Source organism: Streptomyces sp. NPDC019443 (assembly GCF_044389785.1).
GTDB lineage: Bacteria > Actinomycetota > Actinomycetes > Streptomycetales > Streptomycetaceae > Streptomyces.
The window spans coordinates 286,884-342,148 of the sequence record NZ_JBIRYJ010000003.1 but is presented as its reverse complement, the minus strand read 5'-3'; the positions used below and the strand labels follow the sequence as shown (position 1 = coordinate 342,148).

The 55,265-nt window shown below is 69.5% G+C and carries 57 protein-coding genes and 1 pseudogene (2 of these 58 cut by a window edge); 29 read left to right on the top strand and 29 right to left on the bottom strand.

Annotation, left to right across the window (positions count from 1 at the left end):
* The 4 genes from ACH492_RS11965 to nagB all read right to left on the bottom strand — a co-directional run.
* Positions 1–80 carry the 5' end (the start) of a phage tail protein gene (locus tag ACH492_RS11965; protein WP_030352235.1) on the bottom strand. The gene continues 445 nt to the left of window position 1, outside the view, so 80 of the gene's 525 nt are visible here — the first part of the coding sequence; the start codon lies at positions 78–80; its stop codon lies beyond the left edge, outside the window.
* Positions 81–109: 29 nt separating this feature from the next.
* Positions 110–1,960, bottom strand: a complete 1,851-nt coding sequence (locus tag ACH492_RS11960; RefSeq protein WP_398985356.1) for a phage tail sheath family protein — start codon at positions 1,958–1,960, stop codon at positions 110–112.
* 625 nt (positions 1,961–2,585) lie between these two features.
* Positions 2,586–3,935 (bottom strand): globin domain-containing protein, encoded by a 1,350-nt coding sequence (locus ACH492_RS11955; RefSeq protein ID WP_398985354.1) that lies wholly within the window; start codon positions 3,933–3,935, stop codon positions 2,586–2,588.
* 158 nt (positions 3,936–4,093) lie between these two features.
* Entirely contained in the window at positions 4,094–4,876 is a 783-nt protein-coding gene (nagB, locus tag ACH492_RS11950) for a glucosamine-6-phosphate deaminase (protein ID WP_398986205.1), read from the bottom strand.
* A gap of 223 nt (positions 4,877–5,099) precedes the next feature.
* Between nagB and ACH492_RS11945 the strand changes: the two genes are divergently transcribed.
* Positions 5,100–6,101: an alpha/beta fold hydrolase gene (locus ACH492_RS11945; protein WP_398986203.1), complete on the top strand. Its 1,002-nt coding sequence runs from the start codon at positions 5,100–5,102 to the stop codon at positions 6,099–6,101.
* A 15-nt stretch (positions 6,102–6,116) separates the two neighbouring features.
* Here the strand turns inward: ACH492_RS11945 and ACH492_RS11940 are convergent, their stop codons facing one another.
* From ACH492_RS11940 to dhaK, 7 genes are all read right to left on the bottom strand, one after another.
* Positions 6,117–6,332, bottom strand: a complete 216-nt coding sequence (locus tag ACH492_RS11940; RefSeq protein ID WP_398985352.1) for a hypothetical protein — start codon at positions 6,330–6,332, stop codon at positions 6,117–6,119.
* Positions 6,333–6,434: 102 nt separating this feature from the next.
* Positions 6,435–7,067: a class F sortase gene (locus ACH492_RS11935; RefSeq protein WP_398985349.1), complete on the bottom strand. Its 633-nt coding sequence runs from the start codon at positions 7,065–7,067 to the stop codon at positions 6,435–6,437.
* Positions 7,068–7,158: 91 nt separating this feature from the next.
* A complete protein-coding gene (locus ACH492_RS11930; RefSeq protein WP_398985347.1) occupies positions 7,159–8,010 on the bottom strand; it encodes a hypothetical protein in 852 nt (283 codons plus the stop codon).
* A gap of 358 nt (positions 8,011–8,368) precedes the next feature.
* Positions 8,369–8,539 (bottom strand): 50S ribosomal protein L32, encoded by a 171-nt coding sequence (gene rpmF, locus ACH492_RS11925; RefSeq protein ID WP_398985344.1) that lies wholly within the window; start codon positions 8,537–8,539, stop codon positions 8,369–8,371.
* A 105-nt stretch (positions 8,540–8,644) separates the two neighbouring features.
* A complete protein-coding gene (locus ACH492_RS11920) occupies positions 8,645–9,055 on the bottom strand; it encodes a PTS fructose transporter subunit IIA (RefSeq protein ID WP_356221878.1) in 411 nt (136 codons plus the stop codon).
* Positions 9,052–9,657, bottom strand: a complete 606-nt coding sequence (dhaL, locus tag ACH492_RS11915) for a dihydroxyacetone kinase subunit DhaL (RefSeq protein WP_398985342.1) — start codon at positions 9,655–9,657, stop codon at positions 9,052–9,054. The genes ACH492_RS11920 and dhaL overlap by 4 nt, the downstream gene beginning before the upstream one ends.
* Positions 9,658–9,722: 65 nt before the next feature.
* Entirely contained in the window at positions 9,723–10,715 is a 993-nt protein-coding gene (gene dhaK, locus ACH492_RS11910; RefSeq protein ID WP_398985340.1) for a dihydroxyacetone kinase subunit DhaK, read from the bottom strand.
* A 289-nt stretch (positions 10,716–11,004) separates the two neighbouring features.
* Between dhaK and ACH492_RS11905 the strand changes: the two genes are divergently transcribed.
* Both ACH492_RS11905 and ACH492_RS11900 read left to right on the top strand, forming a co-directional pair.
* On the top strand, positions 11,005–11,631 hold the full coding sequence (locus tag ACH492_RS11905) for an RNA polymerase sigma factor (protein WP_398985338.1): 627 nt from the start codon (positions 11,005–11,007) through the stop codon (positions 11,629–11,631).
* Entirely contained in the window at positions 11,628–12,335 is a 708-nt protein-coding gene (locus ACH492_RS11900; protein WP_398985335.1) for a hypothetical protein, read from the top strand. Before ACH492_RS11905 ends, ACH492_RS11900 begins: the two co-directional genes overlap by 4 nt.
* 20 nt (positions 12,336–12,355) lie before the next feature.
* On the opposite strand, the gene ACH492_RS11895 is transcribed toward ACH492_RS11900, so the two are convergent.
* The 3 genes and pseudogenes from ACH492_RS11895 to ACH492_RS11885 form a co-directional block, all read right to left on the bottom strand.
* Positions 12,356–13,267: a hypothetical protein gene (locus tag ACH492_RS11895; RefSeq protein WP_398985333.1), complete on the bottom strand. Its 912-nt coding sequence runs from the start codon at positions 13,265–13,267 to the stop codon at positions 12,356–12,358.
* A gap of 144 nt (positions 13,268–13,411) precedes the next feature.
* Positions 13,412–16,099, bottom strand: a complete 2,688-nt coding sequence (locus ACH492_RS11890; RefSeq protein WP_398985331.1) for an FG-GAP-like repeat-containing protein — start codon at positions 16,097–16,099, stop codon at positions 13,412–13,414.
* A 237-nt stretch (positions 16,100–16,336) separates the two neighbouring features.
* Positions 16,337–16,743 (bottom strand): annotated as a pseudogene (locus ACH492_RS11885) (2OG-Fe(II) oxygenase); the annotation flags it as partial.
* A gap of 86 nt (positions 16,744–16,829) precedes the next feature.
* On the opposite strand from ACH492_RS11885, the gene ACH492_RS11880 reads away from it, so the two are divergent.
* Positions 16,830–17,210 carry an STAS domain-containing protein gene (locus tag ACH492_RS11880; protein ID WP_398985329.1) on the top strand — a complete coding sequence of 127 codons (381 nt, stop codon included), beginning with the start codon at positions 16,830–16,832 and terminating at the stop codon, positions 17,208–17,210.
* 29 nt (positions 17,211–17,239) lie between these two features.
* Positions 17,240–17,686 carry an ATP-binding protein gene (locus ACH492_RS11875; protein WP_398985327.1) on the top strand — a complete coding sequence of 149 codons (447 nt, stop codon included), beginning with the start codon at positions 17,240–17,242 and terminating at the stop codon, positions 17,684–17,686.
* 28 nt (positions 17,687–17,714) lie between these two features.
* On the opposite strand, the gene ACH492_RS11870 is transcribed toward ACH492_RS11875, so the two are convergent.
* A complete protein-coding gene (locus ACH492_RS11870; RefSeq protein WP_398985325.1) occupies positions 17,715–18,593 on the bottom strand; it encodes a SigB/SigF/SigG family RNA polymerase sigma factor in 879 nt (292 codons plus the stop codon).
* Positions 18,594–18,767: 174 nt separating this feature from the next.
* Here ACH492_RS11870 and ACH492_RS11865 point away from each other — a divergent pair, with 174 nt between their 5' ends.
* Complete coding sequence (locus tag ACH492_RS11865; protein ID WP_398985323.1) at positions 18,768–21,710, top strand: HAMP domain-containing protein; 2,943 nt, start codon at positions 18,768–18,770, stop codon at positions 21,708–21,710.
* A gap of 29 nt (positions 21,711–21,739) precedes the next feature.
* Here ACH492_RS11865 and ACH492_RS11860 read toward each other — a convergent pair whose 3' ends face one another.
* On the bottom strand, positions 21,740–24,010 hold the full coding sequence (locus ACH492_RS11860) for a SpoIIE family protein phosphatase (RefSeq protein ID WP_398985321.1): 2,271 nt from the start codon (positions 24,008–24,010) through the stop codon (positions 21,740–21,742).
* 79 nt (positions 24,011–24,089) lie between these two features.
* Complete coding sequence (locus tag ACH492_RS11855) at positions 24,090–25,115, bottom strand: PHP domain-containing protein (RefSeq protein ID WP_398985319.1); 1,026 nt, start codon at positions 25,113–25,115, stop codon at positions 24,090–24,092.
* Between the two features lie 125 nt (positions 25,116–25,240).
* Here ACH492_RS11855 and ACH492_RS11850 point away from each other — a divergent pair, with 125 nt between their 5' ends.
* From ACH492_RS11850 to ACH492_RS11805, 10 genes are all read left to right on the top strand, one after another.
* Complete coding sequence (locus ACH492_RS11850) at positions 25,241–25,573, top strand: gas vesicle protein (protein WP_398985316.1); 333 nt, start codon at positions 25,241–25,243, stop codon at positions 25,571–25,573.
* A 17-nt stretch (positions 25,574–25,590) separates the two neighbouring features.
* Positions 25,591–26,013, top strand: a complete 423-nt coding sequence (locus ACH492_RS11845) for a gas vesicle structural protein GvpA (RefSeq protein ID WP_398985314.1) — start codon at positions 25,591–25,593, stop codon at positions 26,011–26,013.
* On the top strand, positions 26,010–26,726 hold the full coding sequence (locus ACH492_RS11840) for a GvpL/GvpF family gas vesicle protein (protein WP_398985312.1): 717 nt from the start codon (positions 26,010–26,012) through the stop codon (positions 26,724–26,726). Before ACH492_RS11845 ends, ACH492_RS11840 begins: the two co-directional genes overlap by 4 nt.
* 3 nt (positions 26,727–26,729) lie before the next feature.
* Complete coding sequence (locus tag ACH492_RS11835; RefSeq protein ID WP_398985310.1) at positions 26,730–26,975, top strand: gas vesicle protein GvpG; 246 nt, start codon at positions 26,730–26,732, stop codon at positions 26,973–26,975.
* The gene (locus ACH492_RS11830) at positions 26,972–27,328 is read left to right on the top strand and encodes a gas vesicle protein (protein WP_398985308.1); all 357 of its coding nucleotides are present in this window, start codon (positions 26,972–26,974) and stop codon (positions 27,326–27,328) included. Before ACH492_RS11835 ends, ACH492_RS11830 begins: the two co-directional genes overlap by 4 nt.
* Complete coding sequence (locus ACH492_RS11825) at positions 27,325–28,086, top strand: GvpL/GvpF family gas vesicle protein (RefSeq protein ID WP_398985306.1); 762 nt, start codon at positions 27,325–27,327, stop codon at positions 28,084–28,086. The genes ACH492_RS11830 and ACH492_RS11825 overlap by 4 nt, the downstream gene beginning before the upstream one ends.
* Entirely contained in the window at positions 28,083–28,286 is a 204-nt protein-coding gene (locus tag ACH492_RS11820) for a gas vesicle protein (RefSeq protein ID WP_398985304.1), read from the top strand. Before ACH492_RS11825 ends, ACH492_RS11820 begins: the two co-directional genes overlap by 4 nt.
* Positions 28,283–28,567 (top strand): gas vesicle protein K, encoded by a 285-nt coding sequence (locus ACH492_RS11815; RefSeq protein ID WP_398985302.1) that lies wholly within the window; start codon positions 28,283–28,285, stop codon positions 28,565–28,567. The genes ACH492_RS11820 and ACH492_RS11815 overlap by 4 nt, the downstream gene beginning before the upstream one ends.
* A gap of 107 nt (positions 28,568–28,674) precedes the next feature.
* The gene (locus tag ACH492_RS11810; RefSeq protein WP_398985300.1) at positions 28,675–28,926 is read left to right on the top strand and encodes a DUF5133 domain-containing protein; all 252 of its coding nucleotides are present in this window, start codon (positions 28,675–28,677) and stop codon (positions 28,924–28,926) included.
* Between the two features lie 59 nt (positions 28,927–28,985).
* Positions 28,986–30,209 carry an aromatic acid exporter family protein gene (locus ACH492_RS11805; RefSeq protein WP_398985298.1) on the top strand — a complete coding sequence of 408 codons (1,224 nt, stop codon included), beginning with the start codon at positions 28,986–28,988 and terminating at the stop codon, positions 30,207–30,209.
* 2 nt (positions 30,210–30,211) lie between these two features.
* Here the strand turns inward: ACH492_RS11805 and ACH492_RS11800 are convergent, their stop codons facing one another.
* Entirely contained in the window at positions 30,212–30,916 is a 705-nt protein-coding gene (locus tag ACH492_RS11800) for an ANTAR domain-containing response regulator (protein WP_398985296.1), read from the bottom strand.
* A gap of 61 nt (positions 30,917–30,977) precedes the next feature.
* Positions 30,978–31,769, bottom strand: a complete 792-nt coding sequence (locus ACH492_RS11795; RefSeq protein ID WP_398985294.1) for an RNA polymerase sigma factor SigF — start codon at positions 31,767–31,769, stop codon at positions 30,978–30,980.
* 259 nt (positions 31,770–32,028) lie between these two features.
* On the opposite strand from ACH492_RS11795, the gene ACH492_RS11790 reads away from it, so the two are divergent.
* Positions 32,029–32,406 (top strand): DUF2795 domain-containing protein, encoded by a 378-nt coding sequence (locus tag ACH492_RS11790; protein ID WP_398985292.1) that lies wholly within the window; start codon positions 32,029–32,031, stop codon positions 32,404–32,406.
* A 39-nt stretch (positions 32,407–32,445) separates the two neighbouring features.
* On the opposite strand, the gene ACH492_RS11785 is transcribed toward ACH492_RS11790, so the two are convergent.
* From ACH492_RS11785 to ACH492_RS11775, 3 genes are all read right to left on the bottom strand, one after another.
* Positions 32,446–33,252, bottom strand: coding sequence for a VOC family protein (locus ACH492_RS11785; RefSeq protein WP_398985290.1), 807 nt, complete (start codon positions 33,250–33,252; stop codon positions 32,446–32,448).
* A 124-nt stretch (positions 33,253–33,376) separates the two neighbouring features.
* Entirely contained in the window at positions 33,377–34,525 is a 1,149-nt protein-coding gene (locus ACH492_RS11780; protein WP_398985288.1) for a PAS domain-containing protein, read from the bottom strand.
* A 66-nt stretch (positions 34,526–34,591) separates the two neighbouring features.
* On the bottom strand, positions 34,592–34,897 hold the full coding sequence (locus ACH492_RS11775) for a DUF6479 family protein (protein ID WP_398985286.1): 306 nt from the start codon (positions 34,895–34,897) through the stop codon (positions 34,592–34,594).
* A 209-nt stretch (positions 34,898–35,106) separates the two neighbouring features.
* Between ACH492_RS11775 and ACH492_RS11770 the strand changes: the two genes are divergently transcribed.
* The 7 genes from ACH492_RS11770 (at position 35,107) to ACH492_RS11740 (ending at position 42,832) form a co-directional block, all read left to right on the top strand.
* Positions 35,107–35,376 carry a hypothetical protein gene (locus ACH492_RS11770; RefSeq protein WP_398985284.1) on the top strand — a complete coding sequence of 90 codons (270 nt, stop codon included), beginning with the start codon at positions 35,107–35,109 and terminating at the stop codon, positions 35,374–35,376.
* Between the two features lie 87 nt (positions 35,377–35,463).
* Positions 35,464–38,736 (top strand): formate dehydrogenase, encoded by a 3,273-nt coding sequence (gene fdh / locus ACH492_RS11765; RefSeq protein WP_398985282.1) that lies wholly within the window; start codon positions 35,464–35,466, stop codon positions 38,734–38,736.
* A gap of 17 nt (positions 38,737–38,753) precedes the next feature.
* Positions 38,754–39,590: a 4Fe-4S dicluster domain-containing protein gene (locus tag ACH492_RS11760; RefSeq protein ID WP_398986202.1), complete on the top strand. Its 837-nt coding sequence runs from the start codon at positions 38,754–38,756 to the stop codon at positions 39,588–39,590.
* Complete coding sequence (gene nrfD, locus ACH492_RS11755; RefSeq protein WP_398985280.1) at positions 39,587–40,525, top strand: NrfD/PsrC family molybdoenzyme membrane anchor subunit; 939 nt, start codon at positions 39,587–39,589, stop codon at positions 40,523–40,525. The genes ACH492_RS11760 and nrfD overlap by 4 nt, the downstream gene beginning before the upstream one ends.
* Positions 40,522–40,917, top strand: coding sequence for a hypothetical protein (locus ACH492_RS11750; RefSeq protein ID WP_398985278.1), 396 nt, complete (start codon positions 40,522–40,524; stop codon positions 40,915–40,917). The genes nrfD and ACH492_RS11750 overlap by 4 nt, the downstream gene beginning before the upstream one ends.
* Before the next feature lie 99 nt (positions 40,918–41,016).
* Positions 41,017–42,426: an NADP-dependent succinic semialdehyde dehydrogenase gene (locus tag ACH492_RS11745; RefSeq protein ID WP_398985276.1), complete on the top strand. Its 1,410-nt coding sequence runs from the start codon at positions 41,017–41,019 to the stop codon at positions 42,424–42,426.
* Positions 42,427–42,448: 22 nt separating this feature from the next.
* The gene (locus ACH492_RS11740; protein ID WP_398985274.1) at positions 42,449–42,832 is read left to right on the top strand and encodes a VOC family protein; all 384 of its coding nucleotides are present in this window, start codon (positions 42,449–42,451) and stop codon (positions 42,830–42,832) included.
* Positions 42,833–42,871: 39 nt separating this feature from the next.
* Here the strand turns inward: ACH492_RS11740 and ACH492_RS11735 are convergent, their stop codons facing one another.
* Both ACH492_RS11735 and ACH492_RS11730 read right to left on the bottom strand, forming a co-directional pair.
* The gene (locus ACH492_RS11735) at positions 42,872–44,191 is read right to left on the bottom strand and encodes an LCP family protein (protein WP_398985272.1); all 1,320 of its coding nucleotides are present in this window, start codon (positions 44,189–44,191) and stop codon (positions 42,872–42,874) included.
* Between the two features lie 189 nt (positions 44,192–44,380).
* Positions 44,381–46,438 carry a phosphocholine-specific phospholipase C gene (locus tag ACH492_RS11730; RefSeq protein ID WP_398985270.1) on the bottom strand — a complete coding sequence of 686 codons (2,058 nt, stop codon included), beginning with the start codon at positions 46,436–46,438 and terminating at the stop codon, positions 44,381–44,383.
* Between the two features lie 258 nt (positions 46,439–46,696).
* On the opposite strand from ACH492_RS11730, the gene ACH492_RS11725 reads away from it, so the two are divergent.
* From ACH492_RS11725 to ACH492_RS11715, 3 genes are all read left to right on the top strand, one after another.
* Positions 46,697–46,924, top strand: coding sequence for a DUF6458 family protein (locus ACH492_RS11725; RefSeq protein ID WP_356221972.1), 228 nt, complete (start codon positions 46,697–46,699; stop codon positions 46,922–46,924).
* A gap of 96 nt (positions 46,925–47,020) precedes the next feature.
* Positions 47,021–48,346 carry an NAD(P)/FAD-dependent oxidoreductase gene (locus ACH492_RS11720; RefSeq protein WP_398985267.1) on the top strand — a complete coding sequence of 442 codons (1,326 nt, stop codon included), beginning with the start codon at positions 47,021–47,023 and terminating at the stop codon, positions 48,344–48,346.
* A 1-nt stretch (position 48,347) separates the two neighbouring features.
* On the top strand, positions 48,348–50,192 hold the full coding sequence (locus tag ACH492_RS11715; protein WP_398985265.1) for a transketolase: 1,845 nt from the start codon (positions 48,348–48,350) through the stop codon (positions 50,190–50,192).
* Positions 50,193–50,314: 122 nt separating this feature from the next.
* Here ACH492_RS11715 and ACH492_RS11710 read toward each other — a convergent pair whose 3' ends face one another.
* Positions 50,315–50,485: a hydrophobic protein gene (locus ACH492_RS11710; RefSeq protein ID WP_398985263.1), complete on the bottom strand. Its 171-nt coding sequence runs from the start codon at positions 50,483–50,485 to the stop codon at positions 50,315–50,317.
* A gap of 171 nt (positions 50,486–50,656) precedes the next feature.
* Between ACH492_RS11710 and ACH492_RS11705 the strand changes: the two genes are divergently transcribed.
* Positions 50,657–51,151, top strand: a complete 495-nt coding sequence (locus ACH492_RS11705) for a DUF6328 family protein (protein WP_398985261.1) — start codon at positions 50,657–50,659, stop codon at positions 51,149–51,151.
* 162 nt (positions 51,152–51,313) lie between these two features.
* A complete protein-coding gene (locus ACH492_RS11700) occupies positions 51,314–51,958 on the top strand; it encodes an LAETG motif-containing sortase-dependent surface protein (protein WP_398985259.1) in 645 nt (214 codons plus the stop codon).
* 93 nt (positions 51,959–52,051) lie between these two features.
* Here the strand turns inward: ACH492_RS11700 and ACH492_RS11695 are convergent, their stop codons facing one another.
* The 4 genes in view from ACH492_RS11695 to ACH492_RS11680 are tightly spaced (at most 37 nt apart) and all read right to left on the bottom strand, a layout consistent with a single transcriptional unit that may run on beyond the window.
* Positions 52,052–52,948, bottom strand: a complete 897-nt coding sequence (locus ACH492_RS11695; RefSeq protein WP_398985257.1) for a TauD/TfdA dioxygenase family protein — start codon at positions 52,946–52,948, stop codon at positions 52,052–52,054.
* A gap of 37 nt (positions 52,949–52,985) precedes the next feature.
* A complete protein-coding gene (locus ACH492_RS11690; RefSeq protein WP_398985255.1) occupies positions 52,986–54,320 on the bottom strand; it encodes an LLM class flavin-dependent oxidoreductase in 1,335 nt (444 codons plus the stop codon).
* Positions 54,321–54,330: 10 nt separating this feature from the next.
* A complete protein-coding gene (locus tag ACH492_RS11685; protein ID WP_398985253.1) occupies positions 54,331–55,221 on the bottom strand; it encodes an ABC transporter permease in 891 nt (296 codons plus the stop codon).
* On the bottom strand, positions 55,218–55,265 hold the 3' end of the coding sequence (locus ACH492_RS11680) for an ABC transporter ATP-binding protein (RefSeq protein WP_398985250.1). It continues 765 nt past the right edge of the window; the window shows 48 of its 813 coding nt (coding positions 766–813); its start codon lies off the right edge, out of view — the gene reads right to left on this strand; its stop codon occupies positions 55,218–55,220. The genes ACH492_RS11685 and ACH492_RS11680 overlap by 4 nt, the downstream gene beginning before the upstream one ends.

The window sequence follows — 55,265 nt, the reverse complement described above, 5'->3', positions numbered from 1 at the left end:
GTTCGACCGTCCCAGAGGACCAGGAACTTGAAATTCTTGTACGGGTCGAAGCGATGGGCGTTTATCTGGAACTCAGCCATCGGTTTCCTTCGTGTTCCTTTTCCTTGGGTTACGAGAGGTCGAACTGTCCGGCCATCTGCTGGATCTTGACGATCACGAACTCCGCCGGCTTGACCGGCGCGATGCCGATCACGACATTGACCACTCCGGCGTCGATGTCGGCGTCGGTGGTGGTGTCCTTGTCGCACTTGACGAAGTACGCCTCGCGCGGCGTGCCGCCCTTGAACGCGCCCTGCCGGAACAGGTCGTTGAGGTACGCCGATGCCTTCAGCCGGATCTGCTGCCACAACTGCTCGTTGTTCGGCTCGAAGACGACCCACTGCAGACCGCGGTGCAGGCTCTCCTCGACATGCAGCGCGAGCCGGCGCACCGGCACGTACTTCCACTCGCTGTCGAGCGCGTCCGCGCCCTCGAGCGTGCGCGCGCCCCACACCAGCGGACCCACCACCGGGAAGGTGCGCAGGCAGTTGATGCCCAGCGGGTTGAGCAGCCCGTTCTCCCGGTCGGTGAGCTTGACCGTCAGCGACCGCACACCGGCCAGCCGCGCCTCGGTCCCGGCCGGCGCCTTCCATACGCCGCGCTCGCCGTCGGTCCTGGCGATGACGCCCGCGATCGCGCCGGAGGGCGGGAAGGAACGAAGCCGCCCCGTCAGCGGGTCGGTGAGCTGCAGATGCGGGAAGTACAGCCCCGCATGATTGCTGCGTACGGGCTCGAACGCGCCGATCCCGGCCCGCGCCGCGTCCACGCTGCCCCAGGTCGACGGCGAGTCGACGAGCAGGAAGATCCGCCGCTCCCGGCACAGCTGCTCGGCGGCGGACAGCACGGTGACCATGTCCTCGGTGGACTCGTACGCCGAAAGCTCCGGCAGAGCCAGCAGGTTGACGTCGTCCACGTCGCGCAGCGCCTGCACACCGGTCTTGCGCGCCTCGCTGCCGATGAGGTCACGCGGCCCGGGCGGGTCGCCGTCCTTGCCGCCCTGGAGCGGGAAGACGGGCGGGTTGACCGAGGCCTCCAGGCCCAGGTCGTTGGCGCACTCGCCGATGAAGCGGACCACGTCGTCGGGGTCGACGGACCCGGCCACGACCTGGAGGCGGCGGCCGAAGGCGGTGACCTCGGCTCCGGCGAAGGCGTGCTTGCCGGGGGCGTCGGGCAGCGCGCGCAGCTTGCGCTCAAGAAGCAGGGCGAGTTCGGTGACGGTGCGCGGCGGCTCGCCGTCGTGGTCGGGCTCGTAGAGCGTGAACTCCCGCTCCACGTCGCCGATCTTGACCTTCAACTCGACATTGAGGTCCGGCAGTTCTGCCGAGAATGGCTTGGAGACGGTACCGGAGGGGTCGGGCCGGTCCTCGTCGAGCGCCTTGACCCGGACGAGGGAAGAGCCGGCATTGACGACCGTCTCCACGAAGCGGCCGTGGCCGGAGTGCATCGCGAGTCCGGTGAAGGACTCACGGGCGCCGCCACGGGCGTCGAGGATGTGCAGGTTGAACGTCTTGTCCGGGGTGGGGGTGTCGTGGTCGACGGCCACCCGCAGGCCCGAGCCCCAGACGCCGGGCTCCTTGGCGTGCACCTCCAGCACCGGGCACTCGCTGTGCCCCTCGGTGGAGTGGAGCGTGACGCACGCTTCCTCGCCGGTGCCGGCCTTGGCGACGCGGACGATCACCGCGACCGTACCGCCGTTGCCGAAGAACTGGTGCACCGCGTAGCTGACCGCGCTCTGCGAGGTGAGTCCGCCGAAGCGCCGCTCGAAGTCCGCGAAGCTGGTGACCCGCACTGGTTGGTTGAGCGGACCCCGGCGGGTGTGCCCCACGAACGCGGTCACCGACGTGGTGACCGAGGCGATGGTCCGGATGCTGCTGGGAAGTTCTTCGATGTATACGCCGGGATAGCCCATGTGCGTCGGCATTCCCCCTCCATTCCCTTCGCGCACCAAGAGATGAGGAGGGAGGTGAAGAAACCACGCGTATGCGTCCAGCAGGCATACGCGCTCATCACTGCATTCCCCCGTCACACACCCCGTGCGATATCGGTCTCGCAGGGCCATCGGCATGTGCCTGTGCTTGTGGCTCCTGATGCATGAGTGCCTCTAGGGAGTCTGGTTCGCCGCTGAAGGGTCGGTCAAGAGACCGATTCAGTCATCCGGTGATCATTGGCCGTCGCGGTGATCGGCGGCGATTTGGCGGGGTCGGAGGGGTATCGCCGGTCGAGTATGGAGAGGTATTCACGATCGCTTCACAGGAAAATGCGATCAGGGGTGGGAAACAAGCCGAATGCAACTGCCCCCGGCGCGCCGCCTTGTGTCGAGTTCGCGAGAAATGCCCAACTTCAACTCCCCTTCGACTGGGCGGAGTTGGCGGGAAAGCTCCCTGGTTGAGGCGGCAATCCGGCCGTCTGGCCGGTCCTGTGCCACGACCCGGCTGCGGCTGGGCCGACGCTTTCGAGAGCAATGAAAATCAGGACGAAGGTGGTCTTTCTCCGGTCTCTCTTCCAGCCCTGCGCCGACAGTTCCGAGCGAGGCGGCGGGAGTGAGGTCAGACCCGTCCTGCCGCACGGTGCGGCTCGAACCAGCTGCCGCTGTCCGGTGGCGCGGGCTCAGGCTGCGCTTCCGGCTGAGGATCGGGCCGAGGCTCGGAGTGGGACCCGGAGTGGGACTCGGGTGCCCGGAGGTCGAGCGGGCGCGTACGGGCGTCGGGATCAATCCAGTTCACCGGGCGCGGATCGAGGATCTGTTCCGCGTGGGAGACGTGTCCGCGTTGTTGTACCGACGAGGGCAAAGGATCCCGGATAAGCGATTCTGCAGGCAGCCCGCACTCGTACAGCAACTCGGCCGTCTCCTGTACGAACATCACGGGCCCACACAGATAGACGGTCTCACCGGTCCACTGCCGGCGCGCGCGCAGATTGCTGTGCAGCCGTTCCGCGGCCCGCATCCGGCCCTCGGCCCGCTCCTCGTACCACCAGTAGGCGCTCAGATAGGGGTGGGCCCGCAGGAGGCCGACGAGCGAGCCCCCGTCGTAGAAGTCGGCCTCGCCACGGGCCACGACATCGATACGGATTCGGGGTGTGGGCTTGCGGGCGAGTAACTCGTCCAGGACCGCTTTGACCGGGGCCCAGCCCGAGCCGGCGGCTATCAGAGTGACGGACGGAGTGCCGGGCGGCGGGGCGAGCGCGGATCCCGAGGCGGCGCCCAGGCGCAATATGTGGCCAGGCTCTGTGTGGTCGCACAACACATTGCTGAGCAGTCCATGAGCGACCCGGCCGATATGGAATTCGAGCACACCGTCACGGTCGGGGCGGCCTGCCAGGGAGTATGGCCGCCACACACCCGGCAGATTCGGATGCTCGATCGTGGCGTACTGGCCGGGGCGCCATGGATAGCGGGCGGACGGAACGGCGCGGATGACGGCCGTGTGCCCACCGTGCAGCCGGTGCGAGACGACAGTGGCCTCCCATGACGCGGGCTCGTCCGCGGCGACAGAGCTGTGCGCGCCGCCGGTCATGACCTCGGCTGTGGTCGCGTACACCCGCTGCCAGGCCGCTTCGGTCCGCGCGTCCCACGACTGGGTGCTGTGGTAGCGGACCGCGGCGACGAGACTCTCGCCCACCGCCGCGTAGTCGTCGTCGCATATCCCGAACTTGCGGTGATCCCGGCCGAGTTGAGCCAGATGGGTGGTGAGCCCGGGGTGGCCGAGATGGTCCACGACCTGCACCAGGACGGCAAACAGCCGCTCGTACTGGTCGTCCATCGCGGCCGGGAACAGCTTCCGCAGCTGCGGATGGTGGGTGAACAGGTGGGCGTAGAAGTAACGCACCACATGACTTGCGCGCCGTCTGACGCGCTCCAGGCTCGCTCTGACCAGATCTATGTCGTCGTCGTTCATGGATTCCCCCGGGGCTGCACGGTTGCGCGATAGTTGAACGCGCGTCACAGTGCTGAGCGAGCTGAACGGTATCAACTCGTAGGCGAATCCGAGTCGTTGTGGCATCAATTACTTATCGACTGGAACATTCTCCTTCCGGCCGGGACAAGGGACCGCTGCTACAGGCCCTGCCAGACGGGCTTGGCGGCGTAGGTGGCGCGGAAGTAGTCGGCGAGTTTGAGGCTGGAGGCCGCCGCCTCGTCGACCACGACCGTGGCGTGCGGGTGGAGCTGTAGGGCGGATGCGGGCACCAGCGCGGAGAGCGGGCCTTCGACGGCGAGCGCCACGGCGTCGGCCTTCGCCTCGCCGGTGGCCAGCAGGACCAGGTGACGGGCTTCCAGGATGGTGCCGATGCCCTGGGTGATCACGTGGTGGGGGACATCGTCGATGCCGTCGAAGAACCGGGCGTTGTCCTGCCGGGTCTGCTGGGTCAGCGTCTTGATCCGGGTGCGAGAGGCGAGCGACGAACAGGGCTCGTTGAAGCCGATGTGCCCGTCGGTGCCGATGCCGAGCAGCTGGAGGTCGACGCCGCCGGACTCGGCCAGCGCGCGGTCGTAGGCGAGACAGGCGGCCGCGACGTCGTCGGCGGTCCCGTCGGGGCCCATGAAGGACGCGTCAGTGAGCCCGAGGGGTTCGACGACCTCGCGCAGGACCACGGAGCGGTACGACTCGGGGTGGCCGGACGGCAGTCCGACGTACTCGTCGAGCTGGCAGATCCGGGCACGGGAAGCGTCCACTTCCGAGGCGTGCACTTTGGCCGAGAGGGCTTCGTAGATGGGCAGCGGGGTCGAACCAGTGGCGACGCCGAGGAGGGCGTCGGGCTTGCGTCGCAGCAGGTCGGCCATGGCTTCGGCGATGAGCTCGCCGCCCGTGGCGGAGTCCGGAACGATGACAACTTCCACGAAGATCCCTGTCTCTTGAGGCATGGGTGGTGTAGACCAATCTACCTGGTGAGGAGGGGTGCTGTCGCGTGCGGGATGTCCGGCCCCGATGGGCGTTCCACCCGCCCCACAGCAGGCCGTACCCGGGGTGAAACCTGGTGGAAATCCCCCGTGCGGTGGCGGCTCTACGCTCGGAGGAGCAGATTCGAATGAGCGGATGAGGAACCGCGTAGGAGGTGAGCGGATGGTCACCGGCCTCGGACCGCAGATATCGGACCGGAGCAGGCTGCGCTCTGTCAGCGAAGACGATGTGCAGCTGCGCCACTACGTGGTGCACGGCTACCGGCGCGCATACCGGATCGCCGGCGAAGGTCCGGCCGTCCTCCTCGTCCACGGCATAGGCGACTCCTCCGCCACCTGGGTGGACCTGATCCCCGGGCTGGCCCGTCGCTACACCGTCATCGCACCCGACCTCCTCGGCCACGGCGCCTCGGACAAGCCGCGTGCGGACTACTCGGTTGCGGCGTACGCGAACGGGATGCGGGACCTGCTCGGAGTGCTCGGCATCGACCGGGCCACCCTCGTCGGCCATTCGCTCGGCGGCGGAGTGGCCATGCAGTTCGCGTACCAGTTCCCCGAGCGCACCGAACGACTGGTCCTGGTCAGCGCGGGCGGCGTCGGCCGCGAGGTCAATCCCGTCCTCAGGGCGGTCTCCCTGCCGGGCGCCGACCTGCTGCTCTCTGCGCTCAGCCTCCCGGGGATGCGGCAGGGGACCGGCCTGTTCGCCGAGCTGATCAGGATGCTGCACACCGACCTCGGGCAGGACGCGCCCGAGCTGCTCAACCTCGTGGACGCGCTGCCGGACGCGACCTCGCGCAGCGCCTTCATCCGCACACTGCGGGCCGTCGTCGACTGGCGGGGCCAGGTGGTGACCATGCTCGACCGCTGCTATCTGGCGCAGGGGATGCCGACGATGCTGCTGTGGGGATCGCGCGACAGCGTGGTGCCGGTTGAGCACGCGCACGGCGCGCATGCGGCAATGCCCGGAAGCCGACTGGAGATCTTCGAGGGCGCGGGCCACTTTCCCTTCCACGCCGATCCGGCGCGTTTTCTGGCGCTGGTCGAGGACTTCATCGAAACGACCCGCCCCGCCGACTGGAGTACGGAGCGCTGGCGGGAGCTGCTGCGGGCCGGGCGCGTTGTCGAGGACGAGCTGCAACTGGCGAGCGAGCGCAGCGCGACCTGAGGACGCATTTGCTTGTCAGAACAGAGGGAGTTGACCGGGGAAGTCCGGCACGAAAGCTCCGTCGAGACCGGGCTGCAGGGCAGGATCGAGCTGCGCATGCCGCCGGGACCCGGGGCAGGAGACCAACTCGGCCGCGGTACGTGAGCCAGCCGGGTCATGGCGGGCGAACCGCCCGGCGACGACGGCGATTTCGCGACGGCAGACCGGACAACAGCGGCGGGGAGCGGACATGCTCCCAGTCTGCCAGCCGGCTGGACGGCGTCGTTGCCGCGCCGGCGCCGCCCCATGCGCCGGATCGGAGCCGGTGAGCAGACCGACAGCCTCTCCACCTCGTCACCGCACCTCGACAAGGCGGGCGAACGCCACGACGTTCCCGTCGTAGCCGGTCTTCTTCGTATAGCCGCCGCCGCAGGTGATCAGGCGCAACTCCGGTGCCGGGGTGTCCTGGTAGACGCGGGCGGCCGGGAAGTTCTTCTTGGCGAAGATCTCGATGCCGTACACGGCGAACACTGCCGTGCGGCCGTCCCCGCGCAGGATCTCGATGCGACTGCCCCGCTCCAGTGCGCCGAGTGAGTAGAAGACGGCCGGGCCCGCCTTGTTGTCGACATGGCCGACGATGACGGACGTGCCCCGCTCGCCGGGGCCGGCCGCGCCTTTGTACCAGCCGGCGAGATTGCTCTTCTCCAGCGGCGGCGCATCGATCCGGCCGTCGGCGCCGAGGCCGACCTCGGTGAGCGGGGCGTCGAGCCGGACGGACGGAATGGCGATCCGCCGTGGCGGGGAGTGGGGGAGCGCGTCGGGCGCGGGCGGCAGCCGGTCGGCCGCGCTGTGGCGGGCCGCGACGACGGAGCCTGGCTGGGGCGGGCCGCCGGCCGGCTCGGTGGATCCGTTGCGCAGGAGGAACAGCCCAAGCAGCAGGACAGAGGCGACCGTGAACCACGAGCTGCGGTGCTTGAACGTGTGCATGGGCGCTCTTCCTCGGTCCCGTTTGTGTCTCGGGTGGCGCTCCGCCGCCCAGGACCTCGGGGACCGGGGCGGCGGAGCCGCTGTGTCGGCGTCAGACGCCTTCTCCTGACCTGCGGCGCAGCAGAAGGACGCCGCCGCCGAGCACACCTCCCGCGACGAGGGCGGAGCCGACGGCGATCTGCGCGGGGCTCAGATCGGAGAAGCTGCCGCCGGCGCCGGCATCGACGCCCGCGCCGGGCTTCCTCATGTCGGAACCGGTGTGCGAGGTTCCCGTACCTGTGTGTGAGTCGGTGCGTGAGTCGCCGGTCCCGGCTTCGGCCTTGGTGTGTGAGTCGCCGGTCTCGGCTTCGGTCCTGGTGGGCGCCTGGCCGGTTTCGGCTTCGGTCTTGGTGGGCGGCTGGCCGGTTTCGCCCTTGGGCTCGGTCTCGGTGTGTGAGTCGCCGTTTTCGGCCTTGGTCTCGGTCTCAGTGGGTACGTCGCCGGGTTCGGTCTCCGTGAGCGCGTCCCCGGCCTCGGTCCCGGTGAGCGCGTCCCCGGTCTCGGCCTCGGTCCCGGTGGGCGAGTCCCCCGTCTCCGTCCCGGTCCCGGTGAGCGAGCCGGAGCCGCTGCTGATGGCGAGGGCCGTGGTGACCTTCTCGCCGTTGCAGTCGAAGGTGACCTCGTCCTCGGCGCCCGGCTCCGCCTTCGCGTCGATCTTCACCGTGCCGGGGTGGCCTTCGTCGAGCGTGACGGTTTCGAAGACTCCGGATGACACGGTCACGGTCGGGACTTCACACTCGGCGGCGTTCAGAGTCACGGTGCCGCCGGGCGCGACGGTCGAGGGGGTGACCGTGAAACCGGAAGGGGTGATGTCGCCCTCGTCGGCGGCCAGGGCGGCTGGGGCGCCGACGGTCAGCGCGGCGGTGCCCATCAGGGCGAGGGAGGCGACACGTATCGCACGCATGGTCAGTTCTCCGTGTTCCCGAGGGCCGTTGCGGACGACTTCCGTGCAGGAGAAGAAGTGCCCCTCGTCGGGAAAGACGCTAGGAGGCCGACCGGGGGGCCGCATGCGGCGAGTGCGGCGCGGCCTCGGCGTGTCACCACTCGTCTGTCGCAGTGACCCCGACGGTCGTGCCAGGTCACGCGGTACGGCCGGGAGCCCGGCCGATCCGCGGCGTAGACGAGTCCGATCGAGTGACGGCGTCGTCACCCGGTGGCTCTGCGGGAGCGAGCCACCGGGTCCGGCGGCAACCCCAGGCCCTAACGGAGCGTCACGGACGGCGTGAGGTGATCCTCGGTGCAGTGAACGTCCCACATGTCCGTCAGCCCTCCGGGCGCAGCAGACCGCGCTCGTACGCCTTCACGAGCCGCTGCGGCACCTGGTGCGGGACGCCGTCGACGGTGATGGTCACCAGCTGGGGCGTGGTGGCCTTCCACTGGGCGCGGCGGTGGCGGGTGTTGCTGCGGGACATCTTGCGCTTGGGTACGGCCATGGGACCGGGGACCTCCTGGGTGGGGATGTGCCCGGAACGCTACCTGAAAATGGTTCCCGTTAACAATTGGGCTCGGCCGGTGTCCGTCGGCCCCCGGCCGGAGGCTCACACCTTCCGGTAGTCGTACGCCTCCGAGGCTGCCGCCTGCACCGCGTCCAGGTCGCCCCCCGCCGAAGCGGTCACCACGGCTGCCACCGCCCCTTCCACGAAGGGCGCGTCCACCAGCCGTGTCCCGTCCGGGAGTTCGTCGCCCTCGGCCAGTAGTGCCTTCACCGTCAGCACGGCGCTGCCCAGATCGACGAGGACGGCCACCCCCGCGCCCCCGTCGACAGCGGCCGCGGCCGCCGTGATCAGCTCCGAGCTGGTCCCGAGGCCACCGTCCGCAGTGCCGCCCGCCGGGGCGACGGGCGCGGTCGCCCCGCCGCCCGCGAGCCCCTTGGCCAGCTCGGCGACCGTCGCGGCCACCTCTGCGCTGTGCGAGACCAGCACGATCCCGACGGGCTTGTCGGTGCTCATCCCGCCACCTCCGCCAGGGCCGCGATCAGCAGGGCGGACGAGGTCGCCCCCGGGTCCTGGTGCCCGATGCTGCGCTCGCCCAGATAGCTCGCCCTGCCCTTGCGTGCCTGCATCGGCACGGTCGCCAGCGCGCCCTGCTCGGCCGCCTCGCGCGCGGCCTCGAACGACGTAGTGGAGTCGCCGAGCGCCTCGACCGCCGGATTGAGTGCGTCCAGCATCGTCTTGTCCCCGGCCTTGGCCCCGCCCAGCTGCGCCACCGCGGCCACGCCCGCACGCAGCGCATCGGCCAGCTGCCCGGGCGTCACCTCGGCGTCGTCACCGAGCGCCTTTCCCGTACGCCGCAGAAGCGTCCCGTACAGGGGACCGGAAGCACCGCCCACCGTCGAGATCAACTGCCGTCCCGCCAGGGTCAGTACGGCCCCGGGTGTCTGCGGCGCCTCCTTCTCCAGGACCGCCGTCACCGCCGTGAAACCGCGCTGGAGATTGTTGCCGTGGTCGGCGTCGCCGATCGCCGAGTCCAGCTCGGTGAGGCGGTCCGCCTCACGGTCCACGGCAGTCGCGGCGGTCGTCAGCCAGCGGCGGAAGAAGTCGGCGTCGAGCACATGAACTCCCTGTCGTGAGTGGGAGGGTTGGCGAGTGGGCGGGGCCGTGCGCAGGTCCTTGACGGTCAGCGGCCCCAGCGGAGCGCGGGAGTCTGCACCGGCGCGTCCCACAGCCGCAGCAGCTCCTCGTCGACCTGACAGAGCGTCACCGAACAGCCTGCCATGTCGAGCGAGGTCACATAGTTCCCGACGAGCGTACGGGCGACGGGAACTTGGCGCTCTGCGAACACCCGCTGCACCTCGGCGTTGAAGCCGTACAGCTCCAGCAGCGGCGTCGCCCCCATGCCGTTGACGAGCGCGAGCACCGGGCCCGACGGCTCCAGATCCTCCAGTACGGCATTCACGGAGAAGTCCGCGATCTCCCGCGAGGTCATCATCGGGCGCCGCTCACGACCGGGCTCACCATGGATGCCGATGCCCAACTCCAGCTCACCCGACGGGAGATCGAAGGTCGGACTGCCCTTCGCGGGCGTCGTGCTGGCGCTCAGCGCGACACCGAAGCTCCGGGAGCTCTCGTTCACCTGACGGCCAATCGCCTCGACCCGCTCCAGCGGTGCACCCTCCTCGGCGGCCGCACCGGCAATCTTCTCGACGAACAGGGTCGCGCCGGTGCCGCGCCGCCCCGCCGTATAGAGGCTGTCGGTCACCGCGACGTCATCATTGACGAGCACCTTGGCGAGACGGACACCCTCGTCCTCGGCAAGCTCGGCGGCCATGTCGAAGTTGAGGACGTCGCCCGTGTAGTTCTTGACGATGAACAGCACCCCCTCGCCACTGTCGACAGCGGCGGCCGCCCGCGCCATCTGGTCCGGCACCGGGCTCGTGAAGACCTCTCCCGGACACGCCGCGGAGAGCATCCCGGGCCCGACGAAGCCGCCGTGCAGCGGCTCGTGCCCGGACCCGCCCCCGGAGACGAGCCCCACCTTGCCGGCGACGGGTGCGTCACCCCGTACGATCACCCGGTTCTCCACATCGACGGACAAGTCGGGGTGCGCGGCTGCCATACCGCGCAGGGCGTCGGCGACGACGGTCTCCGGCACATTGATGAGCATCCTCATGAGTACCTCCTGGTGAGCGCGGCCGCGCTTGTGAAGATCGCGGACCGTCGTATCGACGCCTTCATGTCCGCCTTCTCTCGGTAGAGGGCGGCGGTGGTCGACAGGCGGGCCTTTCCGCCCGCCTTCTATAAAGAGGGTAGATCGCTCAGACCTCGTTGGGGGTGCAGCGGCACCCCGTCCTTCCGCGGCGTCGCTTCGAACAGCTGTGACACTTCCGTGATTCCTGGCGCAGTGATCTATGGGGGACGTCGGCACAGGCGTGCCGTGTCAGCACGATGAAGAGGAACGAGTGGGCAAGCTTGGGGGCGGCCGCCGTGCACAGACGTACGACGGAGAGCTGGGTGAGGCGGTCGAGCGGGCGCAGGAGGGGGACGAGGGCGCCTTTGCCGCCGCCTACCGGCTGGTGCATCCCCCTCTCCTCGGCTTTTTGCGTGGTCTGGTCGGGGACGACGCCGAGGACGTGGCGTCCGAGGCATGGCTCGAGATCGCTCGCGATCTGGGGCGGTTCCGTGGAGATGGAGCGGGGTTCCGGGCGTGGACCGCGAGCATCGCGCGCAACCGTGCCATCGACCATCTGCGTCGGCTGAAGAGCCGTCCTCGAGCCACGCTCTTCGAGAGCGAACTGGCCGAGCTCCCGGCCAAGCAGGACACGGCCGGTGAGGCATTCGAATCCATCTCCACCCAGCAGGCCCTCGCATTGATCGCGAAGCTGCCCCGGCAGCAGGCGGAAGCGGTGCTCCTGCAGACGGTTATCGGCCTCGACGGGGCGTCGGCAGCACGGGTGCTGGGCAAGCGGCCGGGAGCGGTACGCTCCGCCACGCACCGCGGGCTGAAGCGGCTGGAGAAACACCTGGCTGCGCTTCAGCCCATGCGTGTGACAGATTCGGACTCTCGTGCGCTGGGAGAGGGGAGATGACCGAAAACCGACCCCGAGGTGCCATGAACCCCGAGCAGCAGACGCCGACGCTCGAGGACCTGCTGGCTGCCGCCGCGCGTCCCATGCCTTCCCCGGCGGAAGGCGAGGTGCGGGCCGTGGCCGCATTCCGGGCTGCGCATGACGAAGGCGCGCCGGCCGCACTGACGCGACCCGAGGACGACTGGCGCCCGAAGAGCCCGGGCGCAGGAACTCGGTGGATCAAGGTGGGCATCGGTGCTCTCGTCGCGGGATCCATGCTGGGCGGGGTGGCGATGGCAGCGGGCGCGATCCCGACGCCGTTCGGCGAGCCGCCGCTCAGGCCGGGGCCGACGTCGTCACGCCAGGCGGAGAAACCGGGGGAGCCGGAGCCCCCGCCGACGAGCGGACCCGGCGCCCGCACCCCCGGTGGGCGACCGCCGACGGCGAAGGACGATCTGGCGCACTGCCGCGCTTACGAGTCGAAGGAGGGGCGGGGCGCGGCGCTGGACGGCACCGCCTGGCAGCGGCTCGAGGATGCGGCGGGCGGCCCGGACGCGGTGGCGGCGTACTGTGCGCGGCTGTTGAGCGAGCAGGCTGTCAAGGCGTCGCCGCAGGCACGCCCGCCCAAGGGCGAGGGCGGCAGGAAGTACGCGCCGCCCACGGAGCAGCAGGGCGGATCGGACAATGGAGCCGCTCCGACGAAGAAGCTGCCGGGCAACCAGTAGCCGGGCAACCAGTAGGCGCCTCACTGCCCGTAGCTCATGAACCAGTGTGCGTCGAAGTGCCGGGCGGTCGAGCACGGGTGCCGCCGGTCGGTGAGCATGCGGAAGATGAACTCCGCGGTCGAGCCGTCGAACCGGATCCAGTCGCTGTAGTCGTCCTTCGTCACCAGGATGGGCCAGCGATCGGGGTCCGCCCCCTCCGTCAGCCAGTAGAACGAGTCCTCCCGCTCGCTTCCGGCCCACTGCAGGAGCCCGCCCGGGGCAGGGAACAACCGGTGCGGCGCCCACATGCTGTTGCCGTCCTCGCTGTCCCATGAAGCCATCGACAGGGCATGCTCGACGATGTCGGGGCACCCGGACGGACCATTGGGGAGGAACATGTCGAGACAGCCGTCGAAAGAGCCGCACCCGAAGATCTGAACCAGTTGCTTGTAGTCGCCGGGCAGACCGATACCCAGCCACGCCTCGGCCGTCTCCCAGCCGACCGTGTGCGTCAGTTCCCGGTCCTGGCCCGTGACGAAGACGACGCGGTCGACCCAGGTGGCGTCCTCCGGAAGCTCCTCGAGTGCCGGGGCGGCCCGATGCGCGACGAGAACCACGGGCCGTATGCCGTTGTCGGCGGCAACGATGCCGCAACCGATCCACCGGCTGCCGTACGCCCATGCGTACATCTCTCTCACGCGCTCCCCGAAGGGGGCAAGGAGCGGCAGTCCGGTTCTCTCGGCGAGCGTCGGCGCACTGTGCCCGCGCCTGACGAGCGGGCGCGGCCGACCGTACCGCTCGCTCACCGCGTCGAGAAGGCCGGGCAGACGTGGTCCGCCGGAAGCGTTCAGACACACATGGCCCGCCGCATGCCCGGGCTCACCGCATTCGAGCTTCCCCGGGTCCCTATGGGTCAAGTGGTCTACTGCCGCAAGCAGTTCACGTTCATTCATCGCGGGTCGCCTCATCCAGTCCTTGAGCGCGCAGTCCCTGAACGCGCAGTCCCTGAACGCGCAGTCCTTGAGCGCGAAGAGCTGGCCGGCCGCGCGGACCGGGCCCGGGGGGCCTGGGCCACGCAGCCGGCCGGCGTCGGTCGATTACGGCGTCAGCACCTGGCCGATGCGGACGCCCGCGGGCGCGCCCAGCGCCGCGGTGCCGTAGTACACACCCGACGAAGGGATCACGCCGGACGTGCTGCTGTTGTCGATCTGAAGGATCGTGCCGTTGTTCGCGTCCTCGCCGTCCGCGCCGATGGCCAGGTCCGCCCGCGTGTAGCCGGACAGGTCGGTCAGCGAGACGGATGAGCCGAGGCGGTCGCCGGCCTCGGCGTCACCGGGGATCCCGGTGGTGTCCTGCGTATAGGCGAACGAGCCGGTGCCGGTCGGGCCTGCGGCCGAGCCGCGCAGCAGGATCACCATGCCCGCGTCCGCGCGAGTGACCCCATTGCGCGTGATGTCCTCGCCCGGCACGCCGGTCAGAATGTCCGCGTACCCGTCGAGGTTGAGATCGCCTACGGAGACGGCGGCACCCATGTCGTCACCGGTCTCGCCCGCCTCCGGGACACTGGCGGAGTCCTGGTGAAGGGTGATCCGGCCCGTGGAGGTCAGGCCGGTGGCCGAGCCGAGGACTACCGTCACCGCGCCGCCCTTGGCTGTCGTGCCGGACTCGGTGGCCGAGGGCTGTCCGACGGCGAGGTCGGTGTATCCGTCGCCGTTGATGTCGCCGGCCGCGAGGGCACGGCCGCCCCGCGCGTCGAGGATCCCGACCCGCTGCAGGCCGGACGCGGAGCCCTTCAGCCACAGCAGTCGCGAAATCCCGGCCGGGTCACGGAAGTTGACCGCGACGTCGGCGTAGCCGTCCTTGTTGAAGTCACCGGTGGCGGCCGAGGCGTAGGCGACGGCCCCGGTGTACGCGGCGGTGTTCAGCAGGCCGGACTTGGACGCGCCGGTCTCGGAGTCGTACGCCCACCAGCGGCCCGGCACACCCGGAGCGACGGAGAAGACGTCCGCCTTGCCGTCGGCGTTGAAGTCACCTGCGGCGACCGTGGTGCCCAGCTTCTCGCCGTTGGTACGGACGGCGGCATCGGTCCAGTACGCCTTGCCGCTGTTGAGCGCCGGGCCGTACAGGACGCTGACGGAGCCGGTGTCGACCTGCGACGCCAGTTCGTTCTCGCCCGGGACGCCGATGACCAGGTCGGCGTAGCCGTCGCCGTTGACGTCTGCGTACGCAGAGGACGCGCCGAAGGCGTCACCGCTCTCGGAGCGGCCGGGAACGCCCGCGCTCTCCTGGTTGAGGGTGCGCTTCCCGGCGTCGGTCGGGCCGTTGACGGTGCCGGGCAGGACGGTGACCGAGCCGTCGCCGCTCGCGACCCGCGGCAGGCCGGCGACCAGATCGGTGATGCCGTCCCGGTTGAAGTCGGTGGTCGGGATCGCGGAGTTGCGGCCGGGGCCCGCCGCGAAGTCACGGATCGAGGAGAGCTTGGCGTACAGGTTCTTTCCGGGGCACGCGGTGGCGAAGCCGTCGCGGTGACCGGAGACGGTGTTCAGCGTGGCCTGCTGGCCCTCGGTGTACTTCCCGGTGTTGCCCTGGGCGGTCAGCGTCACCGTGCCCTTGGGGTTGCCGCCGTACTGGCCGAGCTTCCAGGCGGCGACGCGGGCTGCCGACTGCAGCGCGGCGGGGGTCGGCTTCCCGGCAGGCTTGCTCGTCGCGGCGTCGCCCTCGAAGTCACCGAGCAGGGCGATGCCGGTGGAGTAGCTGTTGAAGCCGTAGGTGTGCGCGCCCTTGACCGGCAGGTCGACCCCGCCGCCGCGGCCCTCGAAGATCTGGCCGCACTTGTCGACCAGGAAGTTGTAGCCGAGGTCGTTCCAGCCCTCGGACTTGACGTGGTACGTCATGATGCCGCGGACCAGTGCGGCCGACTCGGCGCAGCTGTAGTTGTTCGAGCCGACGGTGTGGTGGATGAAGACGGCCTGCACCTTGTCGATGTACTCGGCGGGGTCGTCGACCATCGACTCGTCGGCGCCCCACTGGGCGCGGTTGACGATCGGCGGCTGCTTCACGGTCGAGGGCGGCGCGGTCGGCTTGGTGGGCGTCGGGGCCGGCGTCTCGGTCGGTGTCGCTGTGGGGCTTGCCGTCTCAGTCGGGATGCTCGTCGGCGAGGCCGTCTCGGTCGGGGCCGCGGAGTCCGTCGGAGTCACAGGGTCGGTCGGCGACGCCGGGTCCGTCGGGGTGACCGGATCGGTGGGGGAGGCGGACGGGGTCTCCTCCGCGAACGCGGCGTTGTCCATGAGCGGCGCGGCCGGGTTCTTGGCCTCGGCCTTGCTGAGGCCCGGGTCGACCATGTGCAGCTTCAGGTTCTTGGGCAGCGCCTTGCCCGAGTCGACGCGTACCTGCACGGCGGTGGACGGTCCGACCCACAGCGGCTCGGACGCTCCGCGGTCGGCGCCCTCGGCGCCCTCGGGCCGGTGTGCCTCCAGGTCCAGCGCCTGCCAGCCGGACCACTTGCCCGTCTCGGCGCTGCGCGTACGCACCTGGGCCGTGCCCTCGACCTCGGCGGCCGAGCTGTCCCAGCCGATGCCGACGAGGGAGAACGGCTCGGTGTCGGTGTTCGGCAGCTCCCTCTTCGTGGCTCCGCCCTTGGCGAGCTCGAGCGTGCGCAGCTTGGCCGCCCGCTCCTCCTGGTGCGGCTTCTTGGGCGCATCGGACGGGTTGGCGGTGGCTATGGTGACCACCCCCGCCCCGCCGAGGACCACAGCGCCCACGGTCAGCCAGACTCGGCGCTTCATGCTCAGTGGTCTGTACGCATGCGACGTACGCGGGCTCAAGTGCCCCACCTCTCCGCTAAGTTCACTCGTGGCCCGCCCGTCACGTGGGCGGCCTGCAATACCCAGCGCGCCCTGCCGCCAAAACATCACGGGTCACAGCAAGAAGTGATGTGGATCACTTTCGGGCCCTGGCTGTCGGTGCGGGGCCGCGTGGCCTGCGAACTGCGCCGCGGCAGCGGCTCGGCTCTTCAGGTGGCCGTCGTGGAAGACCAGACCCAGGGTGTGCCGGTGGTCCGAGCGGGCCGCGCTGACGCCGTGCCGGACCGGAGAGGCGGACCAGCCGCGCCTGGAGTTCACCGCGCGGTCCCGGGTGGTGAAGATCAGGCCGTGGCCCTGCCGCAGATGGTCGCCGTCCCACGGGACCGGGCGCGCGGGCGCTGTTCCACGAGCAGGAACTCGCCGCCGGTGCAGCCGACGCCCGCCTCGTCGAGGCCGATGACGACCTGTAACGGGAAGACCGCGTCGCCGAACAGGTCGCGGAGCAGGGCGTTCCAGGCGCCGAGGGGTCGCGATAGCGGCTGCTGGCGGGATTCGGACGTCGCATTGCGGTGCTGTCCAGCGCCTCCTCGACAGGCTGCCGCCCATAGGGGCCACGGAATAGAACGGCGTATTCCGGGCACCCGTCCCAAAAGAGGGCCATCGCACAGCCCCGCCGCCAGGGGAACATGCACGGAACGAGAGGTGGTGCGTCGTGGCTGGACGTGCCGACGCCGCCAAGAGGCGCCTCATGGTCGCCGTCCGGCAGATGCCGGCTCAGGATGCTTTTGTGCTGACACTCGCGGGTGAGCTCGACCATGATTCGGTCGAGGCGCTGCGCGAAGCCCTTGCCGACGGCTTGGCGTCCGGGGCGGGCCGGATTCTGGCCGACTGCTCGGACCTGCGGTTCTGCGACTCGACCGGGCTGAATGCTCTGCTGCACAGTCGACTCGCCGGACGCGAGGCGGGCGTTCGACTGGAACTTGTCGCCCTGCAACCGCCGGTTGCCCGCATGTTTGAGATCACTGGGGCGGGCGCCGTCTTCCGTATGCACGCGAGTCTCGACGAGGCTTTGGCGGAGAGTTCACAGAGGTAGACCGTCCACAGAGAGTGGAGGAGGAAGTCGTGAGTGTCGTCCTCCCGTCGCGGGGGCAGACCCGCCGGCTCGCCCTGTACGGCACCGAGGGTGTCGTAGGGCGCTGCCGGGACTTCAGCCGGGACGCCTTGATCGACTGGGAATGGATTCCCGCCGCGGACGAGGACGGCCAGGCGGTCGTCGAGGATGTGCTTCTGCTGGTGTCCGAGGTCGTCACCAACGCCTGCCTGCACGCCCACGGACCTCAGGAACTCATGCTGCACTGCTCACCTGACCGGCTGAGGATCGAGGTCACCGACGACAGCCCGGTTCACCCGCGGCCGCGCCCGTTCGCTGCGGCTGTCCCCGGCGGTCATGGTCTGGTGGTCCTGGACAGGCTCGCCCGGAGCTGGGGCTCCGTACCTCGTGGGACCGGGAAGGCGGTGTGGGTGGAGGTCGCAGCGCCGACCCGTTTGCAGGGGACTCGGCAGCAGTAGCGAGCAGTAGCGCTACCCGCCGACCGTCTCAACCGTCACCGTCGTCCAGCAGCAGGGCCTCGCGCATCAGCGTCAGGACACGGGCCAGCAGCCGTGAGACATGCATCTGCGAGATGCCCAGCCGCTCACCGATCTCACGCTGCGTCAGGTCCTCGACGAACCGCAGGGACAGAATCAGCCGGTCCCGCTCGGAAAGGGTGGCGACCACCGGCTTCAGCGCCGCGATGCATTCCACCGTGTCGAAGGCATGCTCGTCCTGGCCGAGGCAACGTTGCGCCGGGCCCGGAGCCTGGTCGTCATCGAGCGGCGCGTCCAGCGAATGGGTGCTGTAGCCGTTCGCCGCCTGCCGGCCCTCCCGCACCTCCGCCTCGTCGACGCCCAGGTGAACGGCGAGCTCGGCATCCGTCGGCGGGTGCCCCAGCCGCTGCTCGAGTGTGTCCGACGCCCGGGCGATGCCGATGCGCAGCTCCTGCAGCCGTCGCGGCACCCGCACAGCCCAGCTGGCATCCCGGAAGAAGCGCTTGATCTCGCCCTCGATGGTCGGGAGCGCGAAGGAGACGAACTCGACCTCACGCTCGAGGTCGAAGCGGTTGATGGCCTTGATCAGGCCGATCGTGCCGACCTGGAGGATGTCCTCCATCGACTCGCTGCGGTGCGAGAACCGGGTCGCGGCGAACTTGACGAGGCTGAGGTTGAGCTCGACCAGGGTGTTGCGCACATACGCGTACCCCGGTGTGCCCTCCTCCAGTGATGCGAGCCGCTGGAACAGCGATACGGAGAGTGCCCGCGCGTCCATGGTGCCGATCGTCCGTGGGTCCGGGATCTCCGGAAGGTCGAGAAGCGCCGGCGGGCGTGGGGTGGGCGCGGCGGAGACGGCGGAATCGCGGGTGCGCGAGAGGCTGGACATGAGGCTCCTTCGACGCTGCTGGGTGATCGTCGTGTGAGCACCTCTGGCATATTTACCCGAATGGCGCGTTTTGATGCCTTATGCCCCTGTGGGGAGCGGCTGGCTCCGGGGTGTCCGTCACACCCCCACGTGCGAGAGTGGACGTGTCGTCGGTCGTAGCAGGCGAGGTCAGCGATGGATTCTGTGCACACCTCCGGTGAACGGCTCGGTCGCCCATCGGCGGAACTGAGCGAAGAAGGGCTCCGGAAACTGCTCGCGGGGCTCACAGCAGTACGTGACGGCGACTTCTCCCACCGGCTGCCGGACGACGAGGCGGAGCTCCTCGGCGAGATCGCGGCTGTCTTCAACGGGATGGTTGACCAATTGTCCCTGGTCACGTCCCAGGTCACCCGGGTCGCCAGCGAAGTCGGCGGCGAAGGGCGACTCGGCGGCCACGCGCGCGTCCCCCAGGTCAGCGGCGTATGGCTGGAGCTCACCACCGGCGTCAACACGATGGCCGACAACCTCACCTCTCAGGTCCGCTCGATATCCCAGGTCGCGTCCGCGGTCGCGCGGGGTGATCTCGACCAGAAGATCAGAGTCGACGCCCGCGGGGAGATCCTGGAGCTGAAGGAGACCATCAACACGATGGTGGAGCGGCTGTCCACCATGGCGGAGGAGGTCACGCGCGTCGCCCGCGAGGTCGGCACGGAAGGAAACCTCGGCGGTCAGGCGACGGTACGGGGCGTCTCGGGTACTTGGAAGGACCTCACCGACAACGTCAACTCCATGGCGAACAACCTGACCAATCAGGTACGTAACATCGCCCAGGTCACCACGGCCGTCGCGGAGGGTGATCTGACCCGCAAGATCGATGTCGACGCGCGCGGTGAGATTCTCACGCTGAAGACCACCATCAACACCATGGTCGACCAGCTGTCGTCGTTCGCCGCCGAGGTCACCAGGGTGGCCCGCGAGGTCGGCAGCGAGGGCCGGCTGGGCGGCCAGGCCGAGGTGGAGGGTGTCTCCGGCACCTGGAAGCGGCTCACCGAGAATGTGAACGAGCTGGCCGGAAACCTGACCCGGCAGGTGCGTGCCATCGCCGAGGTGACCAGCGCCGTCGCCGAGGGTGACCTGACCCGTTCCATCACGGTGGAGGCTCCGGGCGAGGTCGGTGACCTCAAGGACAACATCAACGCCATGGTCGAGTCACTGCGCGCGACCACCCGCGCCAATGAGGAGCAGGACTGGCTCAAGACCAATCTGGCTCGTCTCTCCTCATCGATGCAGGACAGCCGCAACCTCTCCGCGGTCGCTGAGCTGATCATGGACGAGGTGCCGCGGCTGGTCTCCGCGCCCTACGCCGCCTTCTTCCTGGCCCAGGAGACGCCCGACGGGCGCGACACCGAGCTCGTCATGATGGCTTCGTACGGCGGCCCCGACGGCCCGGACAAGCCCCCGCGCCGCTTCCGGCTCGGACAATCGCTGGTCGGCCAGGCGGCGCGCAGCAGGCGTACGCTCACCGTCGACCATCTGCCGCCCGGATACGCGACGATGTCCTCCGGTATCGGCTCGGCCGAGCCCACGACCCTGATCGTGCTGCCGATCGTCGTCGAAGGCCAGGTGCTCGGAGTCATGGAACTCGCGGCGCTGCGGCCCTTCACCGGCATCCACCGGGACTTCCTCGACCGGTTCAGCGAAACGGTCGGCGTCATCGTCAAATCGCTGATCGCCAGCGCCCGTACGGACGAGCTGCTCGAGCAGTCCCAGCGCCTGACGAGCGAACTGAGCACCCGGTCCCAGGAGCTCCAGTCGCGCCAGGAGGAGTTGCAGCGTTCCAACGCCGAACTTGAGGAGAAGGCAGCGCTGTTGGTGGAGCGCAACCGGGACATCGAAGGCAAGAACCTGGAGATCGAGGCCGCCCGTCAGGAGATCGAGGCCCGCGCACTCCAGCTCTCGCGTACGTCGATGTACAAGTCGGAGTTCCTGGCCAACATGAGCCACGAGCTGCGCACACCGCTCAACAGCCTGCTGATCCTCGCCCAGCTCCTCGCCCAGAACGCGGAGGGCAACCTGACGGAGAAGCAGGTCGACTACGCCGAAGTCATCCACTCCGCGGGTTCCGATCTGCTTCAGCTGATCAATGAGATCCTCGACCTGTCGAAGGTCGAGGCGGGCAAGATGGACGTCCATACGGAACCTGTCAACTTGTCCCGGCTGCTGGACTACGTCGAGATCACCTTCCGGCCCCTGGCGAGCGAACGTGACCTGCAGTTCCAGGTGGTCAGGGCGCCCAACATGCCGGAAGCCGTCGTCACCGACGAGGCGCGACTGCGGCAGGTGCTGCGCAATCTGCTCTCCAACGCCATGAAGTTCACCGAGCACGGACGGGTCGAGCTGCGCGTCGAGTACGCCGACGACGATGAGCTGGCGCATTCCCTGCGCGGCCACCCAGCACTCGCGTTCAGAGTCTCCGACACCGGAATCGGCATCGCCGAACAGCACTTGGAGACGATCTTCGGAGCATTCCAGCAGGGAGATCTGGCCACAGGACGGCGCTACGGCGGTACGGGACTGGGGCTGTCCATCAGCCGAGAAGTGGCTCAACTCCTCGGCGGCGAGATAGGGGTGACGAGCAGGATCGGTGAGGGGAGCAGCTTCACGCTCTACCTGCCGGTCGGCGGCGTCGGTCGCCCGAAGGAGCAGGCCGCGAGCGTCACTGGGCGGCGGCAGGAGGGCGGCCCCCGTCCGCAGGAACCGACGCTGACCGGGCGGGTGGCGCTGATCGTGGACGACGACGAGCGGAACGTCTTCGCGCTCACCGCGATCCTGGAGCGCGAGGGCATGCGCGTCCTGCGCGCGGACAACGGCCGAGCCGGCATCGAGCTCCTCGCCGCGCACGGCGACGTGGAGCTGATCCTGATGGATGTGATGATGCCCGGCATGGACGGGCTCTCCGCCACCGCCGCGATCAGGGAGATGCCACGCTTCGCCGAGGTCCCGGTCATCGCGGTGACCGCCAAGGCGATGCCCGGCGACCGGGCCAGGACGCTGGCCGTCGGAGCCAACGACTACGTCACCAAGCCCGTCGACGCGGACGAGCTGATCGCCAGAATCCACAAATGGCTGGGCGCCTGACGCGCGCAGGGAGCCTTCAGCGGGAGCCTTCAGGACACGCGCAGGACGACCAGGCTGGTGTCGTCGTCCGTATCGCCGGTGACGACGCGCAGCAGCCGGTCCGCCTGCTCGTCGACGCCGCCGGGCGCCAACCGCTCGGCTGCGCGCCGCAGGACGGCCAGACTCTCGTCCAGCCCCGCGTGCCGCCGCTCGACGAGCCCGTCGGTGTAGAGCAGCAGCGTGTCCCCGGGAAGCAGCCGCGTCATGGTCTGTGTGTAGATGGCGCGCGGCAGAGCTCCCAGCAGGATGTTGTGCGGGGCGTCGAGCAGTTGGGCGCGCCCGTCGCGCAGCAGCAGCGGCGGCAGATGGCCGGCGCTCACCCAGCACAGGGACCGGTCCGCCGGTTCGTAGATGCCGCAGACCACAGTCGCGGTCGGATTGCCGTCCATGTGCAGCGCGAGGTCGTTCAGCCATTCCATGAGCCGGCCGGGGGAGTTGCCCGTGAAGGCCAGGCCGTGCAGCGCGTTGCGCAGCGAGACCATGCCGGTGGCGGACTCGATGCCATGGCCGGCCATGTCGCCCACCGCCAGCAGGATCCGGCCGTCGGGCAGCGGCAGTACGTCGTACCAGTCGCCACCGACGCGGTATTCCTGGGCCGCCGGCCGGTAGCGGGCCGCGACCTGGAGACCGGGCAGCCCCTCCAGCGCGGGCCCCTCCGGGACAATCGCGCGCTGGAGCTGGAGTACGACCTGGTGGCGGAGCGCGGCCTGCGCCTGGGCGGCGGTCAGCTGGTCGAACGCGGCGGTGAGCGCGAGCTCGGTGCGGTGCTGCGCGGAGACGTCCTGATAGATGCCCGTGATGCCGGTGAGGACACCACCCGTCAGCAACGGCTCGGCGGCGATGCGCACATGACGCAGCCCACCGTCGTCCCGGACCGTCCGCACGACGGTCTGCGCGCCCACCCGGCGCTCGATCAGAGCGACGAGCAGGTCATCGAGAGCGTCCGCCTCCTCGGGATGGAGTCTCGGCCCCAGCAGCCGCAACGGGATCGGCGCGGTGCCCGGCGGCAGCCCGAAGATCGTGTACGTCTCGTCCGTCCAGCGGGACTCGCCGCTGACCAGGTCGTCCTCGAAGGGCCCCAGATTCTCGAGGTGATCGAGGATCCGCACCACAGCCAGGCCGGGATCCGTTGCCGCGTGCCAGAGCACAATGCTGCGGTCCGGCCCGACCGGCAGTACGCGTACATCGAGCAGCGGGTCGGGGCCGCCGGGACGCAGCTCCGCGGGAATTCGCGCCGCACGCTGCGGGGTCGCGCCCGACCGCGCGGTCTGCACCAGACGTACGAGATGGGCGTGGGCGGCCGGGAACACCTGGGCCAGTGGCCGCCCCACCGGTCCGTGAACTCCCCCGGAGGACTGCAGCGCCGCCGGGTTGAGGTACTCGACGCGCAGCACGGACGTGCCGGGGTCGGCGCGCAGAGTCATGGCCGGATGGGTCAGCAGGTCGAGCAGCGGGCCGAGCAGCGGCGGCTCGGCGGCGGCCTCCTGGGGACCCACGTCGAGCATCCGGGCGGCCGTGTCCATCAGGCCCGTGAGCGTCCGGCGCACAGGGTCGTCGAGGTCGGCGGGACCTGGCCAGACGATCAGGGCAAGGCCCGTGACCGATCCATGGTTCCAGAGCGGCAGGACGGCTCTGGCAGCGTCCGGAGCGGGCCCCGGAAGCCGCTCGACCGGCGGCGGACCCGCAGGGAGCCAGTCGGGCGAACCCCGCGCCAGGACGCGGTGCAGTGCACCCTTGGCCTCCGGGGGGATCCACCGCCAGTGGGACGCCTCCAGCGCGGAGACGCCCGCGTGCCCGACCAGCTGCAGGCAGTCGGTCGTCGTACGGCGCCACAGGAACAGGGCCACCGCGCCGAACGGGCGCAGGCCGCTTTCCAGCAGTGCCTCGGTGACCTCGTCGATGGTGTCGAAGGACTCCGCCGCCGTCTCCGCCCTGCGCCTGCGCCGTGTATCCGCAGGTGATTCCGTTTCGTCCGGGGTGTGGGCCACCACGGTGCCGGATGCGGCGTTCACGATGTCGGCCGCGAGGTCCTCGGGGCCGATCCCCGTGGAGTCGGCGAGCCGGGCCAGGTGCTCTGCCGCGTCGGGAGGCGGTGTGGAGAGCTGGGCCACCAGGATTCCGGCGGCCAGATCCAGCAGATGGCGGCGGGCGAGATCGCCTCGCAGGGCCGCGACCTCGGCGGTCAGTTCCGCGACCGCGGCACAGAGGTCATCAGTCCCGGCCGGGGGCTCGGGGGGCGGCGCCTGTTCGGGCATGATCATGACTGCTCCAGCTCGGGGAGGCCGTGCAATCGCGAACCGGATTCTACCCTCGCATATCGGGCGCGGCAGGGGCGGCCCGTCAGACGTACGGGCGGTCGCGCGATTGCGTCCAGGCGAGCAAGTCCGTTGCACCCCAGGTGTTGATCACCCGCTCAGGGGGCACCTCGCAGGCCTCCGCCCGGGCGCAGCCGAAGATCTGCCACTCGAGCTGTCCCGGCGCGTGGGCGTCCGTATCGATCGCGAAGAAGACCCCGGCCGCCACCGCGAGTCGAAGCAGCCGCAGCGGGGGATCCAGCCGCTCGGGCCGACTGTTGATCTCCACCGCGGTGCCGTGAGCGGCGCAGGCCGCGAAGACCGCTTCCGCGTCGAACTGCGACTCGGGCCGCCCCTTGCCGGTGACCAGCCGCCCCGTACAGTGCCCCAGCACATCGGCCAGCGGATTCTGTACGGCCTTGATCAGGCGCCGCGTCATGTCGGCTGATTTCATCCGCAGTTCGGAGTGGACCGAGGCGACCACCAGATCCAGCTCGTCGAGCAGCTCCGGTTCCTGGTCGAGCGAACCGTCCGCCAGAATGTCGCACTCGATGCCGGTCAGCAGCCGGAACGGTGCCCACTGCCGGTTCAACTCCGCCACGACGTCCAACTGCTCGCGCAGCCGCTCGGCGGACAGGCCGCGTGCGACGGTCAGCCGGGGTGAATGGTCGGTGAGCACCGCCCACTCGTGCCCCAACGCGGCAGCCGCAAGCCCCATCGCCTCGATGGAGCTGCCACCGTCCGACCAGTCAGAATGCAGATGACAGTCACCGCGCAGCAGCTGACGCAGCTGCTGTCCGCCCTCCGTCGGCACAGGGGGCGCCTCGCCTTCCAGCCGCTGAAGGTACTGCGGCACATCGCCGGTCAGCGACTCCCGCACGACTTGCGCCGTCTTCGGGCCGATACCTTTGACGGCCTCCAGCGAGCCCTCCGCCGCACGCCGGGCGATCTCGTCGTCGTCCATCTGCGCAAGGGCTGCGGCCGCGCTGCGGAAGGCACGCGCCCGATAGCTCTCCGCACCGGCGCGCTCCAGCAAAAACGCGATCCGTTCCAGAGCAGCGACGGGGCGCATCTTATCCCTCCGCACCGTTGGCGGTAGTCCCTTCCACTCTCCCCTGCCGGGCGCCCATCGGCACGCCGAGCCATGAGTTGAGGTTTGGAGCGGCTCGACTGTGTTACCCGCAGCGCCGAGGTGACATGGCCAATTCATCGCAGAACACAGCCAAGAAGGACCAGAGCGCGGCGGAAGAACTGAGCCCGCTGGAGGTGGCGCACCGAGCGCGCGCACAGCTGGCGGAGCTCACCGGGATGGAGGCCGACGGGGTCTCCTCGTTCACGGAGACCGACGCCGGCTGGTCGTTGGAGATCGAAGTGCTGGAACTGAGCCGGATCCCCGACACGACGAGCCTGCTTGCGACTTACGAGGTGACTCTCGACCCCCAGGGCGAGCTGACCGGTTACCGCAGGATCCGTCGCTACGTACGGGGGAGGGCGGACTCCGCAGGCCCGTCCCGCCCGCGACCCACATGACAAGGAGGCAGCCAACGATGACGGTTGTGCCGGCACAGCAGGCCGGAGGACCAAGTGGCAGCAGCAGTCTGTACGACGTCCTGGAACTCATCCTCGACCGAGGAATCGTGATCGACGCCTTTGTGCGCGTCTCGCTCGTAGGCATCGAGATTCTCAAGATCGACGTTCGGGTCGTGGTGGCCAGCGTCGACACCTACCTGCGGTTCGCCGAGGCGTGCAACCGCCTCGACCTGGAGGCGGGGCCCCGCAAGGACCCCGGCCTGCCCGACCTGGTGGGGGAGATCACCGAGTCCGGCGCCCGCGGCAAGTCCAAGGGCGCCCTGTCAGGCGCGGCACAGACCATCTCGGAAGCGTTCTCAAAGGATCACGACGAGGAGACCGAATCCAAACCGCGCGGCAGGCGCACCTCGTCCCGCAGCAGGAAGGAGGAGACGGAGTGAGTACGTACGTCTACGGCATCGCCAGGAGCACGCACCCGATCCCTCCGGAGCAGCTGGGCGGAGTCGGTGATCCGCCGCGGCCCGTGCGCGTCCTGCTGCAGGGCCGGCTCATGGCTCTAGTCAGCGATGCGCCCGAAACCCTGCGGCCCAAACGGCGCGATCTGCTCGCGCATCAGCACGTGATTCAGGAGGCGGGGGCGGAGGGCACCGTCCTTCCCCTGCGCTTCGGCGGCCTCTCGCCCGACGACGAGACACTGGCAGCCGTTCTCGCCGAGCGCGAGGACCACTATCTCGAGCGGCTTGGGGCCCTCGACGGCAAGTGCGAATACAACGTGAAGGCCTCCCACGACGAGCAGTCTGTCCTGCGCCGAGTGCTCGCGGACGACCCCGAGCTGCGGGCCATGGTCGAGGCGGGCCAGTCCGGCGGCGACGATTCGTACGAGGGGAAGCTGCAGCTCGGTGAGCGGATCGCGTCCGCCGTGCGGCTGCGCGAGGCCCAGGACGCCGATCTGCTGAGGGCGATGCTGGAAGGCGCGGCCGAGGAGGTCAGTGCCGGTCCGCAGAGCACCGGCTGGCTGACGAACCTCTCATTCCTCGTGGACGGCGAGCACATCGCGGAGTTCGTGGCGGCCGTCGAAGCCGTACGGCAGGAACAGCCGCACCTCGTACTGACCGTGACCGGGCCGCTTCCGCCGTACAGCTTCGTGGAGTGACCCATGGGCCTGCTGGGAGAGCTGCTGCTCCTGCCCACAGCCCCTGTGCGCGGCACCGCGTGGGTGCTGCGCCAGGTGGTTGCGGAAGCGGAGCGGCGGTACTACGACCCGTCGGTCGTCCAGGCCGAACTCGCCCGTCTCGCCGAGCGGTTCGAGGCGGGGGAGATCGACGACGCCGAATTCGACCGCCGCGAGGACGAACTCCTCGACCGGCTGGAGACCATTCAGAACAGAAGGCAGACACGATGAACAACCGGCAACTCGAAGGGGTCGCCGGCGGCCTGCCCAGTGCGTACCGCTCCTCTGACGGTGCGAATCTCGCCGACATTCTCGAGCGCGTCCTCGACAAGGGGATTGTCATCGCCGGCGACATTCGCATCAACCTCCTGGACATCGAACTCCTGACGATCAAACTCCGCCTCGTCGTCGCTTCCGTGGACAAGGCCAAGGAGATGGGAATCGACTGGTGGGAGGACGATCCCGCCCTTTCCTGTGGCGCGCGCCGCAGTGAACTGGCCGTGGAGAACGAGCGATTGCAGCGCCGCATCGCCGAACTGGAATCGGTCCCCGGGACCCGGAGCGAACGCAGGGATCCAGGATGAACGAATTGCGCTACGTCTACGCCGTCACCCGCCACTTCGACGGGGCGCTGCCCGAAGACCTCCGCGGCGTCGTCGGCGAGCCACCGCGTCTGCTGTCCCACGGCGACCTCGTCGCGGTCGTGTCCTCGGTGTGCGCCGACGACTTCGACGAGATCCCGCTCCGCGCCCGGCTCGAGGACCTCGACTGGCTGACCGGGACCGCCCGCGCCCACCAGGCCGTGGTCGCGGCCCTCACCTCGGTCACCTGCCCGCTGCCGCTCCGGCTCGCCACCGTCTGCCGGGACGACAGCGGGGTGCGCCGGCTGCTCGACGCGGGGCGCGACCGGTTCGTACGCACCCTGGAGCGGCTCGACGGGCGCGTCGAATGGGGCGTGAAGGTGTACGCCGAGACACCCGTGCGTGAGGCGGACGGCCCGGCGAACCCCGCACCCACCGGCCGTGACTATCTGCGTCGGCGCCTGAGTGAGCGCCGTTCCCGCGAAGGAACCTGGGAGCTGGCGGACGCGGTGTCGCGGCGACTGCACGGGGAACTCTCCCGGCGGGCAGAGGCCGGAGTGCTGCACCGGCCGCAGCAGGCCCAACTCTCCAAAGCCCCCGGCCACAACGTCCTCAACGCCGCCTATCTCGTCCAGCGCGCGGACAGCACGGCCTTCGTCGAGTGCCTGGACCGGCTCCGTCCCGACCGGCCGGGCCTGCGGGTCGAACTGACCGGCCCCTGGGCCCCGTACTCCTTCGCGGGCGAGGAGGGAGACCGATGACGGTCACCGGGCCGACACTGCTTGCCCAGCGCGATATCGCGCTGGTGGATCTGCTCGACCGGCTGCTCGCCGGAGGCGTGGTGATCACCGGGAACCTCACTCTGCGGATAGCGGACGTCGATCTCGTACGGATCGACCTCAACGCCCTGATCAGCTCCGTCAGCGCCCGGGTCCCGTCCCTGTGGGAGGAGTCCCCGTGAGCGCCCCGCGCAGGCTGGACCTGGACCCCGACACGGTCGAACGCGACCTCGCGAAGCTCGTCCTGACCGTGGTGGAACTGCTCCGCCAGCTCATGGAGCGCCAGGCGCTGCGCCGGGTCGACCAAGGCGACCTGAGCGAGGACCAGGAGGAGCGGATCGGACTGACCCTGATGCTGCTCGAAGACCGCATGGACGTACTTCGGGACACATTCGGGCTTGAGCCGGGGGACCTCAACATCGATCTGGGGCCGCTTGGACCGCTGCTGCCAAGGGCCGAATAGGCTATCGTCACTGAAAGTAATCATACGGATGGCGGACGTGACCGCCGCGGATCAGAATGAGTGCCGGCCCGACTACCTGCTGGTGGTCCCATTCCGGGAGGGCACTGATGTTGATGCCTGACGCAGATGTGATCGCAAGGGTGATGGCCCGCTACCGGGCCCAGGAACACCTCGTTCTGGCCGCCCCGCACGACCGGATCGCCCGAAGGCGCTTCGAGGACACCGCCTATACGTTGTGTGTGCTGATGGGCGAGCGTACGGCCCGTGAAGCGATGCTTGCGGCGGAACGCTACCTCGGTCGCGTACGGCCGACCCCGCAGCCCGCCAAGAGCCCCACCGGCACCTCCAGGCGGCGCTGACCCGGGCGCGCTCACGGCCAGGCAGGTCTGCCCTGCTGACGAGCGGGAAGGACCAACGGGTGCGTGATGTCCGTGATTCACTAAGAGCGCGGCTGGCTCAGCTCGCCAGGGACCCCGCCGTCGCCCAGACGGTTCGTTCCACCGCGGCCGCGACCATCTCCTACGTCGTCGCCCTGCAGCTGAGCAGCGAACCGGCTCCCCTCACCGCTCCCTTGACCGCCCTGCTCGTCGTCCAGGTCACCCTCTACTCCACGCTCACCACAGGCGTCCGGCGGGTGAACTCCGTCGTCGCCGGTGTGCTGCTCGCCATCGGCTTCAGCGCGCTCGTCGGACTCACCTGGTGGAGCCTCGGCCTGATCATCCTGGCCTCCCTGATCGTGGGCCGGATCGTGCGCGTGAGCGAGTTCGTTCCAGAGGTCGCGATCAGCGCCATGCTCGTCCTCGGAGTGACGAGGGTGGGGGACACCGCCTGGGACCGGGTGCTGGAGACGCTGATCGGCGCCGTGGTCGGCCTGTTGTTCAACTTTCTGTTCGTGCCCCCGGTATGGGTCGGCACGGCGGGCGATTCCATCCAGGACCTGGCCCGGCGTATGCGCCGACTGCTGCTGAGCATCGGCGAGCAACTGCGCAGCCCCACTCCGGTGGAGCGCGCCGCCGCCCATCTGCACGAAGCGCGTCGTCTCGACAACGACATCGCCGACGTCGACGCGGCGCTCCGTCAGGCTGAGGACAGCCTCCGTCTCAACCCCCGGGTCAAGGAAGGACTGCTGCACCGCGTCGTCCTGCGTACCGGACTCGACACCCTCGAGATCTGCGCGGTCGTCCTGCGCGTACTGGCCAGGACATTCACCGACCTCGCCAAGAAACGCGAAGAGGAAGCCCTGTTCCCGCACGAGGTGGCAGTCGCCGTCGAGGAACTGCTCGCTCATGTGGCGGACACCCTCGTCAGCTTCGCGGTCCTGGTCACCACGCAGGTGAGCGAGAGCGCCGAGGCAGCGGAAGCCCGGCTGGCCGGGGAGCTCGCGGCAGCGGCCGTCAAACGCGAGGAGGTGGCGCAGCTGCTGCTCCGGGACATTCAGCGGCACCCCAGCCAGTGGCAGCTGCAAGGCGCGCTGCTCACCGAGATCGACCGGATCCTGGACGAGCTGGATACGGAACATCGCTCCCGGCGCCTGATGGAGGAGCTGGACCGTGTCACACGGGAGCAGCATGAACGGTATCCCCGGCTGGCAGCGTTCGGTAAATGGATACTGGGGAAGCGCCGTCGCAGGGCCGCAGACTGAGGCTACGGGGGCGGGGCGAGTCCGGGCAGTTCCTTCTCGAGGCCGTTCCCCATGTTGCGTACGACGGCTTCGGCAACCTCCGCCAGCTTGCGGTTGCTGCGCTGTGAGAGACGACGGAGCATCCCGAACGCCTCCGCGGGACCGCACCCCATGACATGCATCAGAATGCCGCTCGCCTGGTCGATGACCGGGCGTGAGCGCAGCGCGCTCTCCAATTGGTCCACCTCGGCGAGAGCGGCCCGGTAGTAGTGGTCGCGCACCAGCCCCTCCGCGAAGTGTTCGCCGAGGATGTACACGGGCTGGTGGGAGACCTGGACGAACGCGCCGGGCTGGAAGCTGTACAGGCTGAGCGTCACCTCGAGTTCGGTCCGGCCGAACGGCATCGTCACGCTGGACCTGATGCCTGAATCGAGGGCGACGGCGCGATAGTCGGGCCAGCGGTCCTCGGTCAGCAGGTCTTGAGCACTCACGGGCTCGCCCGCGTCCAGTGCGCTCGGCGTAGGCCCCTCGCCCGACGCCAGCTCCACCGAGAGCAGCGCCGTCAGATCCGGGTGCGTGGCCGTCGAGCGACGGTCCGAGCTGCCGTTCGCGACGGTGGCTACGGCTCCGCAGCACGCGTTCGCGCAGTGCATCGCCTGCTCGGTGAATTTCGACAGCTCACGGGCTGTTGAAGCGGGGTCGGCTGTGAATTCCGGTGCGGGCGGCATGGCGTAGTTCCTCCTTCCGGGATGCGGTTGCCCGTCCTGTTTGCCGGGAAACCCCGCCCGGCTACGCGGCGTCCTGCATGACCTGTTCTCGCAGGTGGTCGCAGCAGCGGCTGATCAGCCGCGATACGTGCATCTGCGATATACCGAGGCTCTCGGCGATGCTGCTCTGTGTCATGTCGCGGAAGAACCGCAGGTAGAGGATCTGCTGTTCTCGTTCGGGCAGTCGGCTCAGCCCCGGCTTGACCGCTTCCCGGTCGACGACCACGTCGAGCGCCGGGTCGGCGGTACCGAGGGTGTCGCGCAGCGCGTAGCCGTCGTCCGAGCCGGGCAGCTCGGCGTCGAGGGAGAGAGCGGTGAAGCTGTCGAGCGCGTCGAGCCCCACGCGCACCTCATCCTCCGTCATTCCGGCGTGCTCCGCGATCTCGGCGTTGGTGGGGGCGCGGCCGGGGATCGTCTGGGCGAGGTCCTGGCGGGCGAACCGAACCCGGTTTCGCAGGTCCTGGACCCGGCGCGGCACATGGAGGGTCCACATATGGTCCCGGAAATGGCGCTTGACCTCGCCCACCACGGTCGGCACGGCGTAGCTCTCGAAGGCGTTGCCGCGGGCGGGGTCGTAGCCGTCGACGGCCTTGACCAGGCCGAGAGCCGCGACCTGCTTGAGGTCTTCGATGTTTTCTCCCCGGTTGCGGAAGCGGCCGGCGAGCCGGTCCGCCATGGGCAACCAGGCACAGATGATTTCCTGACGGACTTGGTCACGCTCGGGCCCGTCGGGCAGAGCGGCCATCCTGCGGAAGGCGTTCGCGGTATCGGGGGCATCGGAGTGCGGGTGCTTGGAGTGTGCGTTGGTGCGCATGATGCTCGGAGCTCCCTGAGAGGTCTCTGTCGCCGGTGTGGGGCTTGCTCTCACCGTGGGAGACCGGGCGGGCAGGACACGCCCGGAGCCTTCGCTCCCACGGGCGTGCCTCCTGTCCGAAGCACACGACGCATCTGCCCGCCTCCATGGCACGGAAACGTGTGCGGTCGCACCGGCTCGAAATGCTCGCTCAGCTGGTGTTACCGGTGGCAGATCGGGTATGCGGAGCGGACCAGTCCCAGCCCTCTAGGAGGGAAACATGCAGCGAGGCAGCGACCGTCTCAGCGCCCGCAGAGATGACGAGATGAAGCATGAACTGCAGGGGCTGCTCCGGTCAGGACACCCCACCCGGGTAGAGGAGTGGCACGACCCCGAGCCCGCCGCGGACGACGACCCGGACATCGCATCGGGTCCGGTGCCCTCGCGCGGCTCACTCGGGCCAGAGGAGGCGCTGCGGGTCGAGCTGGCCCGGCACCTGGGCCGTACGGCCTTCCCCGCCAGGCCTCGGGAACTGGCGGAGGCCCTGGAGCGGCACCACGCCCCCGACCGACTCGTCGAGCTCGTTCGCGAGCTGCCGGCGCAGGGGACGTACCGGACTGCTCATGAGGTCGTCAGCGCACTGGCCAGGCACCGATAGGCGGCCCGACGGCGGGCAGCCCTGGACAATGTGACATGACTACGCCCTGGAAGTGACGGTGAACATCGCGCCCTCGGCGTCGCGCAGCGTCGCCTCCGAGCCATGGTCCGTGGAACTACGGGCCAGCACCTCGCCGCCGTTGTGCCGTGCCGCCTGGACGGTTGCTTCCACGTCGGCAACGGGGAAGTAGACGTGCCAGCGGGGCCGGATCATGGGGTCCGGGGCCGCTTCCGCCGCGCCGGAGCTCAGACGTGCGACCACGAGCCCTTCGTGGCGCAGCACGACCTCCTCCTGCTCGTAGTCGACCTGGCAGCAGCCGGCCTTGTTGGACGCCCAGTCGAAGACCTCTCCGTAGAAGATCGCGGCGTCGAAGGCGTTCCGGGTGCGCAGGTGCACCCAGGCGGGTGCATTCTTGCGCCAGGTCAGCCAGTCGGGGATGAGCTCTCCCTCCCAGATGCCGAAGACGGCGCCGTCCCGGTCCGCCGCCAGCGCGCCACGTCCCACGGACAGGCTGAGTGGCCCCACCGCGACGGTGGCGCTGCGTTCCCGGATACGGGCCGCTGTCTCATCCGCATTGGCGACCGCGAAGTACGGAGTCCAGCCGCCCGGGGCCTGCAGGGCGGCGTCGAGCACGCCGATACCGGCGACCGGCGCGCCGTCTGACAGGGCGAGGCTGAACTCGGCGCCGAGTTTCGCTCGGCGGAACCGCCACCCGAGGACCGCGCCGTAGAAATTCTGCGCGTCCTGCATGTTGCGTGCCATCAGGGTGATCCAGCACGGGGCACCGAACACCTCATGGCTTGATGTCACACCTGCGGACGTTGCCGCCGCTGATTTCTTGTCCATCTCAATCAGTGTCCCGATCGAAGGAGAGCATCACGGGGCAGAAACGCCCGACACGCTCTGCCTCACCCCCAGCGCCATCCTCCCCCTGGGCAGCCATGCCCGCGAGCCCATGCGGATCCCGGGGTCATTCGGGCCGTCGCATCGCCAGGGCGATGTGGTGGGAGATGACGTCGATGACGCGGGCCTCGGCCAGGGAGAAGGCGAGTCTCGTGCCGGTCCGGAAGAGCGTCAGTACGCCGAGTACGGGGCCGCCGTCCTGCGGGCCCCGCAGCGGCACGCAGAGCAGGGACGTCACCTCTGCCTGGAGGAGGACCGATGTGCCGGTGTCGTCGCGGCCGAAGCATTCCAGGTCGTCCGGCCGTACCTGGAGTGCCGCCGATCCGCTCCGCGCGGTCTCCACCACAAGGGGGCAGGCCGCCGGGTCCTGGTCCGTGATCGTCTTCAGCAGAGCCTGTGCCCCCGCTCCGGTGGGGCCGAGCACCGTCCTGCGTCTGAGCGGGCCGTCGGCGAACAGGTCGGCGATCACCCAGTCCGCGAACCGGCCGTCCAGCACCGAGGCGGCCGTGGCGAGGGTCCCCTCCGGGTCCGTGACCGGGCCGCTCAGCAGAGCCGTTGTCATGCTGTCGAGGAGGTCCATCAGCTCGGCATGCCGCGTCGCCTCGGCCAGGTCGGGCAACCGCGGGCGCGCGCCGGCCACGGAGCGGGCCTTCCGCCCGGTGCGGACGGCGTCGCTCTGGAACACCACCAGGACGGCCGGGTGCGGTTCGTTCGCCGTACGAAGAGCGGTGAGGGTGGCCAGCAGTGGCTCGCTGGGCCGCTGCTGCAGGTGCACCCGCAGGCTGCGGTCGCCCTCCCCGCGTGCCACCGCAGCCGCCTGCGACCGCAGGGCCGCCCGGTCGCCCGGGCGCAGCAGGCCCGTCAGCGGCCGGCCTGCCGCATGGCCCGCGCGGACACCTGTCAGTTCTGTCGCGGCCGCGTTCATGCGCCTCACCACCGTGTCACCGCCGGTCAGGGCCACGGGCACGGGCAGCCGCTGAAATACGGCCTTGAGCAGCTGCTCCTCCGCCCGGTCCGCGGAGGCTTTGCCAGGGCCCTGCGCTGCCAGCCGCTCGTACCTCGGCCAGAGATTCTCGGCGACGTGCTGCAGTTCGAAGAGAGCCGCATCAAGAAGAGTGTGCTGCTCCTGCAGCGGCAGACCACGCGCGGCCCTCAGCTCCCCCACGCGTGTGACGAAATCCGCAAGGTCCTCACCAAACTCATCCGTCTGCGTCATAAGTGAAAGCTAACCGACAGGCGGGTCACCCGACGGACCGGGCCGAAAGCATGCGGTGCCGGGGCGTCAGCTCCCGTGTCCGCCGCTGCCGAAAGCTCCACCGCTGTCGTCATCGTGCGACGGCCGCTTCTCGCGGGCGGGCCGGGAGCCCATGTTTCCGTAGCCATGGAGTTCGTGCGGGCCGAGACGGTCGCCCTCCGCCCCGAAATCGTCGGGCTCGCGTGCTTCCTCGGTGTGCGCACGGTGCTTGGGGTGCCGAGGCTGCTCCTCCAGATACGGCGGCTGGGCGCGCTTCCTGCGACTGTCCCACCAGACCAGCCAGATCAGCGTCACGACGAGCCCGATCCCGACGACGTACAGAGTTGTCCACATCAGGTCCTCCTCGGTAGGTCCTCCTCGGTCCGCGTACTCATCGAGTACCCCCCTCGACCTGATTAGTCATTTCCGTCATCCATGTGATCCGGCCCGAGCCCGCGCCGGTGCTTGCCCCGGCCTTCGCTGCCGGTCGCCGCCCACCTCGGCGTCCGGTTGATTCCCGCCAAGAAGGGCACTCGTCTCCTCCGCACGGATGGGAGGACGCCATGACTGGCCACCGGCCGAAAGACCAGAAAGACCAGAAAGACCACACGGATACCGACACCCCGGTGCCGCGGGACCCGCCCGATCAGCAGCAGCCGCAGGACGGCGACGACGCGCTCGACGCACCCCGCCCCGACGAGCTCGACGAGCAGACGAACGAGCCCGACCAGAGCATCCCCGACATGGACGAGACGGGGGCCGGCCGCCGTGGTGCGCCCCGCAGCGGCGGCGTACACCCCGAACAGCCGATCCCGGACGAACCCTCCGGCTGAAGCCCGGTCGCACACCGACGGTCACCGGGGGAGTCTTGTGGTGACACCCCTGCGAGACCCAAGACCGCAGACTGCTGGAGGAAGCGAATGGGTGTGCTCGAACCGATCCGCCACTGGCCTGTCTACCGGCAGCTCACCGGCTCCGACCCGCTGGGCCGAGGCCGGGCCGTCACGTCGGCCCGCACGGAGCGGCTCCGCCCGCGGACGGGGACCGCCGACCGGGTCGTGCGGTCCGTCTGCCCCTACTGCGCCGTCGGCTGCGGCCAGCAGGTCTACGTCAAGGACGACCGTGTCGTACAGATCGAGGGGGACCCGGACTCGCCCGTCAGCCGCGGACGGCTGTGCCCCAAAGGATCCGCGACACTCCAGCTCACCACCGGCTCCGCCCGCCTTCACCAGGTGCTGTACCGGGCTCCGTACGCGACCGACTGGACACAGCTCGACCTGGAGACGGCAATGGACATGGTCGCCGACCGGGTCGTCGAGACCAGGCGGCGGACCTGGGAGTGGGAGTACGAGGGGCTGCGCACCGCGCGCACGCTCGGGATCGCGAGCCTGGGCGGCGCCACCCTCGACAACGAGGAGAACTACCTGATCAAGAAGTTGCTGACCGGCCTCGGCGTGATCCAGGTGGAGAACCAGGCCCGGGTCTGCCACAGCTCGACCGTCGCCGGTCTCGGCACCTCGTTCGGCCGAGGCGGCGCGACCACCTTCATGCAGGACCTCCAGCACTCCGACTGCATCGTCATCCAGGGCTCCAACTACGCCGAGGCGCACCCGGTCGGCTTCCAATGGGTCATGGAGGCCAAGGCGCGCGGGGCCCGCATCATCCATGTCGACCCCCGCTACACGCGCACCAGTGCCCTTGCCGACCTGCATGTGCCGATCCGGGCGGGCAGCGACATCGCCTTCCTCGGCGGGATCATCAACCATGTCCTCTCCGAGGAGAAGGACTTCCGGGAGTACGTCCTGGCGTACACCAACGCCGCCACGCTGGTCGGCGAGAACTTCCGCGACACCGAGGACCTCGACGGTGTCTTCTCCGGGCTGGACGAGGACAGGCACCACTACGACCCGCTGAGCTGGCAGTACGAAGGAACCGACGTCCAGGCGCCCACCGGCGAGGTCGACGAGCAATACGAGCAGCGCGTGCAGGACCCCGACGCCCACGACCGGCTGCACGCCGCCGGCGCAGCCGAGACACACGGCTCCGGCGGTGCACAGGCGGGCCACCGGGCGCCACGCGACGAAACGCTCCAGCACCCGCGCTGCGTGTACCAGGTCCTGAAGCGCCACTACGCCCGCTACACCCCGGAGTTGGTGGAGCAGACCTGCGGCGTCCCCCGCGACACCTTCCTCGACGTCTGCGAGGCCCTCACCTCCAATTCCGGCCGCGAACGCACCAGCGCCTTCGTCTACGCGGTGGGCTGGACCCAGCACACGGTGGGAGCTCAGTACATCCGGGCCGCAAGCGTGCTCCAGCTCCTCCTCGGCAACATCGGCCGCCCCGGCGGCGGCATCCAGGCCCTGCGCGGCCACGCCTCCATCCAGGGCTCGAGCGACATCCCCACCCTCTTCAACCTGCTGCCCGGCTATCTGCCGATGCCGCACGCGCACGCCCACGAGGACCTGGACGCCTACGTCGAGGCGAGCCGCACCGACAAGGGCTTCTGGGGCCACATGCGGGCCTACACAGTCAGCCTGCTCAAGGCCTACTTCGGCGACGCGGCCACCGAGGAGAACGACTACTGCTTCGAGCACCTGCCGCGGCTGACCGGATCCCACAGCACGTACGAGACCGTCATGGCCCAGCTCGACGGAGTGTGCAAGGGCTACTTCCTCATGGGCGAGAACCCGGCCGTCGGCTCGGCCAACACCCGGCTCCAGCGGCTGGGCATGGCGCAGTTGGAGTGGCTGGTCGTAAGGGACTTCTCGCTGATCGAGTCCGCGACATGGTGGCAGGACGGGCCGGAGACCGAGACCGGCGAGATGCGCACCGAGGACATCGGTACCGAGGTGTTCTTCTTCCCGGCTGCCTCGCACACCGAGAAGTCCGGCTCGTTCACCAACACCAATCGCTGGCTTCAGTGGCACCACGCCGCCGTAGAGCCCGAGGGCGACGCACGCAGCGACCTGTGGTTCATGTACCACCTGGGCCGTCGCATCAAGGCGAAACTGGCCGCGTCCACCGACCCGATGGATCGGCCCGTACAGGATCTGACCTGGGACTATCCGGTGGACGGGCCGCTGGATGAACCCATCGCTGCCGCAGTCCTGGCCGAAATCAACGGGCACGGGCCCGACGGCGCGCCGCTTTCGGCATACACGGAACTCAAAGACGACGGCTCGACCCGGTGCGGCTGCTGGATCTACTGCGGTGTGTACGCGGACGGCGTCAACCAGGCCGCCCGCCGCAAGCCGCACACCGAACAGGACTGGATCGCCGCCCAATGGGCCTGGTCCTGGCCCGCCAACCGTCGCATCCTCTACAACCGGGCGTCCGCGGCGCCGGACGGCACACCATGGAGCGCACGCAAGGCGCTCGTCTGGTGGGACGAGGCCGACGCGCAGTGGACCGGGCACGACATCCCCGACTTCCTGCCTGACCGCGCCCCCGACTACGTACCGCCCGAGGAAGCCAGCGGACCGGACGCGCTGCGCGGCGACGACCCGTTCATCATGCAGGCCGACGGCAAGGGCTGGCTGTACGCACCCGCAGGCCTCGAGGACGGCCCGCTGCCCACGCACTACGAGCCGCAGGACTCGCCCTTCACCAATGCCCTGTACCCGTCGGTCTCCCGTTCTCCGGTACGGCAGTTGCACCCGAGGGAGGGCAACCGGTACCACCCCAGCGGGGACGAACCGGGCTCCGACGTCTATCCGTACGTCGTCACCACCCACCGGCTGACCGAGCACTTCACCGCGGGCGGCATGAGCCGCTGGTCGCCGTACCTCTCCGAACTGCAGCCCGAGTTCTTCTGCGAACTGTCCCCGCAGCTCGCCGCCGAGCGCGGTCTGGAGCACGGCGGCTGGGCCACGATCATCACCGCCCGCAATGCCGTCGAAGCGCGCGTGCTGGTGACCGAGCGGATCAAACCCCTGACCGTGCACGGCCGTACGGTCCACCAGATCGGCCTGCCCTTCCACTGGGGACCCAACGGCGTCGCCACCGGCGACGCGGTCAATGAACTCGTCGCCATCGCCCTCGACCCCAACGCCCACATCCAGGAGGACAAGGCGCTCACCGCCGACATCCGCCCCGGACGGCGGCCGCGCGGACCGGATCTGCCGAAACTCGTCGCCGAATACCGCCGCATGGCGGGCATCACCGAGACGACCGGAACGGAGGCTGCGAAGTGACCGCCGAACAGGAGCGCATGGGCTTCTTCACGGACACCTCCGTCTGCATCGGGTGCAAGGCGTGCGAGGTCGCGTGCAAGGAGTGGAACGCCATCCCGGAGGACGGGCTGTCGCTGACCGGGATGTCGTACGACAACACCGGGGGGCTCGGGGCGTCGACCTGGCGGCATGTGGCGTTCATCGAGCAGCCGGCGCCTGACGGGCGCACCGAACTCCCACTCGCCGACGGCGGCAGCGGCCAGGCCGAACGGCCGCCCGCCGAGGGCGAGTTCCGCTGGCTGATGTCCTCGGACGTCTGCAAACACTGCACGCACGCCGCCTGCCTGGACGTGTGCCCGACCGGTTCGCTCTTCCGGACCGAGTTCGGCACGGTCGTCGTCCAGGAGGACATCTGCAACGGCTGCGGCTACTGCGTTCCGGCGTGCCCCTACGGCGTGATCGAGCAACGGCCCGCAGACGGCCGCGCCTTCAAATGCACCATGTGCTACGACCGCCTCGGCGCCGGCCAGGAGCCGGCCTGCGCCAAGGCATGCCCGACCGAGTCGATCCAGTTCGGCCCCCTGGACGAACTGCGCGAACGAGCCGCGCTGCGGGTCGACCAGCTGCAGGCGAGCGGAGTGAGCGACGCCCGGCTGTACGGGCACGATCCGCAGGACGGCGTCGGAGGCGACGGCGCGTTCTTCCTCCTGCTGGACGAGCCGGAGGTCTACGGACTGCCACCGGACCCGGTGGTCACCACGCGCGATCTCCCCACGATGTGGAAGCACGCGGGCGCCGCGGCGCTCGCCCTGGCAGGCAGCTTCGCGCTTTCGTTCGCGCTCCCCGCGATGACCGGACGGAAGGTACGCCGATGAAGCGCCGCGGCGAGCAACTGATGGTGCCACGGGCCGAGTTCGACTCGTACTACGGAAAGCCCGTCATCAAGGCGCCGGCCTGGGCAGCGCGTGACATCGCCGGATACTTCTTCCTCGGCGGGCTCGCCGGTGCCGGATCGGTGCTGGCGGCGGGCGCGCACCTGACGGGCCGAACCTGCACCGCGACCGCGATGAAGGTCTCTTCGCTCGCCGCCGTGTCCCTCTCGGCGGCCGCACTTGTCCACGACCTCGGCATGCCCGGCCGATTCGCCCACATGCTGCGTGTCATCAAGCCGACCTCACCCATGAGCGTCGGATCCTGGCTTCTGACGGCGTACGGACCCGCTGCCGGGGCGGCTGCCACCAGCGCGGTCACCGGACGGCTGCCGCGGATCGGAGCCACGGCCACCGCGGGCGCGGCGGTGCTGGGACCGGCGCTCGCCGCCTACACCGCAGTCCTCGCGGCCGACACCGCCGTACCGGCCTGGCACGGCGCGCACCGCGAACTGCCGTACGTCTTCGCCGCGTCGGCGACCGCGGCAGCCTCCGGGATGGCCCTGGTGCTGGGCCCCCGGCACGAGACGGCGCCGGCCCGGTGCGCGGCCGCACTGGCCGCCGTGGCCGAGGCGACGGCCGCCGAGGCCGCCCGGCGGCGGCTCGGCATGGTCGCCGAAACCTGGCGCGAGGGACACGCCGGCATACTGCTGCGCTCCGCCCGGCTGCTCACCGCGGCCGGCGCGGTGGGCGCCGTACTCCTCGGCCATCGCAGCCGGCCGGCCGCTGTCGCGAGCGGCCTCGCGCTCCTCGCTGGCTCGGCCTGCACACGTTTCGGGGTCTTCGCCGCAGGCATCGCCTCCGCAGAGGACCCCCGGTACACCGTCGGCCCCCAGCGGGCGGCCCTTGAACAGCGTTCGGAGAGGCAGGAACCACGGTGAACAGCACACAGCAGCCCACGACGCCGGTCACGGTGACGCTCAGCGGTTGCTCGAAGGAGGACGCGGACACCGTCTTTCGCGTACTGGGGCAGACATTCGCCTCGGACCGGGCTGACGATGACGCCCCGCAGTACACGCCCCACCCGCATCTGAGCGTATGGACCGCGACCTTCGACGTGGCGCCCGCACACGCTCCGGACAGGCCGCCGACCGATCCGGACAAGCCCGCGCGGCTCACCGCTGCCCTCCAGGTCGGAATCCAGGGCGGCTACTGGGCGGTGGACCGGACGAGGGACGCGCTCGCCGTCGTGTTCGAGGTGACCGAAGAGGGCATGGCCGCCGGCGATCAGGAGAAGGACGTCCAGCTGCGGCTGGAGAGCGGAGGCCGGTAGGGGTAGCGGTAGCCCGGCCGGACTCCGGCCCCTTCCCGCGTTGCGGGACCCTCCGTACCGCGCGAATGTCGAAGGATCCAGTTCGAGGAGGACAGTCCCATGCCCATCGCCACCGTGAATCCGGCAACCGGTGAGACGCTCAAGACCTTCGATGCGCTGGGAGCTGAGGAGATCGACCGGCGACTCGCGCTCGCGGTGACCGCCTTCGCCCGCCACCGCACCACGGATTTCGCCCGGCGGGCGGACCTGCTGAACCGCGCCGCACAGCTGCTTGACGAGGACCAGCAGGACATCGCGAGGACCATGACGACCGAGATGGGCAAGCCGCTCGCCGCCGCCCGCGCGGAGGCGGCGAAGTGCGCCAGGGCGATGCGCTGGTACGCGGGACACGCCGAGGGCCTCCTCGCCGACGAGCACCCTTCCGCCGCCGATCTGAAGGACTCCGGTGCGTCCCGGGCGATCGTCCGCTACCGCCCGCTCGGCGTCGTCCTTGCCGTGATGCCGTGGAATTTCCCGCTGTGGCAGGTCGTACGCTTCGCCGCCCCGGCCCTGATGGCCGGCAACGTCGGTCTGCTCAAGCACGCATCGAACGTGCCGCAGACCGCTCTCTATCTGGAGGAGCTCTTCCGGCGCGCCGGGTTCGAGGAGGGCTGTTTCCAGACGCTGCTCGTGGGATCGGGCGCGGTCGAGCACATCCTGCGTGACCGCAGGGTTGCTGCTGCGACCCTGACCGGTAGCGAGCCTGCCGGCCGTTCTGTCGCCGCCATCGCGGGCGACGAGGTGAAGAAGACCGTACTGGAGCTCGGCGGGAGCGACCCCTTCGTCGTGATGCCGTCCGCCGACATGGACCGGGCGGCCAGGACGGCCGTGATCGCCCGGGTGCAGAACAACGGCCAGTCCTGCATCGCCGCCAAGCGGTTCATCGTCCACGCCGACGTCTACGACGACTTCTGTGAGCGCTTCACCGCGGGGATGGAGCAGCTGACCGTCGGTGATCCGATGCAGGAGTCAACCGATGTCGGCCCGCTCGCCAGCGAACAGGGCCGCGCGGACGTCGAGGAGCTCGTGGACGACGCCCTGCGCCGCGGCGCGACGGCACGGTGCGGAGGCCGGCGCCCGGAGAAGCCGGCCCAGGGCTGGTACTACGAGCCCACCGTCCTCGTCGATGTCACCTCCGACATGCGTATCCACCACGAGGAGGCCTTCGGCCCGGTCGCCACCGTCTACCGGGCGGCCGACGTGGACGAGGCGGTTGCCCTCGCCAACGACACGCCCTTCGGGCTCAGTTCCAATGTGTGGACGCGCGACGACGAGGAGGCCGAGCGATTCGCCCGCGACATCGAGGCGGGCGGCGTCTTCTTCAACGGAATGACGGCCTCCCACCCCGCGCTGCCCTTCGGCGGCGTCAAGCGCTCCGGTTACGGCAGGGAGCTGTCGGACCACGGCATCCGCGAATTCTGCAACGTGACCACGGTGTGGCACGGCGCCGATCCCGGTGACGAGAGCTGAGCCAGACGGAAGGAGAGCGGTCATGCTCACGAACAGCAAGGCATTCAGCGGCTTCTCGGTCAACGATCTGCAGAAGGCGAAGGAGTTCTACGGCCAGACGCTCGGCCTGCGTGTCACGGAAGAGAACGACGCGACCGGCAGCATGCTGACGCTGCATCTCGAGGGCGGCACCGAGATCCTCGTCTACCCCAAGCCGAACCACGTCGCTGCTTCCTTCACCGTGCTCAACTTCCCGGTCCCGGACATCGACGAGGCCGTGACCGAACTGGCCGGACGCGGGGTGACTTTCGAGCGGTACGCCGGTTTCGAGCAGGACGAGAAGGGCGTCTTCCGTGCGGCGGGCCCGCCCATCGCCTGGTTCACGGACCCGTCGGGTAATACCCTCTCCGTCCTCCAGCTGACCTGAAACCCGGCCGCCGGGCGGCAGGCGCGCCCGGCCGCCCGGTCACCCGGCGGGCGCGTCCGACGGCGTCGCGCACCGCAGCTCGTCGCCGTGGACAGGCGCCCCCTCCACGCTGCTCCGGTCGTGTACGACCTTGACGACGGCGCCGGCCTCGGACCCGACCGCGACGTCGAAGACCTGGCCGTGCCCGGCGACGGCGTGCAGCCTTGCGCCGGGGAGCGCTGCGGCGATCGTGGTCGCGTGGCGGGCCCAGACCGGGTCGTAGGTGATGGTGGTCGGGCCCTTGGGGCGTGGCTCGCCGGGCTTGCGCGGGACGTACTCCACGACGAAGCCGTTCGCCCGCAGCGCGCTCGCGACCTCCTGATCCGTGACCCGAAGGTTCAGCCAGGCCGGCGGAATCTCGACCGGGACGTCCATGCTGGGCCGGATCCGGGAGTCGCCGACGATCGGCCGGTCCGCACGCAGGGCGGCCCACAGGGCGGCGGAGCGGTCCTTGTCCCAGATCAGGGTGGAGCCCCACTGTGGTACGCGGTGATCGAAATCCGAGAGGGGCACGGTCGCGAACTCCGTTCGATCCGCTTCCAGCCGACGCAAGTGCAAGCCCAGTTCCATCAGGTCCACGAGGCTGGTGTCCGGGTCCGTGCGTACGGAGGCGCGCAGCCTGAGGGCCGTGCGCGCCGCGGCGGCCGGGTCGGCGAAGGCTCCCTCAGATCTCAGCCGGGACAGCATCTCGATGAGCAGACGCTGTTGACGGCGCATTCGGCCCAGGTCACCGGGTGGTGAGACGTGCCGGGCGCGGACGTAACGCAGGGCGCCGATACCGTCCAGTTGGTGTGTCCCCGCAGTCAGGTTCAGCCCGGAACCCAGGTCTTGCAGGGGCTTGTCCGTACACACCTTCGCTCCGCCGAGGCGGTCCACGGTGTCCGCGAAGCCGGTGAAGTCCGTCTCGAGATAGTGATCGATGCGCAGTCCGGTCGCTTTCTCCACCGTGCGTACCGTGAGATCTCCGCTGCCGTGCGCAAAGGCGCCATTGATTTTTCCGAGGTGCCGTGGATGTGCGTGATCGGCGAACTCCACATAGGAATCCCGGGGAATGGATACCACACTCATCCGCCGACCGTCCTCGGCGATATGCACGACCATCATCACGTCCGTGCAATCGCACCCTTTGCCACCGACGTGCAGGCGCTCCTTGTCTTCGGCTGACAGGCCCGTTCGACTGTCGATTCCGACGACGAGGACATTGGTGCCGTTGGTCTCGCCGGCGACAGGTGAGCGGGAAGCGGACCTGTCTGCCGCCCAGATGGACCCGCCCGAGGCGAGCGAGGCGATGAGAACAGCCGTGACAGTGAAACTGCGCACAGAGCACTCCTCCGATGTCGGATTTCAACTGTCCGACGGAATCACGGATTGAGTGCCCCGGCGCGTATTTGACGGCGAATCCCCGATCAGGTGTCGGTCGATCGGCTGCCTCGGGGCGCCATTCGGAGCAGGCACCGGGCCGCCCGCAGCAGTGCGGGCGGCCCCTTCGGACGGCGGCCGGTCAGTTGCTCAGCCGGTGATGATCGCCGGGTCGCTCACACCGGGCTGACCGTTCTCGACATGCCCGGCGAACCGGCGCAGGAATGTCCTGTTCGTGTCGGACACCACGCTCAGGTCGTACCAGCGCTTGCTGCCGCGCAGATCCACCGTGTGCACGACGCGTCCGCCCGCGCGCACCGTGAACGTCTGTTTCTGCCCGCTGTACGCATTCGTCAGCGTGAGGTGACAGTCGGCGCTGCCCGCATTCGTCATGGTCAGCTCGACGCTGCCGCTCGAAGCGATGTGGCGGGCTGTCACCTCGGGGCCCGCGGTGGTGCCCGGGCCCCTGAAGGTGCGCAGGAAGCCGTTCGGGCCGTATACCGACAGGTCGTACACGCCCTTGGAGTAGGCCGTGTTCCAGGTGTCGGAGAGGTTCTTGCCGGCTGCGGCGGTGTACGTCCACGGCCCGTCCGTACGGTTCGCCGACGTGACCAGGAAGTGCGCTCCCGCGGTCGCGCCACCGCTGAAGGTGAGCGTGAAGCGCCCGGTCGAGGGTGTCCCGGCCCCGTACACCAGGGGTGCGTAACGCAGCGGGCGGGCGGGCCTCGACCCCCTCTCCTGCTTGGGCAGCACCGGGTTGGCCGGCGGCTTGGGCACATAGCTGGGGTGCCGCTCGTTGTCCGGCGGCTCGTACCCGTCGGTGTCCGGGAGCGCGGCCGGCGTGGTGTTCTTGAGACCGAAGTCGAAGGCGGATGTCAGGTCGCCGCAGATGGCGCGCCGCCACGGCGAGATGTTCGGCTCGCCCACGCCGAAGCGGTTCTCCATGAACCGGACGATCGAGGTGTGGTCGAAGACCTCCGAGCAGACGAAGCCACCGGTGCTCCAGGGGGAGACGACGAGCATGGGCACGCGCTGCCCCAGACCGTATGCTCCGGCGGCGTAGTTGCTGTTCCCGCCGAAGTAGTCGAGCGCGGTGTCCACGGTGGACAGGCCCTGGGCGGCCGAGGACGGCGGATACGGCGGAACGATGTGGTCGAAGTAGCCGTCGTTCTCGTCGTAGGTGATGAAGAGCGCGGTCTTGCTCCACACCTCCGGGTTGGACGTGAGCGCGTCCAGCACCTGGGAGATGTACCAGGCGCCGTAGTTCGCGGGGAAGTTGGGGTGCTCGGAGAAGGCCTCGGGGGCGGCGATCCAGGAGATCTGCGGCAGCTTCCCCGCCTTCACATCGGCCTTGAGGATGTCGAAGAAGCCGTCGCCGGCCTTGGCGTCGGTCCCGGTGCGTGCCTTGTCGTAGAGCGGATCGCCGGGCTTGGCGTTGCGGTACTTGTTGAAGTAGAGCAGCGAGTTGTCGCCGTAGTTGCCGCGGTACGCGTCCTCTATCCAGCCCCAGTGCCCTGCCGCGTCCAGACCGTCGCCGATGTCCTGGTAGATCTTCCAGGAGACCCCCGCCTGTTGAAGGCGCTCGGGGTAGGTCGTCCAGTCGTACCCGGCCTCCTCGTTACCGAGGACGGGCCCGCGGCCCTGGCCGTCGTTGCCCGTGTGGCCCGACCACATGTAGTAGCGGTTGGGGTCGGTCGCTCCGATGAACGAGCAGTGGTAGGCGTCGCACACGGTGAACGCGTCGGCGAGCGCGTAGTGGAACGGAATGTCCTCGCGGGTCAGGTATGCCATCGTCCCCGCGCTCTTGGCGGGAATCCACTGGTCGTACTTGCCCTGATTGAAGGCCTTGTGGCCGCCGGCCCAGTCGTGGTTCAGGCCCGTGATGAACTGCATGCCGAGGTCCTCGGCGTCCGGGTGGTAGGGCAGCACGTCCTTGCCGCCGTCCGGCTGGTGCCAGACCGACTTCCCGCTGGCCAGAGTCACCGGGCGCGGGTCGCCGAATCCGCGTACGCCCCTCAGCGCGCCGAAGTAGTGGTCGAAGGAGCGGTTCTCCTGCATCAGCACGACGATGTGCTCGACGTCCTTGATGGTGCCGGAGCGGCGACTGGCGGGGATGGCGGCGGCGCGGTCGATGCTGCTCGACAGGGCCGCGAATCCCGCGGTCGCGCCTGCGATCTGAAGGAACCGGCGCCGATTGAGTTCAGACATGAGTGTGGAGTCCTCTTTTGTGTGAGGAAACAGGAGTGAGCGGAGTGTCCAAGAGGAGCGAGTGGAAGGGAAGGGGTGGTGACACCGGTATGAAAGGACGGGGTACTCGCCGAGAACACCCTGGAGGGGCCGTGTGACGGCCCGGTCGCGGGCCGGCCCCTGCCGCCCGCAGGCAGGTCGGCGCCGCAGGCATGGCCGGTCCGGACGGGGGTACCCGGACGCGGTCACTGTTCAGTACGGCAGGGAAGGTGAGACGTTATGGGCTTAGGAGGATGCATCATCCTGATCGCGGTCGGGGCGATCCTCACATTCGCCACCGACTGGCAGGTGAAGGGCGCCAACCTCGACGTCATCGGCCTGATCCTGATGGCCGTGGGCATCATCGGCGTCGCCACCTTCACCAGCATCGCCAAGCGCCGGCGCGTAATCATGCCGCCGTCGGCCCCGCTGGTCGACGAAGAGCGGGACCGCCGCCGCTACGAGTGAGCCTCGGCGCGGCCGGCACCGGGTTTGGCCCTGTGGCACAGGGGCACCCGGGAGCCCGTCCGCCGATCCACACCCTCGTCCGCACCGGAGGCGATCGTGCGTCGTTCGCGTGTCGTTGTCGTCGGAGCCGGATTCGCCGGTTTCCATGCCGCCCGTACGCTCTCCCGGACCGTCCGGGACGAAGCCGAGGTCGTGCTGCTCAATCCCACCGACTACTTCCTGTATCTGCCACTGCTGCCCCAGGTCGCGGCGGGCATCCTGGAACCCCGCCGGGTGACCGTCTCGCTCCCCGGCACCCTGCCGCGAGTACGCCTGGTGCTCGGCGAGGCCGGAGCGATCGACCTGGACGAACGTCGTGTGCACTACACAGACCCGGAGGGCGCTCCCGGCGAGCTGGGGTACGACCGCCTCGTCCTCGCCGTCGGCAGCGTCAACAAACTGCTTCCCGTACCCGGCATCGCCGAGCACGCGCACGGCTTCCGTGGAATCCCCGAAGCGCTCTATCTGCGTGACCACATCACCCGCCAGATAGAACTGGCAGCCACCGGCGCCCCCGCCGAGGCCCGTGCCGCCCGCCGCACCTTCGTGGTCGTCGGCGCGGGCTACACCGGCACCGAAGTCGCCGCCCAGTGCCAGCTGTTCACCGATGCCCTGGCCCGCAAGCAGCGAGCCTCGGGTGAGGGCCCGCGCCCGCGCTGGGTGCTGCTGGACGTCGCCGACCGCGTGCTGCCCGGGCTCGACCCCCGGCTGTCATCGGCATCCGACCGGGTGCTCCGCAGGCGCGGCATCGACGTGCGGACCGGGACCTCGGTCAAGGAGGCGACCCGCGACGGGGTCCTGCTGGACGACGGAGAGTTCATCGAGACCAGGACGATGGTCTGGTGCGTGGGCGTACGTCCCGACCCGCTGGTCTCCGAAGTCGGACTGGCCGTCGAACGCGGCCGGCTCCTCGTCGACCCCAAGCTGACCGTACCCGGTCACCCCGAGGTCTTCGCCTGCGGTGACGCGGCCGCCGTGCCAGACCTGACCACGCCGGGGGAGTACACCCCGATGACCGCTCAGCACGCCTCGCGCCAGGGCAAGGTGGCCGGTCTCAACGTCGCCGCCTCCCTCGGCCACGGCCAGCAGCGCAACTACGAACACCACGATCTGGGTTTCGCCGTCGATCTCGGAGGCGTGCAGGCCGCCGCGAACCCCCTGGGCGTCCCGCTGTCCGGGCCGCTCGCGGGAGCCTTGACCCGGGGCTACCACCTGGCCGCCATGCCGGGAAACAGGGTGCGCGTCGCCGCCGACTGGCTGCTGGACGCCGTGCTGCCGCGCCAGGCCGTCCAGTTGGGTCTCGTCCGCTCCTGGTCGGTCCCGCTCGACACAGCCTCGCCCGAACTGGCCCGGGTGCCGGGCGGGCCCGACAAGGAGGAGTGACATGCGAAACGATCAACTGGTGGAATTGGGACAGCAGTTGCGAGTGGACGCGATTCGCGCCGCCGACGCGGCGGGCTCCGGGCATCCGACGTCCTCCATGTCGGCCGCGGACCTGGCCGCCGTACTTCTGGCCAATCATTTGCGCTACGACTTCGACCGGCCCGACCATCCGGGCAACGACCGGTTGATCTTCTCCAAGGGTCATGCCTCGCCGCTCCTGTACGCCCTTTACCGAATGGCCGGCGCCATCGACGACGAGGAACTCCTCACCTTCCGCCGCCTCGACAGCCGCCTGGAAGGGCATCCGACTCCGCGGCTGCCGTGGGTGGACGTGGCCACCGGATCACTTGGCCAGGGGCTGCCGGTCGGTGTGGGCATGGCGCTGGCGGGCAAGCGGCTCGACCAGATCCCCTACCGGGTGTGGGTGCTGGCGGGCGACAGCGAGATGGCCGAGGGCTCCGTCTGGGAGGCCGTCGAGCACGCGGCGTACGAGCATCTCGACAATCTGACCCTGATCATCGATGTCAACCGGCTCGGCCAGCGCGGGCCCACCCGACACGGGTGGGACCTGGAGGCATACGCCCGCCGGCTCGGCGCGTTCGGCTGGCACACCGTCGAGGTCGACGGGCATGACGTCGGCGCCGTGGACGCCGCGCTCACGGAGGCCGGCTCCACGATCGGGCAGCCCAGCGCGATCATCGCCCGCACCCGCAAGGGGCGTGGGGTCGCCGACGTCGAGGACCGGGAAGGCCTGCACGGCAAGCCACTGCCCGACGCGGACGCGGCCATCGAGGAGCTGGGCGGGCCGCGGTTCATCCGGGTCGACATCCGCAAGCCTCCCGCGGCACGGGTTTTGCACACCACTCTCGGCGGGCCACTCTCCCTGCCGACGTTCGAGGTCGGCGACTCGGTCGCCACCCGTACCGCGTACGGGAAAGCCCTCGCCGCGCTCGGCTCGGCGCGGGGCGACGTCGTGGCCCTCGACGGAGAGGTCGGCGACTCGACACGCACCGAGTACTTCGCCAAGGCCCACCCGAGCCGCTACTTCGAGTGCTACATCGCCGAACAGGAACTCGTCGCGGCAGCAGTGGGGATGCACGCACGCGGCTACGTCCCGTACGCGTCGACCTTCGCGGCATTCCTGACGCGCGCCCACGACTTCATACGGATGGCAGCCGTCAGCCGCTCCGCCATCAATCTCGTCGGCTCGCACGCGGGCGTCGCGATCGGCCAGGACGGCCCCTCGCAGATGGGACTCGAGGATCTGGCGATGTTCCGCGCGCTGCACGGCAGCACCGTGCTCTATCCGTGCGACGCGAACCAGACGGCCCGGCTGGTCGCGGCCATGGCCGAGCTGCCGGGCGTGAGCTATCTGCGCACCAGCAGGGGCGACACGCCGGTCATCTACGGTCCGGACGAGGAGTTCCCGGTGGGCGGATCCACTGTGCTGCGGTCCTCGGACCGGGACCGGGTGACAGTCATCGCCGCGGGAGTGACCGTCCACGAGGCGGTACGGGCAGCCGAACTGCTCGGGCAGGAAAACATCGACGTGCGCATCGTCGACCTCTACTCGGTCAAGCCGGTGGACGCGGTGACGCTCCAGGAGGCGGCGGATGCGACGGGGTGCCTGCTGACGGTGGAAGATCACCGTCCGGAGGGCGGCATCGGGGACGCGGTGGCGGAGGCATTCACGGACGGCCGCCCGATGCCCCGTCTGGTGCGGCTGGGCGTGCGGAACATGCCGGGGTCGGCCACGCCGGAGGAGCAGCTGCACATGGCCGGGATCGACGCCGAGTCGATCGCGGCGGGAGTGCGGCTGCTGGTGGAACAAGCGGTGGTGCGCTGAGCGAGCCAACACAATCGGCGTGAGCAAATACAGCCGTCGGCCGACGGGGACGTGGCCCCGTCGGCCGACGGCTCGCCGCCCGGTACCGGGCGGCCGTATTGAATTCTCGTTCAATTCGCTGTCTACCACCGGTACCAGCGGGACCTCGTGCCTGTCGCCGTGGTGCTCCGCATCAGGAATCCCAGGAGCCAGATGGCAAGCACAATGAGTGCAATCCACCAGAGCACCTTTACGGCGAATCCGGCTCCGAAGAGAATGAGTGCCAGAAGCAGAACGAGCAGGATGGGAACCATTGTCTGCACCTCCATGCAAACGGGTGCCCGGAATGCTTCTGCTTACACGTCGGTTCGGCTGCGGGGTTGACGCGCGTTTGACGAGTGCGACCGCGGGCACGCGGCCCAGGGAGTGCGGTATAAGGAGCTGACTCGGCGCAAGTATGGTTCACGATATGGAGGTGTCCGGTGATGGGGAAAGCCGACGAAGAGCGTGATCGCGGCCGGGACGAAACACCGGAGGAAAGGGCGGACCGGCGCTGGGCCGAACTCCTTCAGGAATTGCGGGTCGCCCAGACCGGTGTGCAGATCCTCTTCGGTTTTCTGCTCACGGTGGTCTTCCAGCCGCGCTTCGCCACTCTCTCCGACACCAACCAGACGATCTATACGGTCACGGTGCTGCTGGGGGCGGCCACGACCGGCGCTCTGATCGGCCCGGTGTCCTTCCACCGACTCCTCACCGGCCAGCAGCTGAAGCCCCAGACGGTCATCTGGGCCTCTCGCCTCACGGTGGTCGGGCTGTTCCTCCTGCTGTGCACGATGGCGTCGGCCCTGCTCCTCATCCTGCGCGTGGTCGTCGACGACACGCTGGCCATCTGGCTGGTAGTGGGGATGGTCGTGTGGTTCGTCCTGTGCTGGCTGGTGCTTCCGGCGTGGGCCCGCGCCACTCGTCGGACCGGCAGCTGACGGGGCGGACCGACAGCTGACGGGCGCGGTTCAACTCCGTAGAACCACCGACGCGTTGCGGGACGTAAGAGAGGGGTGGGGTGGGTGCAGGCCTCTGGGGGTGTGACGGTACTGTGCGCGCACCGCCATATGGGTGGTGGCGCGGCAACCGTGGAGGATTTTATGACAGCAATCAAGAGATCGTGGCGCCGTTCGGGGGCCCTGGTAGCGGTGGCGACGGCCGGCGTCTTCGGCGTCGGCCTGGCCGCCGGCCCGGCGCAGGCGCACACCCCGGTGTGGTCGGTGACCTGCACCGAGGTCCAGATAGACCTGACCCAGTACAACTCCCAGGTCGAGAACACCGTGAGCGTCACCGTGGACGGCAAGGACCTGCTGCCCACCGAGACGTTCAAGAAGGAGTTCCACAAGAAGCTCGAGCTGCCCAAGCACAGCAGCGAGCTCTCCGTCCGCCTGGTGGTGAAGGCTGGCGACGGCGACAACTTCTCGCGCGACGAGACCAAGAAGGCGCCGGTCTGCGAGGACAGTACCCCGACTCCGCCGGCCACCCCGACTCCGCCGGCCACCCCGACCCCGTCGGCCACGCCGACTCCCTCGGACACGCCCACCACGGCCACTCCCACGCCGAGCAGCTCCACCAGCTCCGCCGAGGTGCCGCCGTCGGCCAAGCCGAGCTCCCCCTCGGGTGACCTGGCCGAGACGGGCTCCTCCAGCACCACTCCGCTGATCGCCGGCGCTGCCGCCGCGGTCATCGTCGCGGGTGGCGGCATCATGTGGGCCGCGCGCAAGCGTCGTAGCGCCCAGCACTGACCCCGGCGCGCTGCCGCGGGACGAACCGCGGCGCGTCGCCGAAGCGGGGCGGGTGGGGCCGTCGAGAGACGGCCCACCCGCCCCGCTTCGTTGTCAGGCGGCGGCCGGCGTGTAGTGCGCCGCCTCGTCGCCCTCGACGACCCGGCTCAGCCCTCCGTCGACGCCGACGGGGACATCGCCCGCGACCGTCACCCGGTGCAGCAGACGCGGCAGATCGCCGTAGTCGTCGGGCGCGTAGTGCTGCGTGCTGCGGTTGTCGAAGAGGACCAGGTCGCCCGGCGCCCAGGTCCAGCGGACGACGTTCTCCGGGCGCGTCACGTACGACTGGAGGATCCGCAGGATGTCGCGGGACTCGGACTGGGACAGGCCCACCAGAGACTGAGCGAAGCCACCGATGAACAGGCCGCGCTCGCCCGACTCGGGGTGGACGCGGACCACCGGGTGCTCGGTGCGGTACTTCCTGGAGACGAACTGCCTGCGATGCTCGGCGGCCTTCTCGGTCTTCGGCTCGGCATAGTCGTACGCGTTGGTGTGGACGGCCCACAACCGGTCGGCCAGCTCGCGCAGCGCCTCGGGCAGATCCCGGTAGGCGGCCGCCGAGTTGGCGATCAGGGTGTTGCCGCCGTACGGCGGGACCACGAGGCTGCGCAGCGTGGACGCCTTGGGCGGGGTGCGCAGGAACGTGACGTCGGTGTGCCACTGGTTGGCGCGGATGCCCTCGTCGCCGTCGACCGGCAGGATGTGCGGCTGGCCCTCGACGGACGGCACCGTGGGGTGCGCGGTGGTGAGCTCGCCGAACAGCGAGGCGAACCGTAGCTGAGCGGCGTCGTCGAGCTGTTGGTCGCGGAAGAAGAGCGCCTTGTGCTCGATGAGCGCCGCGTTGATCTCGGTGACGATGGCGGGGTCGAGGTCGGCGGAGATGTCGACGCCGAGGATCTCGGCGCCGATACGGCCGCCGATACGGCGGATGTCGAAACCGGTGCTGGTCATGCGGAACTGCCTTTCTCTGGAGGTGAATGAACGGGGATCAGTGGGAAAGGCCGGGCCGGCCTGCCGGGCGCTGAAGGCCGTAGTGGTCGCGCAGGGTGCGGCCGCTGTATTCGGTGCGGAACAGCCCCCGGTCCTGCAGCAGGGGGACGACCTGGTCGACGAAGTCGTCGAGTCCGCCCGGCAGATACGGCGGCATGATGTTGAAGCCGTCTGCCGCGCCCTCGGTGAACCACTGCTCCAGCTGGTCCGCGATCTGCTCGGACGTACCGGCGAAGACCCGGTGGCCGCGGCCACCGCCGAGTCTGGCGATCAGCTGCCGGATGGTGAGCTGCTCGCGCCTGGCGAGCTCCGCGACCAGCGTGAAGCGGGACTTGTTGCCGTTGATGTCCTGCTCCTCGGGGAGCGCGGGCAGCGGTCCGTCCAGCGGTAGTCCGCTCAGGTCCGTGCCGAGCATCCCGGACAGCTGCTGGAGCCCGTACTCCGGGACCTGCAGCCCGGTGAGCTCGTCCGCCAGCGCCAGCGCCTCGGCCTCGGTCCCGCCGATGATCGGGCAGATGCCGGGCAGGATCTTCAACTGGTCCGGTGTGCGGCCGTACTTCGCGAGCCGCGACTTGAGGTCCTTGTAGAAGGTCTGGCCGTCGGCGAGAGTCTGCTGGGCGGTGAACACCGCCTCCGCGTACCGGGCCGCGAACTCCTTGCCGTCCTCCGACGACCCGGCCTGCACCAGCAGCGGATGTCCCTGGGGCGAGCGCTGTACGTTGAGCGGTCCGTCGACCCGGAAGTGGGTGCCTCGGTGCTCGATCGGCCGTACCGCGCCCTCCTCCGAGTAGACGCCGCGCTCGCGGTCGATCAGCGGCGCGTCGTCCAGCCAGCTGTCCCACAGCTCCTTGGTCACATCGAGGAACTCGGCGGCGCGCTCGTAGCGCAGCGCGTGCTCCAGATGCTCCTCGAGGCCGAAGTTCCTGGCCTCGGCGACATTCCCGGAGGTGACGATGTTCCAGCCGGCCCGCCCGCCGCTGATGTGGTCGAGCGAGGCGAACTTGCGGGCCACATGGAAGGGCTCGTTGAACGTTGTGGAGACGGTGGCGATCAGACCGATGTGCTCGGTGGCGACGGCCAGCGCAGAGAGCAGCGTGAGCGGCTCGAATCCGCCGACCGCGTTGTAGCGGGCGTTGCCCCACAGAGCGACGCCGTCCGCGAGGAACAGCGAGTCCAGCCTGCCGCGTTCGGCGGTACGGGCCAGCTCCTGGAAGTACGAGAGATCGGTGATCCGCTCGGGCTGGGTGCGCGGATGGCGCCAGGCGGCATCGTGATGACCGGCGTTCATCAGGAACGCGTTGAGATGGAACTGGCGTGGGGTGGCGGCGGGCATGGGTGAATCCTCAGTTTCCGGTCGGGGTGCGCCAGGACGTGAAGCGGCGTTCCAGGGCTACGAGCAGCTGGTTGAAGATCACGCCGATGGCGGAGATGGTGATGATCCCGGCGTACATCTCAGGGATCGCGAAGTTGAACTGGGAGGCGTTGACGAGGTAGCCGAGGCCGGCCTTGGCGCCCACCATCTCGGCGGCGACGAGGACGAGGATCGCGAACCCGCCGGCCAGCCGGATGCCGGTGAAGACCGTCGGGACCGAGGCGGGCAGGATCACTTTCTGGAAGATCCGCGGGGCGGGCAGATCCATTGACCTGGCGAGTCTCAGCAGGGTCGGATCGACGCTGCGTACGGCGCTGATGGTGTTCAGCAGGATCGGCCAGGTGCACGCATAGAGGACGATGGAGATCTTCGACGTCTCCCCGATGCCGAGCAGCAGCACGAAGACCGGCAGCAGCGCCAGTGCGGCGGTGTTGCGGAAGACCTCGAGGAGTGGCCCGAGGAGATCCGCGAGCGGTTTGTACCAGCCGATCAGCAGGCCGAGCGGTACCGCGCCGACGACCGCGAACCCGAAGCCGGTGAGCGATCGCCCGAGGCTGGCCTGTGCGTGCTCGGCGAGTTGCCCGTCGAGCAGCAACTGCCACCAGGCGACGGCGACTTCGGAGAACGGTGGCAGAAAAGTACGGTCGACGAGACCGAGGCGGGGCGCGGTCTCCCACAGCGTGAGCAGCGCCGCGATCGCGACGGTCCGGGTGAACACCGCAAGCAGGGCCCGGCCGGTGCTCCGCAGCGGGGCCCGCAGTGCGCTTGTGCGGGCGTGGGGCGCGAGTGCCGGATCGGTGCGCCGTGCCGTGCCGTCCACATCGACGGCGGTTGCGAGCGCCTTCTCGGTGGTGATGCTCATGGCGTTGCGGCCTCCAGCTCCTCCTGCTGGGCCCTGCTGACCTC

Coding starts and splice junctions, on each gene's coding strand:
- ACH492_RS11960 (WP_398985356.1), bottom strand. CDS start 1,960: ATGCCGACGCACATGGGCTATCCCGGCGTATACATCGAAGAACTTCCC.
- ACH492_RS11955 (WP_398985354.1), bottom strand. CDS start 3,935: ATGAACGACGACGACATAGATCTGGTCAGAGCGAGCCTGGAGCGCGTC.
- ACH492_RS11945 (WP_398986203.1), top strand. CDS start 5,100: ATGGTCACCGGCCTCGGACCGCAGATATCGGACCGGAGCAGGCTGCGC.
- ACH492_RS11940 (WP_398985352.1), bottom strand. CDS start 6,332: ATGTCCGCTCCCCGCCGCTGTTGTCCGGTCTGCCGTCGCGAAATCGCC.
- ACH492_RS11935 (WP_398985349.1), bottom strand. CDS start 7,067: ATGCACACGTTCAAGCACCGCAGCTCGTGGTTCACGGTCGCCTCTGTC.
- ACH492_RS11930 (WP_398985347.1), bottom strand. CDS start 8,010: ATGCGTGCGATACGTGTCGCCTCCCTCGCCCTGATGGGCACCGCCGCG.
- rpmF (WP_398985344.1), bottom strand. CDS start 8,539: ATGGCCGTACCCAAGCGCAAGATGTCCCGCAGCAACACCCGCCACCGC.
- ACH492_RS11920 (WP_356221878.1), bottom strand. CDS start 9,055: ATGAGCACCGACAAGCCCGTCGGGATCGTGCTGGTCTCGCACAGCGCA.
- dhaK (WP_398985340.1), bottom strand. CDS start 10,715: ATGAGGATGCTCATCAATGTGCCGGAGACCGTCGTCGCCGACGCCCTG.
- ACH492_RS11900 (WP_398985335.1), top strand. CDS start 11,628: ATGACCGAAAACCGACCCCGAGGTGCCATGAACCCCGAGCAGCAGACG.
- ACH492_RS11895 (WP_398985333.1), bottom strand. CDS start 13,267: ATGAATGAACGTGAACTGCTTGCGGCAGTAGACCACTTGACCCATAGG.
- ACH492_RS11890 (WP_398985331.1), bottom strand. CDS start 16,099: ATGAAGCGCCGAGTCTGGCTGACCGTGGGCGCTGTGGTCCTCGGCGGG.
- ACH492_RS11870 (WP_398985325.1), bottom strand. CDS start 18,593: ATGTCCAGCCTCTCGCGCACCCGCGATTCCGCCGTCTCCGCCGCGCCC.
- ACH492_RS11865 (WP_398985323.1), top strand. CDS start 18,768: ATGGATTCTGTGCACACCTCCGGTGAACGGCTCGGTCGCCCATCGGCG.
- ACH492_RS11860 (WP_398985321.1), bottom strand. CDS start 24,010: ATGATCATGCCCGAACAGGCGCCGCCCCCCGAGCCCCCGGCCGGGACT.
- ACH492_RS11855 (WP_398985319.1), bottom strand. CDS start 25,115: ATGCGCCCCGTCGCTGCTCTGGAACGGATCGCGTTTTTGCTGGAGCGC.
- ACH492_RS11850 (WP_398985316.1), top strand. CDS start 25,241: ATGGCCAATTCATCGCAGAACACAGCCAAGAAGGACCAGAGCGCGGCG.
- ACH492_RS11845 (WP_398985314.1), top strand. CDS start 25,591: ATGACGGTTGTGCCGGCACAGCAGGCCGGAGGACCAAGTGGCAGCAGC.
- ACH492_RS11835 (WP_398985310.1), top strand. CDS start 26,730: ATGGGCCTGCTGGGAGAGCTGCTGCTCCTGCCCACAGCCCCTGTGCGC.
- ACH492_RS11830 (WP_398985308.1), top strand. CDS start 26,972: ATGAACAACCGGCAACTCGAAGGGGTCGCCGGCGGCCTGCCCAGTGCG.
- ACH492_RS11825 (WP_398985306.1), top strand. CDS start 27,325: ATGAACGAATTGCGCTACGTCTACGCCGTCACCCGCCACTTCGACGGG.
- ACH492_RS11820 (WP_398985304.1), top strand. CDS start 28,083: ATGACGGTCACCGGGCCGACACTGCTTGCCCAGCGCGATATCGCGCTG.
- ACH492_RS11810 (WP_398985300.1), top strand. CDS start 28,675: ATGTTGATGCCTGACGCAGATGTGATCGCAAGGGTGATGGCCCGCTAC.
- ACH492_RS11800 (WP_398985296.1), bottom strand. CDS start 30,916: ATGCCGCCCGCACCGGAATTCACAGCCGACCCCGCTTCAACAGCCCGT.
- ACH492_RS11795 (WP_398985294.1), bottom strand. CDS start 31,769: ATGCGCACCAACGCACACTCCAAGCACCCGCACTCCGATGCCCCCGAT.
- ACH492_RS11790 (WP_398985292.1), top strand. CDS start 32,029: ATGCAGCGAGGCAGCGACCGTCTCAGCGCCCGCAGAGATGACGAGATG.
- ACH492_RS11785 (WP_398985290.1), bottom strand. CDS start 33,252: ATGGACAAGAAATCAGCGGCGGCAACGTCCGCAGGTGTGACATCAAGC.
- ACH492_RS11780 (WP_398985288.1), bottom strand. CDS start 34,525: ATGACGCAGACGGATGAGTTTGGTGAGGACCTTGCGGATTTCGTCACA.
- ACH492_RS11775 (WP_398985286.1), bottom strand. CDS start 34,897: ATGTGGACAACTCTGTACGTCGTCGGGATCGGGCTCGTCGTGACGCTG.
- ACH492_RS11770 (WP_398985284.1), top strand. CDS start 35,107: ATGACTGGCCACCGGCCGAAAGACCAGAAAGACCAGAAAGACCACACG.
- fdh (WP_398985282.1), top strand. CDS start 35,464: ATGGGTGTGCTCGAACCGATCCGCCACTGGCCTGTCTACCGGCAGCTC.
- ACH492_RS11760 (WP_398986202.1), top strand. CDS start 38,754: ATGGGCTTCTTCACGGACACCTCCGTCTGCATCGGGTGCAAGGCGTGC.
- nrfD (WP_398985280.1), top strand. CDS start 39,587: ATGAAGCGCCGCGGCGAGCAACTGATGGTGCCACGGGCCGAGTTCGAC.
- ACH492_RS11745 (WP_398985276.1), top strand. CDS start 41,017: ATGCCCATCGCCACCGTGAATCCGGCAACCGGTGAGACGCTCAAGACC.
- ACH492_RS11740 (WP_398985274.1), top strand. CDS start 42,449: ATGCTCACGAACAGCAAGGCATTCAGCGGCTTCTCGGTCAACGATCTG.
- ACH492_RS11730 (WP_398985270.1), bottom strand. CDS start 46,438: ATGTCTGAACTCAATCGGCGCCGGTTCCTTCAGATCGCAGGCGCGACC.
- ACH492_RS11725 (WP_356221972.1), top strand. CDS start 46,697: ATGGGCTTAGGAGGATGCATCATCCTGATCGCGGTCGGGGCGATCCTC.
- ACH492_RS11715 (WP_398985265.1), top strand. CDS start 48,348: ATGCGAAACGATCAACTGGTGGAATTGGGACAGCAGTTGCGAGTGGAC.
- ACH492_RS11710 (WP_398985263.1), bottom strand. CDS start 50,485: ATGGTTCCCATCCTGCTCGTTCTGCTTCTGGCACTCATTCTCTTCGGA.
- ACH492_RS11705 (WP_398985261.1), top strand. CDS start 50,657: ATGGGGAAAGCCGACGAAGAGCGTGATCGCGGCCGGGACGAAACACCG.
- ACH492_RS11700 (WP_398985259.1), top strand. CDS start 51,314: ATGACAGCAATCAAGAGATCGTGGCGCCGTTCGGGGGCCCTGGTAGCG.
- ACH492_RS11695 (WP_398985257.1), bottom strand. CDS start 52,948: ATGACCAGCACCGGTTTCGACATCCGCCGTATCGGCGGCCGTATCGGC.
- ACH492_RS11690 (WP_398985255.1), bottom strand. CDS start 54,320: ATGCCCGCCGCCACCCCACGCCAGTTCCATCTCAACGCGTTCCTGATG.
- ACH492_RS11685 (WP_398985253.1), bottom strand. CDS start 55,221: ATGAGCATCACCACCGAGAAGGCGCTCGCAACCGCCGTCGATGTGGAC.